This is a genomic window from Ensifer sp. PDNC004 (genome assembly GCF_016919405.1).
Lineage (GTDB): Bacteria > Pseudomonadota > Alphaproteobacteria > Rhizobiales > Rhizobiaceae > Ensifer.
In genome coordinates this window covers 4,018,324-4,073,677 of the sequence record NZ_CP070353.1, presented here as the reverse complement: position 1 = coordinate 4,073,677, position 55,354 = coordinate 4,018,324, and the positions used below count along the sequence as shown (strand labels likewise).

56 protein-coding genes and 1 pseudogene (2 of these 57 running past the window's edge) are annotated in these 55,354 nt (G+C 63.6%); 32 read left to right on the top strand and 25 right to left on the bottom strand.

Translation table 11 applies throughout. The features are described from left to right. Positions 1-367, top strand: partial view of a hypothetical protein gene (locus JVX98_RS27875; protein ID WP_205238162.1) — the end only. It extends 473 nt beyond the left edge of the window; only the last 367 of its 840 coding nucleotides appear in the window; the start codon falls outside the window, past its left edge; it ends in the stop codon at positions 365-367. A gap of 207 nt (positions 368-574) precedes the next feature. Then, positions 575-1,507 (top strand): ribose-phosphate pyrophosphokinase, encoded by a 933-nt coding sequence (locus JVX98_RS27870; protein WP_034788749.1) that lies wholly within the window; start codon positions 575-577, stop codon positions 1,505-1,507. Between the two features lie 71 nt (positions 1,508-1,578). On the opposite strand, the gene JVX98_RS27865 is transcribed toward JVX98_RS27870, so the two are convergent. Continuing rightward, on the bottom strand, positions 1,579-2,607 hold the full coding sequence (locus JVX98_RS27865; RefSeq protein WP_205238161.1) for an aldo/keto reductase: 1,029 nt from the start codon (positions 2,605-2,607) through the stop codon (positions 1,579-1,581). A 117-nt stretch (positions 2,608-2,724) separates the two neighbouring features. On the opposite strand from JVX98_RS27865, the gene JVX98_RS27860 reads away from it, so the two are divergent. Then, a complete protein-coding gene (locus tag JVX98_RS27860) occupies positions 2,725-3,630 on the top strand; it encodes a LysR family transcriptional regulator (RefSeq protein ID WP_205238160.1) in 906 nt (301 codons plus the stop codon). Between the two features lie 9 nt (positions 3,631-3,639). Here JVX98_RS27860 and JVX98_RS27855 read toward each other — a convergent pair whose 3' ends face one another. From JVX98_RS27855 to JVX98_RS27845, 3 genes are all read right to left on the bottom strand, one after another. Further along, complete coding sequence (locus tag JVX98_RS27855) at positions 3,640-4,035, bottom strand: DUF779 domain-containing protein (protein ID WP_192446902.1); 396 nt, start codon at positions 4,033-4,035, stop codon at positions 3,640-3,642. A gap of 155 nt (positions 4,036-4,190) precedes the next feature. Further along, a complete protein-coding gene (adh, locus tag JVX98_RS27850) occupies positions 4,191-5,699 on the bottom strand; it encodes an aldehyde dehydrogenase (protein ID WP_205238159.1) in 1,509 nt (502 codons plus the stop codon). Positions 5,700-5,890: 191 nt separating this feature from the next. Then, complete coding sequence (locus JVX98_RS27845) at positions 5,891-6,847, bottom strand: helix-turn-helix domain-containing protein (RefSeq protein WP_205238158.1); 957 nt, start codon at positions 6,845-6,847, stop codon at positions 5,891-5,893. A 249-nt stretch (positions 6,848-7,096) separates the two neighbouring features. Here JVX98_RS27845 and JVX98_RS27840 point away from each other — a divergent pair, with 249 nt between their 5' ends. The 6 genes and pseudogenes from JVX98_RS27840 (at position 7,097) to JVX98_RS27815 (ending at position 14,375) form a co-directional block, all read left to right on the top strand. Continuing rightward, a complete protein-coding gene (locus JVX98_RS27840; RefSeq protein WP_205238157.1) occupies positions 7,097-8,278 on the top strand; it encodes a benzoate/H(+) symporter BenE family transporter in 1,182 nt (393 codons plus the stop codon). Positions 8,279-8,433: 155 nt separating this feature from the next. After that, on the top strand, positions 8,434-9,042 hold the full coding sequence (locus tag JVX98_RS27835; RefSeq protein ID WP_043618116.1) for a 50S ribosomal protein L25/general stress protein Ctc: 609 nt from the start codon (positions 8,434-8,436) through the stop codon (positions 9,040-9,042). 259 nt (positions 9,043-9,301) lie between these two features. Beyond that, the gene (locus JVX98_RS27830) at positions 9,302-11,686 is read left to right on the top strand and encodes a bifunctional diguanylate cyclase/phosphodiesterase (protein WP_192447203.1); all 2,385 of its coding nucleotides are present in this window, start codon (positions 9,302-9,304) and stop codon (positions 11,684-11,686) included. A 116-nt stretch (positions 11,687-11,802) separates the two neighbouring features. Beyond that, positions 11,803-12,537, top strand: a complete 735-nt coding sequence (locus JVX98_RS27825; RefSeq protein ID WP_205238156.1) for an ABC transporter substrate-binding protein — start codon at positions 11,803-11,805, stop codon at positions 12,535-12,537. 67 nt (positions 12,538-12,604) lie between these two features. Next, entirely contained in the window at positions 12,605-13,324 is a 720-nt protein-coding gene (gene pth / locus JVX98_RS27820; protein WP_205238155.1) for an aminoacyl-tRNA hydrolase, read from the top strand. A gap of 142 nt (positions 13,325-13,466) precedes the next feature. After that, positions 13,467-14,375, top strand: a pseudogene (locus JVX98_RS27815) (squalene cyclase). Between the two features lie 35 nt (positions 14,376-14,410). Here the strand turns inward: JVX98_RS27815 and JVX98_RS27810 are convergent. Continuing rightward, the gene (locus JVX98_RS27810; RefSeq protein ID WP_246764969.1) at positions 14,411-15,040 is read right to left on the bottom strand and encodes a TetR/AcrR family transcriptional regulator; all 630 of its coding nucleotides are present in this window, start codon (positions 15,038-15,040) and stop codon (positions 14,411-14,413) included. Between the two features lie 119 nt (positions 15,041-15,159). Here JVX98_RS27810 and JVX98_RS27805 point away from each other — a divergent pair, with 119 nt between their 5' ends. Next, entirely contained in the window at positions 15,160-15,720 is a 561-nt protein-coding gene (locus JVX98_RS27805; RefSeq protein WP_246764968.1) for a GFA family protein, read from the top strand. Further along, a complete protein-coding gene (locus JVX98_RS27800) occupies positions 15,704-16,006 on the top strand; it encodes a hypothetical protein (protein ID WP_205238154.1) in 303 nt (100 codons plus the stop codon). Before JVX98_RS27805 ends, JVX98_RS27800 begins: the two co-directional genes overlap by 17 nt. Positions 16,007-16,059: 53 nt before the next feature. Here the strand turns inward: JVX98_RS27800 and clpS are convergent, their stop codons facing one another. Both clpS and JVX98_RS27790 read right to left on the bottom strand, forming a co-directional pair. Next, positions 16,060-16,371 (bottom strand): ATP-dependent Clp protease adapter ClpS, encoded by a 312-nt coding sequence (gene clpS, locus JVX98_RS27795; RefSeq protein ID WP_192446910.1) that lies wholly within the window; start codon positions 16,369-16,371, stop codon positions 16,060-16,062. A 150-nt stretch (positions 16,372-16,521) separates the two neighbouring features. Further along, positions 16,522-17,088 carry a hypothetical protein gene (locus JVX98_RS27790; RefSeq protein WP_205238153.1) on the bottom strand — a complete coding sequence of 189 codons (567 nt, stop codon included), beginning with the start codon at positions 17,086-17,088 and terminating at the stop codon, positions 16,522-16,524. A gap of 191 nt (positions 17,089-17,279) precedes the next feature. Here JVX98_RS27790 and ychF point away from each other — a divergent pair, with 191 nt between their 5' ends. After that, entirely contained in the window at positions 17,280-18,383 is a 1,104-nt protein-coding gene (gene ychF / locus JVX98_RS27785) for a redox-regulated ATPase YchF (RefSeq protein WP_192446912.1), read from the top strand. 60 nt (positions 18,384-18,443) lie between these two features. On the opposite strand, the gene JVX98_RS27780 is transcribed toward ychF, so the two are convergent. Next, positions 18,444-19,550: a hypothetical protein gene (locus JVX98_RS27780; protein ID WP_246764967.1), complete on the bottom strand. Its 1,107-nt coding sequence runs from the start codon at positions 19,548-19,550 to the stop codon at positions 18,444-18,446. A 189-nt stretch (positions 19,551-19,739) separates the two neighbouring features. On the opposite strand from JVX98_RS27780, the gene JVX98_RS27775 reads away from it, so the two are divergent. From JVX98_RS27775 to JVX98_RS27765, 3 genes are all read left to right on the top strand, one after another. After that, complete coding sequence (locus JVX98_RS27775) at positions 19,740-20,192, top strand: MaoC family dehydratase (protein WP_192446913.1); 453 nt, start codon at positions 19,740-19,742, stop codon at positions 20,190-20,192. After that, a complete protein-coding gene (locus JVX98_RS27770) occupies positions 20,192-20,662 on the top strand; it encodes a MaoC family dehydratase (RefSeq protein WP_205239537.1) in 471 nt (156 codons plus the stop codon). The genes JVX98_RS27775 and JVX98_RS27770 overlap by 1 nt, the downstream gene beginning before the upstream one ends. Before the next feature lie 139 nt (positions 20,663-20,801). Beyond that, positions 20,802-21,014 (top strand): hypothetical protein, encoded by a 213-nt coding sequence (locus JVX98_RS27765; RefSeq protein WP_043618136.1) that lies wholly within the window; start codon positions 20,802-20,804, stop codon positions 21,012-21,014. A 44-nt stretch (positions 21,015-21,058) separates the two neighbouring features. Here the strand turns inward: JVX98_RS27765 and JVX98_RS27760 are convergent, their stop codons facing one another. Next, positions 21,059-21,604: an adenine phosphoribosyltransferase gene (locus JVX98_RS27760; protein WP_043618138.1), complete on the bottom strand. Its 546-nt coding sequence runs from the start codon at positions 21,602-21,604 to the stop codon at positions 21,059-21,061. Between the two features lie 194 nt (positions 21,605-21,798). Between JVX98_RS27760 and JVX98_RS27755 the strand changes: the two genes are divergently transcribed. Next, the gene (locus JVX98_RS27755; protein WP_034788815.1) at positions 21,799-21,984 is read left to right on the top strand and encodes a DUF1059 domain-containing protein; all 186 of its coding nucleotides are present in this window, start codon (positions 21,799-21,801) and stop codon (positions 21,982-21,984) included. A 45-nt stretch (positions 21,985-22,029) separates the two neighbouring features. Here the strand turns inward: JVX98_RS27755 and JVX98_RS27750 are convergent, their stop codons facing one another. The 3 genes from JVX98_RS27750 to JVX98_RS27740 are packed head-to-tail and all read right to left on the bottom strand — an operon-like array spanning position 22,030 to position 24,538. Beyond that, the gene (locus tag JVX98_RS27750) at positions 22,030-23,289 is read right to left on the bottom strand and encodes a CCA tRNA nucleotidyltransferase (protein WP_205238152.1); all 1,260 of its coding nucleotides are present in this window, start codon (positions 23,287-23,289) and stop codon (positions 22,030-22,032) included. Continuing rightward, complete coding sequence (locus JVX98_RS27745; RefSeq protein WP_043618142.1) at positions 23,286-23,918, bottom strand: CoA pyrophosphatase; 633 nt, start codon at positions 23,916-23,918, stop codon at positions 23,286-23,288. Before JVX98_RS27745 ends, JVX98_RS27750 begins: the two co-directional genes overlap by 4 nt. Next, positions 23,915-24,538: a DUF1285 domain-containing protein gene (locus JVX98_RS27740; protein WP_205238151.1), complete on the bottom strand. Its 624-nt coding sequence runs from the start codon at positions 24,536-24,538 to the stop codon at positions 23,915-23,917. The genes JVX98_RS27745 and JVX98_RS27740 overlap by 4 nt, the downstream gene beginning before the upstream one ends. A gap of 273 nt (positions 24,539-24,811) precedes the next feature. On the opposite strand from JVX98_RS27740, the gene JVX98_RS27735 reads away from it, so the two are divergent. Genes JVX98_RS27735 through JVX98_RS27710 form a run of 6 tightly spaced genes read left to right on the top strand, consistent with a single transcriptional unit; the run spans position 24,812 to position 32,559 of the window. Then, positions 24,812-25,825 carry a MoxR family ATPase gene (locus tag JVX98_RS27735; RefSeq protein WP_192446916.1) on the top strand — a complete coding sequence of 338 codons (1,014 nt, stop codon included), beginning with the start codon at positions 24,812-24,814 and terminating at the stop codon, positions 25,823-25,825. Between the two features lie 3 nt (positions 25,826-25,828). Then, entirely contained in the window at positions 25,829-26,749 is a 921-nt protein-coding gene (locus JVX98_RS27730) for a DUF58 domain-containing protein (RefSeq protein WP_034788827.1), read from the top strand. After that, positions 26,746-29,574, top strand: a complete 2,829-nt coding sequence (locus tag JVX98_RS27725) for a DUF4159 domain-containing protein (RefSeq protein WP_205238150.1) — start codon at positions 26,746-26,748, stop codon at positions 29,572-29,574. The genes JVX98_RS27730 and JVX98_RS27725 overlap by 4 nt, the downstream gene beginning before the upstream one ends. A 10-nt stretch (positions 29,575-29,584) precedes the next feature. Further along, the gene (locus JVX98_RS27720; RefSeq protein ID WP_205238149.1) at positions 29,585-31,654 is read left to right on the top strand and encodes a hypothetical protein; all 2,070 of its coding nucleotides are present in this window, start codon (positions 29,585-29,587) and stop codon (positions 31,652-31,654) included. After that, positions 31,651-32,130, top strand: coding sequence for a GNAT family N-acetyltransferase (locus JVX98_RS27715; protein ID WP_205238148.1), 480 nt, complete (start codon positions 31,651-31,653; stop codon positions 32,128-32,130). Before JVX98_RS27720 ends, JVX98_RS27715 begins: the two co-directional genes overlap by 4 nt. A gap of 6 nt (positions 32,131-32,136) precedes the next feature. Further along, positions 32,137-32,559: an N-acetyltransferase gene (locus JVX98_RS27710; RefSeq protein WP_205238147.1), complete on the top strand. Its 423-nt coding sequence runs from the start codon at positions 32,137-32,139 to the stop codon at positions 32,557-32,559. An 8-nt stretch (positions 32,560-32,567) separates the two neighbouring features. Here the strand turns inward: JVX98_RS27710 and JVX98_RS27705 are convergent, their stop codons facing one another. Next, positions 32,568-33,113: a GNAT family N-acetyltransferase gene (locus tag JVX98_RS27705; RefSeq protein ID WP_205238146.1), complete on the bottom strand. Its 546-nt coding sequence runs from the start codon at positions 33,111-33,113 to the stop codon at positions 32,568-32,570. Positions 33,114-33,373: 260 nt separating this feature from the next. Here JVX98_RS27705 and JVX98_RS27700 point away from each other — a divergent pair, with 260 nt between their 5' ends. Continuing rightward, positions 33,374-34,351, top strand: a complete 978-nt coding sequence (locus JVX98_RS27700) for a glutathione S-transferase family protein (RefSeq protein WP_205238145.1) — start codon at positions 33,374-33,376, stop codon at positions 34,349-34,351. Positions 34,352-34,378: 27 nt separating this feature from the next. Here the strand turns inward: JVX98_RS27700 and JVX98_RS27695 are convergent, their stop codons facing one another. Next, positions 34,379-34,846 (bottom strand): NUDIX domain-containing protein, encoded by a 468-nt coding sequence (locus JVX98_RS27695; protein WP_246764966.1) that lies wholly within the window; start codon positions 34,844-34,846, stop codon positions 34,379-34,381. A 110-nt stretch (positions 34,847-34,956) separates the two neighbouring features. Between JVX98_RS27695 and JVX98_RS27690 the strand changes: the two genes are divergently transcribed. Next, a complete protein-coding gene (locus tag JVX98_RS27690; protein WP_205238143.1) occupies positions 34,957-35,859 on the top strand; it encodes a metallophosphoesterase in 903 nt (300 codons plus the stop codon). Between the two features lie 183 nt (positions 35,860-36,042). Next, a complete protein-coding gene (locus tag JVX98_RS27685; protein ID WP_205238142.1) occupies positions 36,043-36,591 on the top strand; it encodes a tetratricopeptide repeat protein in 549 nt (182 codons plus the stop codon). A gap of 72 nt (positions 36,592-36,663) precedes the next feature. Here JVX98_RS27685 and JVX98_RS27680 read toward each other — a convergent pair whose 3' ends face one another. Continuing rightward, on the bottom strand, positions 36,664-37,590 hold the full coding sequence (locus JVX98_RS27680) for a DUF3313 domain-containing protein (RefSeq protein WP_205238141.1): 927 nt from the start codon (positions 37,588-37,590) through the stop codon (positions 36,664-36,666). A 372-nt stretch (positions 37,591-37,962) separates the two neighbouring features. On the opposite strand from JVX98_RS27680, the gene JVX98_RS27675 reads away from it, so the two are divergent. Both JVX98_RS27675 and JVX98_RS27670 read left to right on the top strand, forming a co-directional pair. Further along, entirely contained in the window at positions 37,963-38,481 is a 519-nt protein-coding gene (locus JVX98_RS27675) for an RNA polymerase sigma factor (RefSeq protein WP_192446924.1), read from the top strand. 3 nt (positions 38,482-38,484) lie between these two features. Then, on the top strand, positions 38,485-39,312 hold the full coding sequence (locus JVX98_RS27670; protein WP_205238140.1) for an anti-sigma factor: 828 nt from the start codon (positions 38,485-38,487) through the stop codon (positions 39,310-39,312). A gap of 102 nt (positions 39,313-39,414) precedes the next feature. On the opposite strand, the gene leuA is transcribed toward JVX98_RS27670, so the two are convergent. Together leuA and JVX98_RS27660 are read right to left on the bottom strand one after the other, a co-directional pair. After that, positions 39,415-41,124, bottom strand: coding sequence for a 2-isopropylmalate synthase (leuA, locus tag JVX98_RS27665; protein WP_043621053.1), 1,710 nt, complete (start codon positions 41,122-41,124; stop codon positions 39,415-39,417). A 409-nt stretch (positions 41,125-41,533) separates the two neighbouring features. Further along, positions 41,534-42,118 carry an ATP-dependent Clp protease proteolytic subunit gene (locus tag JVX98_RS27660; RefSeq protein ID WP_205238139.1) on the bottom strand — a complete coding sequence of 195 codons (585 nt, stop codon included), beginning with the start codon at positions 42,116-42,118 and terminating at the stop codon, positions 41,534-41,536. A gap of 239 nt (positions 42,119-42,357) precedes the next feature. Between JVX98_RS27660 and JVX98_RS27655 the strand changes: the two genes are divergently transcribed. Together JVX98_RS27655 and JVX98_RS27650 are read left to right on the top strand one after the other, a co-directional pair. Further along, positions 42,358-42,936 (top strand): HupE/UreJ family protein, encoded by a 579-nt coding sequence (locus JVX98_RS27655; protein ID WP_205238138.1) that lies wholly within the window; start codon positions 42,358-42,360, stop codon positions 42,934-42,936. 157 nt (positions 42,937-43,093) lie between these two features. Next, entirely contained in the window at positions 43,094-43,354 is a 261-nt protein-coding gene (locus JVX98_RS27650) for a hypothetical protein (RefSeq protein WP_205238137.1), read from the top strand. Between the two features lie 205 nt (positions 43,355-43,559). Here JVX98_RS27650 and queF read toward each other — a convergent pair whose 3' ends face one another. The 3 genes from queF to JVX98_RS27635 all read right to left on the bottom strand — a co-directional run bounded on the left by queF (position 43,560) and on the right by JVX98_RS27635 (position 46,789). Beyond that, positions 43,560-44,024, bottom strand: coding sequence for a preQ(1) synthase (gene queF / locus JVX98_RS27645; protein ID WP_205238136.1), 465 nt, complete (start codon positions 44,022-44,024; stop codon positions 43,560-43,562). Positions 44,025-44,170: 146 nt separating this feature from the next. Next, positions 44,171-45,097, bottom strand: coding sequence for a cation diffusion facilitator family transporter (locus JVX98_RS27640; RefSeq protein ID WP_205238135.1), 927 nt, complete (start codon positions 45,095-45,097; stop codon positions 44,171-44,173). A 117-nt stretch (positions 45,098-45,214) separates the two neighbouring features. Further along, positions 45,215-46,789 (bottom strand): MFS transporter, encoded by a 1,575-nt coding sequence (locus tag JVX98_RS27635; RefSeq protein ID WP_205238134.1) that lies wholly within the window; start codon positions 46,787-46,789, stop codon positions 45,215-45,217. 177 nt (positions 46,790-46,966) lie between these two features. Here JVX98_RS27635 and JVX98_RS27630 point away from each other — a divergent pair, with 177 nt between their 5' ends. Beyond that, the gene (locus JVX98_RS27630) at positions 46,967-47,893 is read left to right on the top strand and encodes a LysR substrate-binding domain-containing protein (protein ID WP_205238133.1); all 927 of its coding nucleotides are present in this window, start codon (positions 46,967-46,969) and stop codon (positions 47,891-47,893) included. An 88-nt stretch (positions 47,894-47,981) separates the two neighbouring features. Here the strand turns inward: JVX98_RS27630 and JVX98_RS27625 are convergent, their stop codons facing one another. From JVX98_RS27625 to JVX98_RS27615, 3 genes are all read right to left on the bottom strand, one after another. Further along, positions 47,982-50,171 carry an anthranilate synthase gene (locus JVX98_RS27625; RefSeq protein ID WP_205238132.1) on the bottom strand — a complete coding sequence of 730 codons (2,190 nt, stop codon included), beginning with the start codon at positions 50,169-50,171 and terminating at the stop codon, positions 47,982-47,984. A gap of 111 nt (positions 50,172-50,282) precedes the next feature. Next, positions 50,283-50,327 carry a trpE operon leader peptide TrpLE gene (gene trpLE, locus JVX98_RS27620; protein ID WP_178385070.1) on the bottom strand — a complete coding sequence of 15 codons (45 nt, stop codon included), beginning with the start codon at positions 50,325-50,327 and terminating at the stop codon, positions 50,283-50,285. 124 nt (positions 50,328-50,451) lie between these two features. Beyond that, on the bottom strand, positions 50,452-52,554 hold the full coding sequence (locus tag JVX98_RS27615; RefSeq protein ID WP_205238131.1) for a TonB-dependent receptor domain-containing protein: 2,103 nt from the start codon (positions 52,552-52,554) through the stop codon (positions 50,452-50,454). 295 nt (positions 52,555-52,849) lie between these two features. Here JVX98_RS27615 and JVX98_RS27610 point away from each other — a divergent pair, with 295 nt between their 5' ends. Next, positions 52,850-53,761: an extensin family protein gene (locus tag JVX98_RS27610; protein ID WP_205238130.1), complete on the top strand. Its 912-nt coding sequence runs from the start codon at positions 52,850-52,852 to the stop codon at positions 53,759-53,761. Positions 53,762-53,780: 19 nt separating this feature from the next. On the opposite strand, the gene JVX98_RS27605 is transcribed toward JVX98_RS27610, so the two are convergent. After that, entirely contained in the window at positions 53,781-54,233 is a 453-nt protein-coding gene (locus JVX98_RS27605) for a thioesterase domain-containing protein (protein WP_205238129.1), read from the bottom strand. Positions 54,234-54,442: 209 nt separating this feature from the next. Here JVX98_RS27605 and JVX98_RS27600 point away from each other — a divergent pair, with 209 nt between their 5' ends. Beyond that, entirely contained in the window at positions 54,443-54,952 is a 510-nt protein-coding gene (locus JVX98_RS27600; protein ID WP_205238128.1) for a DUF1993 family protein, read from the top strand. A gap of 84 nt (positions 54,953-55,036) precedes the next feature. Here JVX98_RS27600 and JVX98_RS27595 read toward each other — a convergent pair whose 3' ends face one another. Then, a protein-coding gene (locus JVX98_RS27595) for a formate--tetrahydrofolate ligase (RefSeq protein WP_192446935.1) crosses the window boundary here: on the bottom strand, positions 55,037-55,354 show its 3' portion. 1,362 nt of this gene lie beyond the right edge of the window; 318 of the gene's 1,680 nt are visible here — the last part of the coding sequence; its start codon lies off the right edge, out of view; it ends in the stop codon at positions 55,037-55,039.

The window sequence follows — 55,354 nt, the reverse complement described above, 5'->3', positions numbered from 1 at the left end:
AAGCGGCACGATCCGCTTCCTGCCGATCATCGGCGCGCCTGTCCAGGCCGTGACACCGCTTTCCAAACAGCTCGGCGCCGACGCCCGCGCCCGCGGCCTGACGATCAAGGGCTCGGCCGACGCCAGCAGCGAGCATATCCTCAAAGGCTATTTCTCGGCGCTGAAGGATGGCGACAAGACGACCGTCGTTTACGTCTGGGACGTGCTCGATGGCAGCGGCAACCGGCTGCATCGCATCCAGGGACAGGACTCTGTTCCGGGCGGCGGCACGGATTTGTGGAGTGGCGTTCCGGCTACAACCATGCAGGGAATTGCGACGAAAACCATCGACGCGTATCTCGAATGGCGGCAATCTCAAGCCGGTTGACACAAAGTTTTTAGGATATTGGCCTTCGCGGCGCAGCATTCCCCTTGCATTCAAGTTCAGTCTCGCTAAAAAGCGGCCGATCAGCTCTGAACGGCGGCCATCCGCAAAGAATGACCGCGATTGGAATGGCTCTCGGAATCTGCGCGGAAAACACCGCTACCGGAAAGGTACCGGACGGTGACCGCGCCAGCTCAAGGCGGTCCGTCAATGAAGGTTTTCGCAGGTAATTCGAACCGGCTCCTGGCCGAAGCGATCTGCAACTATCTCAACCTGCCTCTCGGCAAAGCGACGGTACGCCGTTTCGCCGATCAGGAAATCTTCGTCGAGATCGGCGAAAACGTACGCGGCGAGGATGTCTTCATCATCCAGTCGACCTCGTTTCCCACCAACGATCACCTGATGGAACTGCTCATCATGATCGACGCGGTGCGCCGCTCGTCCGCTCGCCGCATCACCGCCGTGCTTCCCTATTTCGGCTACGCCCGCCAGGACCGCAAACCCGGTCCGCGCACGCCGATCTCCGCCAAGCTGGTCTCCAACCTGATCACCGAGGCTGGCGCCGACCGCGTGCTGACCCTCGATCTTCATGCCGGCCAGATCCAGGGCTTCTTCGACATTCCGACCGACAACCTCTATGCGATCCCGATCCTGGCGCGCGACGTCAAGGAAAACTACGATCTCAAGAACGTCATGGTCGTTTCGCCTGACGTCGGCGGCGTGGTTCGCGCCCGTGCGCTTGCCAAGCGTCTCGACTGTCTGCTGGCGATCGTCGACAAGCGTCGCGACCGTCCGGGTGAATCCGAAGTCATGAACGTCATCGGTGACGTGAAGGGCAAGGACTGCCTGCTGATCGACGATATCGTCGATTCCGGCGGCACGCTCTGCAACGCGGCCGAAGCGCTCCTGAAGAACGGCGCGACCAGCGTTACCGCCTACATCACCCACGGCGTTCTCTCCGGCGGCGCGGTTGCCCGTGTTACCTCGTCGATGCTCAAGGAACTGGTCATCACAGACTCGATCCAGCCGACGACCGCTGTCCAGTCCGCCCACAACATCCGCGTCATCTCGACCGCGGGCCTGCTCGGCGAAGCCATCAGCCGCACGAGCCAGGAAGAGTCGGTATCGAGCCTTTTCGACTGAGCTCGTCCGGAGCACACGAATTTCTTAGACGCCGGCGCCAAAGCGCCGGCGTTTTTCTTTGCGTAAAGCCGCTACTTCCCGAGTGCCTGCACCAACGGCTGGTCGACGAGGTTGTCGATGAACCAGTTGGGATAGACGGGCACCGGTACCGTCTCGGCATCGAGCGCCGAGATCTCCGCTTCCGTGAGCACCAGATCCGCCGCGCCGAGATTGTCCTTTAGCTGGTGCGGCTTGGAAGCCCCGAGCAGCACACTGGTCACCGCCTTCTTCGAAAGCAGCCAGGCGATCGCCACCTGGGCGACGCTCGCTCCGTGTTCGCCGGCGATGCCGCGCATGCGCTCCACCAGCTTGAAGCCCTGTTCCTTGTCGAAGGGCAGAATGTCGAAGCCGGAATAGCGGTTGTCCGGATCGCCGAGATTGTCGCGAGTGTACTTGCCCGAAAGGAAGCCAGAGGCGAGCGGGCTCCAGACGGTCAGCCCCAGCCCGTAGCGCTGCATCATCGGAATGACGTCACGCTCGACGTCGCGGCCGAGCAGCGAATAGTGCATCTGGCCGTGGGTGAAAGGCGCCAGCCCGTTGGCCTTCTGGATCTCGGCTGCTGCCGCCACCTTCCAGGCCGACCAGTTGGAAAAGCCGATGTAGCGCACCTTGCCCGAACGCACGACCGCATCGAGCGCTGAAAGCGTTTCCTCGAGCGGCGTGTGCGGGTCCTCCTTGTGGACGATGTAGGTGTCGATCCAGTCGGTTCCGAGCCGCTTCAGGCTTTCGTCGACCGACCAGAGAATGTGACGGCGCGACAGACCCGCCTGGCTGAGCGGCGTGGCGGTGCGGAACCCGACCTTGGTGGCGATCACCACCTCGTCGCGGCGGGATTTGAGCGCCGCACCCAGGATCCGTTCCGACTGGCCGGAGGCGTAGGCGTCGGCCGTGTCGAAGAAGTTGATGCCCGCATCGAGCGCCTGCCCGACAAGGGCGCCGGCAGCTTCGGCATCGGTCTTGTAGATCGCGTCGAGGCTGCGGTCGCCGGCGGTAAAGGTCATCGCCCCGAAGGCGAGGCGCGAGACCACCAGGCCGGTATTTCCAAGCGTCGTATATTGCATGTCGATCTCCATCCTCTGCGAGACAGGTTGCGGTTAAACAAACCATGCCAAAGTGGATTGCTGCGAAAAACCGTCACTCTCTTGATAGGCTTGGAAGAATTACTTCATAATCCCCAAATGGCGAACGACCCTTTCAACGGACTGAGAGAATTTCTGGCGGTGGCGGAGGCAAGCAGCTTTACTGCCGCAGCGGCGACGCTCGGCGTTACGCCCAATGCCGTGAGCCAGGCGATCAGGGCGCTCGAAGCCCGCCTCGGCCTCCAGCTCTTCGTGCGCACCACCCGGCGCGTTGCACTCACCGAGGCAGGCCTCGCCTTCCTGAAGCGCGTGCGTCCCGCGGCCGCCGAGATCGCGGATGCCTACGAGTTGCTCGGCGATTTTCGCGACCGGCCGATGGGCAATCTTAGGCTGACCGTGCCGCGCATGGCGATCGCTCTGGTGCTGACGCCGCTCCTGTCGCGCTTTCGCCAGGCCTATCCTGATGTTTCCGTCGAAGTCTCCATCGACGATGCGGCCGTCGATATCACCGAACACGGCTTCGATGCCGGCATGCGCATCGGCGAAGCGGTGGAGCGCGACATGATTGCCGTCCGGTTGACGCCGGATATCACCTGGGCCGTGGTCGGCTCACCCTCCTACTTCGTCAAGCACGGGCGGCCGTCAACGCCCGAGGAACTGACGCGCCACGAAGCCATTCGCTATCGTTATCCGGGATCCGGCACGATCTATCGCTGGGAATTCGAGCGCGATGGGCGCGACGTCTCGGTCGATGCTCCAGGCGCCCTCACGGTCAATGATTTTCAGATGCTCATGGACATGGGCGAGGCCGGCACCGGGCTTGCCTATCTCCCGGATCTTTCGGTGCGGGATGCCGTCACAAGCGGCCGCCTCGAACGGGTGCTTGAAGCCTATCTGCCGACATCGCAGGGTCTCTTCATCTATTTCCCGGCCAAGGCGCAGACGCAGCCGAAGCTGCGGGCCTTCCTCGACCTGGCGGCAAAAGTCATGCGGGAGCGGAAATAGTTCAGCGGCCTATCGTCCGCGGAAAACGACGGCGCAGGCCTCGCCACCGCCAAGGAGGCGCGAGCGTGTCAGGAAACGCCTCTCCCGTCCGTTGTCCAGCGAGAACATGCCGCCCCTACCCGGCACCACGTCGATGATCAGTTGCGTGTGCTTCCAAACCTCGAATTGGCTGGCGCTGATATAGACCGGTACGCCGCCGATCTCGCCGAGCTTCACGTCGTTGTCGCCGACGATGTAGTCATCGGCCGGATAGCACATCGGCGACGAGCCGTCGCAGCAGCCACCGGACTGGTGAAACAGGATATCGGGGTGATCCCGCTGGATTTCGACGATGAAGGCGAGCGCTGCATCGGTCGCCAGCACGCGCGGCTCGTCTCCGTCGGCTCCGGTCAGTTCCGTGGACATTTGCGCGCCTCGCTGTCGATCGCGGTCTATATGGGCCGGCTGAGGCGCGGGTGGAGAGCACGCCTCAGCCGTCGATCAAGCCGGAGGGAAAGGTGGAGAATACCGTCCCTCCGGCTCCTGTTGCCTTCCCCAGGCGGCGGGGAAGGCGGATCCGATCAGAAGAAGCCGAGCGCCTTGGGGCTGTAGCTCACCAGCATGTTCTTGGTCTGCTGGTAGTGGTCGAGCATCATCTTGTGCGTCTCGCGGCCGATGCCTGACTGCTTGTAGCCGCCGAAGGCCGCATGGGCCGGATAGGCATGGTAGCAATTCGTCCAGACGCGACCGGCCTGGATCTCGCGGCCGAAGCGGTAGCATCGGTTGGCGTCGCGGCTCCAGACACCGGCGCCGAGGCCGTAGAGCGTGTCGTTGGCGATCTCCAGCGCTTCTGCCTCGGTCTTGAAGGTGGTGACGGAGACGACGGGCCCGAAGATTTCCTCCTGGAACACGCGCATCTTGTTGTGTCCGCGAAACACCGTCGGCTTGACGTAGAAGCCTTCCGACAGCTCGCCCTCAAGCACGTTGCGGCCGCCGCCGGTCAGCACTTCGGCGCCCTCCTGCTTGCCGATGTCGATATAGGAGAGGATCTTTTCGAGCTGTTCGCTCGACGCCTGCGCGCCGATCATCGTGGCGCTGTCGAGCGGATTGCCCTGGCGGATCGCCTCGACGCGTTTCACCGCCCGCTCCATGAAGCGGTCATAGATGCTCTCCTGAACGAGCGCCCGGCTTGGGCAGGTGCAGACCTCGCCCTGGTTCAGCGCGAACATGGCAAAACCTTCGAGCGCCTTGTCGAAATAGTCGTCGTCTTCGGCGAGCACGTCGGCAAAGAAGATGTTCGGCGACTTGCCGCCGAGTTCCAGCGTCACCGGAATGAGGTTCTGGCTCGCATATTGCATGATCAGACGACCGGTCGTCGTCTCGCCGGTAAAGGCAATCTTGGCGATGCGCGGGCTGGTGGCGAGCGGCTTGCCGGCTTCAAGGCCGAAACCGTTGACAATGTTGAGTACGCCCGCCGGCAAGAGATCGCCGATCAGGTCAGCCCAGACGAGGATCGAGGCCGGCGTCTGCTCCGCCGGCTTCAGCACGACGCAGTTGCCGGCAGCAAGCGCCGGCGCCAGCTTCCAGGCCGCCATCAGGATCGGGAAGTTCCACGGAATGATCTGGCCGACGACACCGAGCGGCTCGTGGAAGTGATAGGCGACGGTGTCGTGGTCGATCTCACCGATCGAACCTTCCTGGGCGCGAATGCAGGACGCGAAGTAGCGGAAATGGTCGATGGCGAGCGGAATGTCGGCGGCCATCGTCTCGCGGATCGGCTTGCCGTTGTCGAAGGTTTCCGCCCGTGCAAGCAGTTCGAGATTGTCCTCCATGCGCCCGGCAATCTTCATCAGGATATTGGAACGCTCGGCGGCCGACGTGCGCCCCCATTTCTCGCGCACCGCATGGGCGGCATCGAGCGCCAGCTCGATATCGGCGGCATCCGAGCGCGCCACCTGGCAAAGCACACCGCCGGTCACCGGCGTCGTATTGTCGAAGTAGCGCCCGGCCACCGGCTCGCGCCACTGGCCACCGATGAAGTTGCCGTATTTCTGCTTGAACGGGCTTTCGACGATCTTCTGATGCAACATGGTCATTCCTCCCTGAGACCCAGCAATGGAGCTGTGAGAGGAAGGTGAAGTTGAATGCCGATCTTCGATAGAGCCGCGCGAGCGGCGGCACGGAGAACTGTTTCAGAATTGAGACAGCTTGGCGCGGGGGACCATGCTGCAACGCAACAAGCAAGAAGCAGAGCCAAGCGTTCGCCCCTCGCAGCGACTGATCAGTTGACCTGGAGCCGCTTCATCTTTCGATAAAGCGTGGCGCGGCTGATGCCGAGCAGATCGGCTGCCATGGAGACATTGCCGTTGGCGCGCGAGAGCACGCGACGGAGCGCCGCGCGCTCTGCATCCGGAAGCTCGCCGGCATCACCCGACGTATCTTCCCGCAGCAGATCGGAGGCCGGAACGCCGGCAGCGATGCGTTTGTCGTCGAGGTCGAGCCATTGCCGGGCCGCGCGGGTTGCGCCGAGCACCAGGTCGTCGCGGTCGACGGCGAGCAGCGCGGGGCCGGCGCGATCGACCGGCACCAGCACGATGCGGGCGCTCGCAAAGGCGCGGCGGAAAAGCCCGGCCTCGATGCGAGCGGCCGCATCGCGCACCGCCTGCGACAACAGCGACATGGTCATTTCGGAGGCGTCCGCGCGGCAGGTGGAGATATCGATGGCCGCAGCCAACCGGCCGAGATGGTCGCGGATCGGCGCCGTGGTGCAGCTGAGGGCAATATTGCTGCTGAGAAAATGCTGGTCGCGCTGGATGACGACGGCACGCTCGTCGGCGATCGCCGTGCCGATACCGTTGGTGCCGACGCTCGCCTCGCTCCAGACCGTTCCCGACCAGAGCCCGAGATCGCGGAAATCGGCATCGTCGCCGACGGCCCCGCGGCGTTCCAGCGCCACCCCCTTGTCGTCGGTCAGAAGCAGGCAGCAGCCGGCCCGGCCGACGGTCGCAAACAGCCGGTCGAGTTCACCGCCCGCCTCCAGGATCAACTCGGCCGACCTCTGCCGTGCAAGCTCGAACTCCGCGCCGGACAGTCGGAGCGGCTGGCGCCCCTCCTCGGGTGCCAGCCCATGCAGCGTCATGCACCGGCGCCATGAAGCCGCGATCGGCGAGCTTGCTGCGGCTGACGGCTGGTGCGCAACCTTGTAGACATAGTCCGAATGTTCCCTGACGGCAGCCATCGGCTTCCTCCCTGAAAGCGTCGTCCGGCGGAATGTCGAGACGGCCGATCTCCCAAGCGGGCCGCATCCACGGGGGCCACTATAGCCGTCGTTTTCCGCGAAGGTCCAGCCAGACGAAGGTTCGAGGCCCGGCACCCGTCAACGAGTTTGATCGGTCGATCACACCGCCGATATCGACAGAGCGCCCGAATGTGCTACGCGAAAGGATCAAATTGCCGCGACTCAACCTCACAACAGCCGGTTGCCGCCATGCTTCGTGACTTTTCGCTCCAGAGCCTGTTCATGGGCCTGCTGATCGCCTTCGTCGGCTTCGCCAGTTCCTTCGCCGTCGTGCTGCACGGGCTGACCGGCGTCGGCGCCAGCGAAGCGCAGGCCGCCTCCGGGCTGATGGCGCTGTCGATTTCCATGGGCCTCTGCGCCATTGTCATCAGTGCCGTGACGCGGCTGCCGGTCAGCATCGCCTGGTCGACACCCGGTGCTGCGCTGCTTGCAAGCGCCGGCGTCGTCAACGGCGGCTTCAACGCGGCGGTTGGCGCCTTTCTCGTCTGCGGCCTGCTCGTCGTGATCGCCGGCCTTTGGAAGCCGCTCGGCCGGTTGGTCTCCTCCATCCCGGCGCCGCTTGCCAATGCGATGCTGGCCGGTGTGCTGCTCAGCCTCTGCTTTGCGCCGGTCAAAGCGATCGCCTTCAATCCGCTTTTCGGCCTGCCGATCCTGCTCGCCTGGGCCCTCGTCGGCAGCATCAACAAGCTCTATGCGGTGCCGGCGGCGCTGATAGCCTTCGTGCTCGTCATCACCTTCGGCGTCGAAATCCCGGCCGGCGCCTTCTCTGCCCTGTCTTCGGCGCTGGTACCGACCGTGGAATTCGTGGTGCCGCAGTTCAATGTCGCGGCCATGATCAGCATCGCCCTGCCGCTCTTCATCGTCACCATGGCCTCGCAGAACATTCCCGGCATCGCCGTTTTGAAGGTCAACGATTATCATCCGGAACCCGGGCCGCTGTTTGCGACGACTGGCGTCTTTTCGATGTTAAGCGCCCCCTTCGGCGGCCATGCGGTCAATCTGGCTGCAATCACCGCCGCCATGTGCGCCGGCGGCGATTCCCATCCTGATCGCAACCGGCGCTACTGGTCGGCGATCAATGCCGGCGCCTTCTACATTCTCTTCGGCCTGCTGGCCGGGGTCGTCACCACTTTCGTCAGCCTTGCACCGTCGGTCCTGATCGAGGCGGTGGCGGGCCTTGCCCTCGTCGGTGCCTTCGCCGGCTCCGCCATGGCCGCCTTTACGGACGCGAAAACCCGCGAGGCCGCGGCGATCACCTTCCTGGTGACGGCCTCCGGCGTCAGCTTCGGCGGTGTTTCCGGCGCCTTCTGGGGTCTGATTGCCGGCGGGCTGATGCTGGCACTCGCACGTTTCACTGGTAAAAAGAGCTGAAGCCGCGGCAAAGCTTGCATTTGCAGGGGATCTCGTCTAAGGAGCGCCCGTCCGCGTAGACACCCTTGGAGGCAACGCGGATGAAGTCCTTGGGGCTTCAGTTCTTCCGCATGGCGGTCGAACTCTCCAGCATTAGACATTAGAAAGGTCTATCCATGAGCCACGCATCCTACGAGCTCAAGGCCGAGACGCGCGAACGGGTTGGTAAGGGGTCCTCCCGTGAACTTCGTCGCAACGGTCTTATCCCGGCTGTCATCTACGGTGACAAGCAGGCCCCCCTTTCCATCGCGCTCTCCACCAAGGAAGTGACGATGAAGATCCACGCCGGCGGTTTCATGACCACCGTTGCAACGATCGACGTCAACGGCGAAAAGATCCGCGTCCTGCCGAAGGACTACCAGCTGGATCCGGTTCGTGACTTCACGATGCATGTCGACTTCCTGCGCGTCTCCAAGGACAGCCAGGTTACCGTTGCAGTTCCGGTTCACTTCGAAAACGAAGAGAAGTCCCCGGGCCTCAAGGCTGGCGGCGTTCTCAACATCGTTCGTCACGACGTCGAACTCAACGTTTCGGCCAATGACATTCCGGAATTCCTGACCGTTGACCTCTCCGGTCTCAAGGTCGGCGACGCCATCCACATCTCCAACATCAAGCTGCCGAAGGGCGCGACCCCGGTTATCACCGACCGCGACTTCACCGTTGCAACGATCGTTGCTCCGGCCGGTGGCGTGAAGGAAGAAGCTGAAGGCGAAGCAGAAGCCTGATTGGCCTCTGGGTGACCGGCGAAAGCCGGTCCCGCCGCACTTCATTGAGAGCCCGTCCCATTCGTTTGGGGCGGGCTTTTTGCATTGGCGATAGCCCTCCGGTGCCCGGATGCATCTATGCCGTGCCCCACGAATTATCATGAAGCGATTTCAGCAACATTTAAGGTTTTGATGATGTTCTTCTGACGGGGAAAATGGGCTTGTCTGAAGAGAATTCTGATATGAGATGGGTGGCAGCTGCTTCTGGGGCGTGCATGCGATGATGCACTCCGTGGAGAACCGGTTTATTGCGATTGTCTGCGGCGCGATGCTCGTCTTCATTGCCCCGCTGCTTGCACTCTTTCTCAGCATCTCGAGCGATCGTATCGCACGCGAGCGCCTGCACAACATCGAACTGTTGATGGCCGCGAGCGCCGAGGCGCTCGGCAAGCCGATCTGGGACTTTGACAGCGACGGCATCAAACACATCGCCCGCTCGCTGATAAACGGCACCGACATCCTCTCCGTCACCATTCGCGACCAGTCCGGCTCCATCCTCGCGCAGCTGCCGATGGGCGGCGTGCAGCCGAGCACCAAGGACCGGGTCCTCATCCTGCCCATTTCCTACCAGTCGGTGGATGGCATGAAGGAGGTCGGACGCATTGAGGTCAGGGTCCCGACGCCGGGTCTGCTGTCGCAGTTCAGCAAGGACGAGCTGGCGATCCTCGCCATCCTGCTCTTTGCGGTCGCGATCGTTTTCGCCGCAGCGCTCGTCGGCAATCGCTTCACGGTGATGCGCCCGTTGATGCGCCTGACCGCCGCGATTGAAGCCACCCGCAGGCTCGGGTCGCGCCACCGCGTCGACTGGACCTCCGACGACGAAATGGGCGCGCTTGCCGCCAACTTCAACGAGATGCAGGACCGCCTCGAGCGTGAAGAGACCGAGCTGAAGAACGCCCACGAGCGCGTCACCGACATCTACAACCTGACGCCGGCGATGCTGTTTTCGCTGGATGTTGACGGGCGCCTGCTCGCCGTCAGCGACTACTGGCTGCTGGCGACCGGGTACAGCCGCGACGACGTCGTCGGGCGCGACTTCGTCGATTTCGTCGATCCGCACTGGCACGAGACCTATCGCAGCCATGCCAAGACGATCGCCGTTGCCGATCACGCGATCCGCGAAGTCACCGTCCCCTTCCGCAAGGCGGACGGCGAGGCGATGACCGTGCTGATCCAGGAGACGAAGGCCACCGGCGAAAGCAGCCTGTCGCTGTCAGTCATGACCGACGTGACCGCGCTGAAGCAGGCGGAAAGCCGCAACCACACCCAGGCGATCACCGATCACCTGACCGGCCTGTTGAACCGCCAGGGCTTCGAGGCCGCGCTCGACGAGGCGATCATCCAGGCCGACCAATGCGCCATGCAGCTCGGCTGCCTGTTCATCGACCTCGACCGCTTCAAGTGGATCAACGACAATTTCGGCCACGCCGCCGGCGACGAAGTGCTGCGCCAGACGGTCGAGCTCATTCAGGCCGCCCTGCCGAATGGCGACATCATGGCCCGGCTCGGCGGCGACGAATTCGCCATCCTGCTTTCCGATCCGAACGCCGCTACTCTGGCGGCCGAAATCGCCGAGCGCATCGTAACCGCCTTGCACGAACCCATGGCGATCGCCGGCAACGAGCTTTTCGTCAGCGCCAGCGTCGGCATCGCCGTCTACCCGACCCATGCGGAAAGCGCCTCCGACCTGCTGCTGAAGGCGGACATGGCGATGTATGCGCGCAAGCACGACGGCAAGAACGGCCTGCAGGTGTTCGACGCCGGCATGCTCGACGCCTCGCGCGAGCGCCATGAGATCGAGCAGTGCATCGAAGCCGGCCTGAAGGACGACCACTTCGAAGCGTGGCTGCAGCCGATCGTCAGCCTCGCCGACGGCCAGATCGCCGGCTTCGAGGCGCTGATGCGCCTCAACCACCCGGAAAAGGGCCTGATGCCGCCCGGCAAGATCATCGGCATCGCCGAAGAAACCGGCATGATTGCCCGCATCGGCGATCAGATCCTCGAAAAGGCGATCCGCCATCTGGCGGCGATCTCCGAGCTCGACGGCACCCAGAACACCTATCTCGCCGTCAACTTCTCGCCGCTGCAGTTCGAGCTGACGCTGCCGCACAAGCTCGCGGCCCTGCTCCTGAAGCACCATATCTCGCCGAGCCGGATCGTCGTCGAGATCACCGAAGCGGTGCTGATGCTCGACAATCCCGAGGTCCACTCGGTGCTGAAGCAGCTCAACGAATTCGGCTGCCGCATCGCTCTCGACGATTTCGGCACCGGCTACTCGTCGCTGAGCTACCTGAACCGTTTCCCGGTCGATATCGTCAAGGTCGACCAGTCCTTCACCCGGTCGCTGAGCTCCGGCACCGCCGACCTCCGTCGCAAGAGCCGCATGCTGATCAAGGGCATCCGCACGATCTCGCACCAGATGGGCTGCACCGTCGTTGCCGAAGGCATCGAGACCAAGGAGCAGTGGCAACTCTTGCGCAAGCTCGGCGTCGATTGCGGCCAGGGCTACCTCTTCAGCCGGCCGATGCCGGTCGACCGGATGCTGACCATGCTCGAAAGCGATTCCGAGGCAAAGGCGGCTTCCGCACCCAGCATGCGGGCATGAGTTCACCCACCTGGTTCCCTGGGGCGCGGGAGGCTTCGGGGACCCAAGGTCGAGCACGAGCCGGGGATAGAAAGAAGGATCCGTCGCAAGGCGGACGCAGAAGAGGAGGAAAAGATGTGAAGGCGCTGATCGCAGCATTTTTCCTGGGCCTTGTAACGACGGCCGAGGCCCAGACGATCAAGTTTGTCACGGAGGAATATCCGCCTTACAACTTTTCGACCGAGGCCGGCCCGAGCGGTGCAGCCGTCGACCAGATCAAGCTCATCATGGAGCGCCTGAAGCAGCCCTATACGATCGAGGTTCTACCCTGGGCGCGGGCTTTCATGCTGGCCGAGACCGATCCCGCCTATTGTGTTTTCACCACCGGCCACGACGCCGAGCGCGACGGAAACTTCCAGTGGGTCGAGCCGCTGCTGATCGACCACATGGTCATGGTCCGGCAGGCCGGATCCGCCATTGCGCCCAAATCGCTGGAGGACGCGCAGCAATATACCGTCGGCACACAGCGCGAGGATTTTTCGGCGTCCTATCTCAAGGAGCACCGCTTCCACAAGATCGATTATGCCGCCAATCTCGATTCCAGCCTGAAAAAGCTGCTCGCCGGCCGGGTCGATCTGTTGATGACGTCCGAGAAGACCTTCGAAAGCATGCGCACCGAAGGCAAACCGGTGGAGGCGGCGCTGGTGCTGGAAGGCAAGCTCTACGGCATCGCCTGCCACCGCGACTTTCCCCGCGATATCGTCGCCACCATGCAATACGAACTCGACCGGCTGATCGGCAACGGCACCCAGGATGTGATCTTCAAGCAATACGGGCTCAAGCCCAATGCCAGCCTGCAGGCGGAGAAATAGGCGTTGACTTCCGGGGGGTGCGGTGTTTTTGGATGGCATCACCCCGAAATCATGAATGCGCAGCACCATGTTGATCATCGTAGGGCTTGGCAATCCAGGTTCGAAATACGCCGCCAACCGGCACAATATCGGCTTCATGGCGGTTGACGTCATTCACCGCCGGCACAGCTTTTCTTCCTGGTCGAAGAAGTTCAAGGCCGAGATCGCCGAAGGCGATATCGGCGGCGAGCGCGTTCTGTTGATGAAACCGCAGACCTACATGAACCTGTCCGGCGAAGCGGTCGGCGAGGCCATGCGCTTCTACAAGCTGCAGCCGAAGGACATCACCGTCATCTATGACGAGCTCGACCTGCCGTCCGCCAAGGCGCGCATCAAGGTCGGCGGCGGCCATGGCGGGCATAACGGCATCAAGTCGATCGATGCCCATTGCGGCAAGGACTACCGGCGCATGCGCCTCGGCATCGGCCATCCCGGCGTCAAGGATCTGGTGCACGCTCATGTGCTTGGCGATTTCGCCAAGGCAGACCAGGCCTGGTTGGTGCCCTTGCTCGACGCCATCGCCGACAATGCCGATATGCTGGTGCGCGGCGAAGACAGCCAGCTCCTGAACAAGATCGCGCTTGCCACCGGCGGCAAGCCGGAGGCGGAAAAGCCTCAAGGCCCGAAGAAGCAGGGCGCGCAATCGCATATCCACCAGGCGCGCAATTCCGCCCAGCCGAAGAAGCTGCCGGCGACCGGCCCGATGGCCGACATGCTGAAGAAGATGTTTGGCTCGAAGAACGACTAGCTGCCCCTAATCGGAAAGCGCCCTAGCTTGTGCAGTCGGAACGGGTCAGATCGACCCGATGGCATAAGTCTGGAGCACGCCCGTGGCCGACGCGGTGATTGACTGGCTTCTCGCATCGGATCCCGCAATCCGCTGGCAGGTAATGCGCGACCTGCTGGACGCTCCAGAGTCTCTGTGGAAAGCCGAAAGGGCCAAGGTGGAGACCGAAGGCTGGGGCGCCAGGCTTCTCTCGCAGCAGGACGATGATGGACAATGGGCGGGAGGCGCCTTCATTCCCGCCGGTTTCGACGAGCACGAGTGGACCGCGCAGGGCCAACCCTGGACGGCAACCTGCTTTTCGCTGTCGCAGCTCCGGGAATTCGGTCTTGACCCTTAGTCTGAACGGGCCCAACGAACCGTCGACCTGATCGGCGCGAATTCCCGCTGGGACGAAGGCGGCCAGCCCTATTGGCAAGGCGAAGTCGAGGAGTGCATCAACGGCCGCACCGTTGCCGACGGCGCCTATTTCGGCGTCGATGTTTCGCCGATCGTCGAGAGGCTCGTCGGCGAGGTCCAGGCCGATGGCGGCTGGAACTGCGAACGGGCAAACGGTTCGCTCCGGTCCTCCTTTGCCACCACCGTCAACGTGCTCGAAGGTCTGCTTGGGTTCGAATGGGCGACCGGTGGCACGCCACAGTCCAAGGCCGCGCGCCGGGCCGGCGAGGACTATCTGCTCAAGCGCCATCTGTTTCGCCGCCTGAGCACGGGCGAAGCCGCCGACAAACGCTTCCTGTGCCTTTGCCACCCGAGCCGCTGGCGCTACGACATCCTGCGGGCGCTCGATTACTTTCGTGCCGCGGCGCTCTTTTGCGATGCGGCACCCGATCCACGACTCAGCGAAGCGATCGACCATCTGCGTTCAAGGCAGCTCGAAAGCGGCGCATGGCCACTCGACTGGCGCCCCGCCGGACGGGTGTGGTTCGACATCGACGACGGGATCGACGCCCCTTCGCGGTGGGTGACGCTGAAGGCTATGCGCGTGCTCAAGTGGTGGGACGCCCACGTGCGGTGAAGGCTGCGCGCCTGAGCGCAACCCGCAGCCATCCATCACCCCGGCCTATGGGCCGCCAGAAAGATCCGCACTGCCTCGGCCGCATGGGCCCGCAGCACTTCCGGCGTCGGAATGGCGCCGTCGCCGAGCAGCATGGCGTCATTGACCGGCCCGCCCATGACCAGCCAGTTGAAGAAGCCGCCGGCGACCTCTGCGTCCCTCACCCGGATGTCGCCCTTCTCGCCATAGCGCCTGAACGCGACCGCCAGCCGCCGGATCGAGCGCATGGGCCCGCGCTCGTGCAGCGCCTCGCCAAGCTGCGGAAAGCGCTCCACTTCGGCGATCACAAGGCGGCGAACCTGCATCAGTCGCGGCGTCATCACGATCGTCAGCAACTGCGTGGCATAGTCGAGCAGGAAGTCCTCGATCGGTTCATCGCCATCGGGGTCGGCCACCTGCTCCTGGAACTCGTCGCCGGCTCCCCCCGTCATGCTGCGCACGACTTCGAGAAACAGCGCCTCCTTGTTGCGGAAGTGGGAATAGACCGTCTGCTTTGACACCTCCGCCGTCGCGGCGATCTCGTCCATGTTGGTGCCGAGAAAGCCGTGCTTGAGGAAGAGATCGCTGGCTGCGGCCACGATCAGTTTGCGGGTGCGCTTCATGCGCGTCTTGGCGCCGTTGCTCAAGCCTGCCCTCCCCCTGCCGTGTCTCGCCAAATCACTCGGCTTGTAGAATAGGCCGGTCGGATTGACAAATCAAACTGGACGGTACAGTCTAGTTAGTGAAGCCGGATCAGGAGATGGCCATGGCCAGACCACAGCGAAGACATCGCATTGCCGCCTGCCGCTGCGGGCTGGTTGCCTTTGAAGCCGTCGGCGAGCCGATCGTCGGCGCCGCCTGCTACTGCACCAGTTGCCGCACCGCCGGCGAGCGCTTCGAGGCCTTGCCGGAGGCGTCGCCGGTCATGGAGGCCGACGGCTCGACGCGCTTTGCGCTCTACCGCAAGGACCGGATCCGCTGCGTGAGAGGCAGCGATCTCCTGCGCGAACACCGGCTGACGCCGGAAGCGCCGACGCGCCGGGTCATCGCCAGCTGCTGCAACGCCGCCATGTTCCTGGAATTCAAGGGCGGCCACTGGCTGAGCGTCTACAATCAGCGTTTTGCCCCGGACGAACAGCCGCCGCTGGAAATGCGCACGATGACGAGGGATCGCAGGGCCGGCGTCGAGTTTGCCGACACGCTGCCGAGCTACAAGACCCATTCGGGCCGCTTCATGTGGCGGCTTTTGACCGCCTGGGCGGCGATGGGATTCAAGGCGCCGAAGATCGACTATGTGAAGGGCGAGGCCAATGGCATCCCAGGCTGAGAAGATCGAGATCGAAAACATCGTCTCGCCCGGCCACAAACATCGCGTCGATCGGGTGAAATACGAGGCGATGCGTGAAGCCCTGCTCGCGGTGCTGCCGCCGTCGTCGCCGGGCCTGAGCGTGGCGGAAGCGAAGGAGCGGCTGCTACCGTTGCTGCCACAGGACCTTTTTCCCGAGGGCGCGAAGGCGGGCTGGTGGCTGAAGGCGGTTCAGCTCGATCTCGAAGCCAAGGGCACGATCGAGCGCGAAGCGAGCAAGCCGCTTCGCCTGCACCGGAAGGCGTGAAACGGGCCGGCCGCCGGGCATCTCTCCGGCCGCCACGCTATTCATGAGGCTTGTTATTCCTCTGGCTCGGTGGTGAAAAGCAGCGGGAAGCCCGCTTCCTTGGCGAGATCGGTTGCTTCCTTGGCCTTGGTTTCGGCGATGTCGCGGGCGCAGACGACCACCACACAGCTCCCCATCTTGTGGGCGGTCATCATCACCCGGTAGCCCGCCTCCTCGCTCATATGGAACACGGCCTTGAGCACGCCGACGACGAACTCGCGCGGCGTGTAATCGTCATTGAGCAGCATGACCTTGTAAAGCTTCGGCCGCTCGAGCTTCGACTTCACCTTCACTTTGACTTTTCTGGCAACCTCGTTGTCACTCATCGGAACCACCCCGTTGATGACAGATTGACCGGCGCTGCCGCGGCCCGCCTTGCGGACAAGGCCGTCTCGGCGCACCGGCCCCGTCGGCGCACTATCCTACCGCCGCAGGTGCCGATCAAGCAAAAGCAGGCGCACGGACGCAGGCGGAAATCAACGCTTTCCCCAATAGCCGACGAACATCGATGCCGCTCCGTCATAGGAGCGGGCTTTTTCCAGCGCCGCCCTTGCCTCTTGCTTGCGCGCCAGCAGCGCGTGAAAGAAGCAATGCACGAAAAGAGGCGCGTCCGCTCCTTCGGGCGAGCCGTCAGGCGCAACGTAGAGGGAAGCCCCTCCCTTTTCGACGAAGGCATCGCCGTAGCTCTTGCGGCCGGTCTCGCAGCAGGTGCTGAGCACGATCTTGCCGTCAAGCCTGGCGTGTTCGGCGATAACGGCTGGCGGCAGGCTGCCCTCGATCAGCATCGATGTGTCGATCTCCTCGATATAGTCGCCAAAGACGAAGCCGTTCTCGTCGCCGTGTCCGGAAATGATCAGGTGCTGGTGAACGAGCTCGCCGCCGGCGAGCAAGGTCAGGAAATCGCCTGGTGTCCCCGGCAGATGCAGGGTGACAACGGCGCCCATGCTTTCGAGCGTCGCGCGGATCAACAGCGCCTCAAGCGTATCGCCGATATCGACGACGGCAACCGGCACGCGCGGAAACATGAACTTCTGGTCGATCAATGCGGAAATCCTCAAAAATGTCCTGGCCGCCGAGCAGATCGACGGAAATCTGAGTGCATATGCGGGCCGAAGAGCACCCGTTCAACGGGCGTGGCCCCTTATTTACCGTGAACAGGGCCTGCGCCCTTGACCGGGGAGCGCCCTTCCCGCATAGCCACGCCAACGGAATTTTAAGATACGGACGAGACCCCATGGGCTTCAAATGCGGTATTGTCGGACTGCCGAACGTCGGCAAGTCCACGCTCTTCAACGCACTCACCAAGACGGCAGCGGCGCAAGCGGCCAACTATCCCTTCTGCACCATCGAGCCGAACACCGGCGAAGTGGCGGTGCCGGACCCGCGCATGCGCAAGCTTGCCGACATCGCCAAGTCGAAGGAAATCATCCCGACGCGCATCTCCTTCGTCGACATCGCCGGCCTGGTGCGCGGCGCGTCGAAGGGTGAAGGCCTCGGCAACCAGTTCCTCGCCAACATCCGCGAAGTGGACGCCGTCGTTCACGTGCTGCGCTGCTTCGAGGATGACGACATCACGCACGTCGAAGGCCGCATCAACCCGGTGGCCGATGCCGAGACGATCGAGACCGAGCTGATGCTCGCCGACCTCGACAGCCTCGAGCGCCGCACCGAGCAGACCCGCAAGCGCGCCGGCGGCAAGGACAAGGACTCCGTCGCCCAGCTGCCGATCATGGAAGCCTCGCTGAAGCTTCTGCAGGATGGCAAGCCGGTTCGCACGATGCTCGCCAAGCTCGACGCCGAAGAACTGCGCATCCTGCAGGGCCTGAACCTTTTGACCGCACACCCGGTTCTCTATGTCTGCAACGTCGCGGAAAGCGATGCGGTCGACGGCAACGAACACACCCGTGCGGTTGCCGAAATGGCAAAGGCGCAAGGCGCCGAGAGCGTTGTCATCTCGGCGGCGATCGAATCCGAAGTGGCCCAGCTGCCGGAAGAAGAATCCAAGGAGTTCCTGAGCGCACTCGGTCTCGAAGAAGCCGGTCTCGACCGCCTGATCCGCGCCGGCTACAAGCTGCTCGACCTCATCACCTATTTCACTGTCGGCCCGAAGGAAACCCGCGCCTGGACGATCCAGCGCGGCACCAAGGCGCCGCAGGCCGCCGGCGTCATCCACACCGACTTCGAGCGTGGCTTCATTCGCGCCAACACGATCGCCTATGAAGACTACATCGCGCTCGGTGGCGAAGTGGGCGCCAAGGAAGCCGGCAAGGCCCGTGACGAAGGCAAGGAATACGTCGTCCAGGACGGCGACGTCATCCACTTCCGCTTCAACACGTAAGACCTGCCGCTCCGATCCCGCACTCAAAGGCGCGGGATCGGAGCGCATCAGAACTTGATACTACGGCGCGGCATGCAACCGCGCCGTTATCGTTTCCGGCAAGAGGTCGATGACCATGCGGCGCAGCCGCTGCCAGAAAATGCCGATGAACAAGACGGTCACCCCGACGACCGCAAGGGCGATGAAGACGTAGCTGTCGAGCGACGCATTGGTCTTGCTCAACACAGTCCAGATCGCACCGCCAAGCGACAACAGTCCCGATGTGACGAAAGCGCGCCGGTCGATGACGAGCCCGACCAGCATGAACACGGCGACGATCACGATTGCGGAAGCGGCCTGATTGAAGCTTGCCTGTCCGTCCCACCATGTTGCGCCGCCATTCGCCAGAAACACCAGGCCCATCAGCGAATAGAGCAGAGCCGGCGCGGCTGCCAGGTGCAGCCAGAAGGCGATGTCCGAACGGGTGGTGAGCCGCTGAGGGTCCGAAACGTCGTAGCGCATGGCGATCGCGAACACGGCCATCGCCCCCACGAACAGGGTCAGCGGAAAGAGCAGGACGTGGTCGGGGTTGGCAACGTCGATACCGAAGACCTTCTGGAAGGCGATGAGCACCGCCACCACGCAGAGCATCGCGATCGACAGCACAAGGCCGGCCAGCGCCAGGGGAACGCGGTAGCGCCAGTAGAACAGCGCCAGCGGGATCGGGAAGGCAGCAACATAGGCCAGGCCGAAGGTCAGGGGGTGCCAGGCATCCCCGTGATCGTCCACGAACCACATCGAGGTCATTGCGACCCAGTGGACGAGCGCGAGCGTCAGCACCACCGAGGGCAGCGCCAGACGCTGGCGCCTCACGAGAATTTCCGCAAGCACGAGAATGACGGGCAGCGTTGCGAGCGGGCCGGTCAGACCCCACAAGCCGATCAGGACCACCACGACGCCGATCGTGATCAGGATATCGTGGAAGCCTCTGATGAAGCGGGGTTGTTCGCTCTCTTCCGCCGCCCGAGCATCGAGCGCGGCGTCGGCCCTATCGGCCGCGGCATCCGATGCCGCCGGACCGAAACGGAAGCCGCGATCGGCGAGATACACTTCGAGATCGCGCACCTGATGCGCGGAGATGATGCCTTTTTCGGCTGCGCCCGCGAGCGCTCTGTTCAGTTCGGTCACGCGCTTTCCTCAGTCAAGACACGAGCGGATGGGACGGATTGTCAGCTGGTTGCATGGACAAGAGTCAAGAGCAACCGGGAAACGTCGCAGGAGGACCCGCGATGTTGCCTATGTCCGCGCAAATCGATTCCGCTTGCGGAAATTATGCAGTAGGTAATGCGGCAACAAATCAGACGGGACAAGGCAAGCATGCTCTACTTCGAGGATTTTTCCGAAGGCCGGCGGTTCGACTACAAGCCGGTCGAGATGAAGCCGCCGGAGATGATCGCGTTTGCCAGCGAATTCGACCAGCAGCCGATGCACCTTGATGAAGAGGCGGGAAAACGCAGCATCCTGGGCGGTCTCGCCGCCTCCGGCTGGCACACCAGCGCCATCGGCATGCGCATGATGCTCGACGCCTTCATGAGCAATTCCACGTCCCAGGGCTCGCCCGGCATCGATTTCATGGACTGGAGGAAGCCGGTCATTGCCGGCGACGTGCTCTCTGGCTTCAGCTTGGTGATCGAAGCGCGCCGTTCGAAGTCTAAACCGGATCTCGGCATCGTCAAGTTCCGCAACGAAATCAACAACCAGGCCGGCGAGCCCGTGGCGGTTTCCGAATGCTCGGTTCTCTTTCGCTGCCGCGACAAGGGCAAAGCCTGATGATGACGATGGAAGAATTCTACGCGGCCAAGAGCCGGACCGTGATCGGCAGTCTGACGTTTACGGCCGACGACATCATCCGTTTTGCCACCGACTTCGACCCCCAACCCTTCCATCTCGACGCGGAAAAGGCGCGGCATTCGCTGTTCGGCGGCCTTTGCGCCTCGGGCTGGCATACCTGCGCGGGGTGGATGCAATGCTTCGTCAAGTTCTGGCGAAACGAGCAGCGGCGGCTTGCGGCCGAAGGCCTGAAGGCGCCGAACCTCGGCCCCTCGCCCGGATTTCGTGACCTGAAATGGCTGAAGCCGGTCTATGCCGACGATACGGTCACCTACTTCGTCACCTTCCTCGAAAGCCGTTCGCTTGCCTCCAAACCCGGCTGGCGGATCAATACGATCCTGTGCGAAGGCGAAAACCAGCACGGCGAGGCGGTGATCCGTTTCGAGAGCAAGGTCATCGAGTTCGTCTGACCGGACCAAACCGGCCAGGCACCATCATTTCTTAAAAGCGCCTTCCGCCGGGTGTAAACTCCCGAGCTACAGGTTGCGCGCCCTCAGCCGCGCCGAAGCGGCTTCAGCGCAAGCGACCATTGCTAGCGGAGGAGCAGCTATGGAAAGAACCCACGCCCGCGAACTGGCGGACGAATATCTGCGTCTTGGCGGTCACCGACGCGTCGTCATCGATGATAACGAGACATCGGTCCGAAGCTGGGAAGACGAGCCGCCGGAAGCCGAAAAATTCTGGCTCACCGAAGTGGAGACGTTGTCGCCGGCAGCCCAGCGCGAAGTGCAATTGATGCTGCGAACGATCAACCGCATGTAGGCCAAAGGAAGGGCGCGGTTCTCCGCACCCATCCCGCGGACCGATCAGTGGCCCTCGAACTCGATAAGCGTGCGGACATTGACGCCGAGCGCTTCAAGCTTCTTGCGCCCGCCGAGTTCAGGCAGGTCGATGACGAAACAGGCGGCGACGATCTCGGCGCCCATCTGCTTCAGAAGCTTGGTGGCCGCTTCCGCCGTGCCGCCGGTCGCGATCAGGTCGTCGACCAGGATCACCTTTTCGCCCGGCCGGATCGCATCCTTGTGCATTTCCATCTCGTCGACGCCGTATTCCAGGCTGTAGGCGATGCGCACGGTGTCGTGCGGCAGCTTGCCCTTCTTGCGGATCGGCACGAAGCCAGAGGAAAGCTGATGCGCGATCGCTCCACCGAGGATGAAACCACGCGCCTCGATACCGGCGATCTTGTCGATCTTGGTGCCGGCATAGGGATGCACCAGTTCGTCGATCGCGCGACGGAAGGCGCGCGGATTGCCGAGCAAGGTGGTGATATCGCGAAACATCACGCCCGGCTTCGGATAGTCAGGAATGTTCCGGATGGCGGCAATCAGTTCCGATTGAACGGTGGAGGTCATGGGCAAAAGGGCCTTTGCGTCTCTTGTTACCGCAAACCCATAACACCAACGGCCTGCTTGTCTATAACGGTTTCTTGTCGCGCGTTCGGCGGGAACAATTGGCCGTGCCGGGGGTTGATGCTACTCTGACCGTGCGGTCGCCCGACCGGCGCGCCGCGCTCTCGCATCAAACTTACACAGGGAAGGAAGCAACCATGCGCCTGTTTGAATGCGGTTCCCTCGTCCCGGGTTGCGAATGGCACACCCGCGCCGACAACGATGCCGAAATCGTGCGCCGCGTCGTCGATCACATGCGCGAAACGCACGGCGAAACCGTGATCCGCGAAAACATGATCGACAACATCAAGGCCCGGATCACCGACGAGTCCAAGGCGGCCTAGCCGTCCGGCCAAGGCGGCTTAAGCCGTCCGGCCAAGGCGGCCTGATCAGGACGGCTGCACCATGGCTTCGAGCCGGGCGACGAGGTTTGCCCGGTCGAGATTGAAGTTACGCTCGATCCAGAGAGTTTCGAGCTCGCCGAGGATCTCGCCCACCCGTGGGCCGGCCGGCACACCGGCCTTCAGCACATCACCGCCGTTCAACGGAAAGCTTGGCCGCTTGAAGGCCTCGGCCCGCGCCAGAAGACGGCGCAGCGAAGCAGTCTCGGACAAGAACGCCGGGTCGCCTTCCGACTTGCGCCGCGCTGTTGAGAGCGCCAGCCGCAGCCGCACGACAATGCCTTCCACCCCATGACGATAGAGCAGCCGATCGAAGGCCGTGTCGACGGTCGTCGCCGGGACCGCAGGCGCCTTCGCCCAGCGGCTGAAAAAAGCGGCTTCCGCCTTCGACACACGCAAACGCTCCGCCAGCGCCTTGAGGCGTTCCTCGTCCGGCGGCACGATCGCGGAAAGGCGCAGAAGCGGATCCGGCTTCCAACCGAAGGCCCGCTCGGCGGCAACGAGTTCGGGGATCGCGTCGATGCCCCATTTCTCGGTTTCCGGCAGGATTTCGGTGAGCACGCCGGCCTGGCGCATCCAGAGCAGCGCGCGGCCGGGATCATCGGCCGAAAGTAGCTTCTTCGTTTCCGCCCAGACCCGCTCGGCCGAAAGCGTTGCAAGCTTCGCGCGCGCGCGGGCACAGGCGCGCAAGCCATCGGCATCCGGCCGGCCGCGGCCGTAATGGGCGAAGAAGCGGAAGAAGCGCAGGATGCGCAGATAGTCTTCGGCGACCCGTTCGCTGGCATCGCCGATAAAGCGCAGCGTGCGCGTTTCGATATCGGCGAGACCGCCGACGTCGTCGAAGACCTCGCCGCGGTCGTTGGCGTAGAGCGCATTGATGGTGAAGTCCCGCCGCTCGGCATCCGCCTTCCAGTCGGTGCCGAAGGCGACTTCGGCGCGACGGCCGTCGGTCGCAACGTCACGGCGCAGCGTCGTCACCTCATAGGGCATGCCGTCGATGACGAGCGTCACCGTACCATGGTCGATGCCGGTCGGCACCACCTTGATGCCGGCCGCCTTCGCCCGCTCGGCAACTTCGTCGGGGTGCCAGGTGGTTGCCATGTCGATATCGCCTGCCGGCAAGCCCATCAGGCTGTTGCGCACCGCGCCGCCGACGACCCGGACTTCGCCGCCATCGACATTGAGCACATCGAAAACGCGACGCAGGGAGGGCGTCGAGAACCAGCCTTCGCCAGCAACCGAGGTCATGCATAAAGCCTTTCATAGAGCATGCGCAGAATTCCGGCGGTGATACCCCAGATGTTGCGGCCGCCATAGGGCATCCGGTAGAAATGCCGTTCCTCGCCCTGCCAGTGGCCGCTGCCGCGGTCGTGGTTGCCGGGGTCCATCAGGAACGACAGCGGCACCTCGAAAACGCTTTCGACCTCTTCCGGGTTGGGCACGAGTTCGAAGCCGGGCTTGACCACCGCCAGCACCGGGGTGATGCGGAAACCGGACATGGCCATGTAGTGCGGCAGCCGGCCGATGGTTTCGACGAAGCGCGGATCAAGGCCGATCTCTTCCTGCGCCTCGCGCAGCGCTGCGACTTCGATCGACCGGTCTTCGGGGTCCACGGCGCCGCCCGGAAAGGCGACCTGGCCGGAATGCTTGCGCAGGCTGGTGGTGCGTTGGGTGAGGATAACCGTAGCATCGTCGCCGTCGTCGACAACCGGCACCAGGACTGCGGCGTCCTTGAGCTTCAGCGTCTCCAGATAGGGCACCATGCCCGGATTGAGCAGGAAGTCGCCGTGCTCGCGCCAGGAGGTCTCGATCGGCCCGCCCATCTGGGTCAGCGCCCGACGACGAAACTCGTCGGCTGAGAAGGGATGCGCATTCATCGGGAGAGCGCTTCCAGCTCGGCCGCCGGCATGATCGGGAAGACCGCGCCGCCCGAGCGCACGCAGAACATCTCGGTGCCGCCGATCGCGACAGTTTCACCGAGCTCGACGATGTCGTACATGACCGGCCGCGACACCAGGGCCTCCAGCCGCCCGCGCACATGGAGGTAAGGCTTCAGCTCGCGGTTCTCGCCATGGATGACGAAGCGCAGCGGATGCTCCGCCCCGGCTTCGACCACGTCACCGACATTTGTGCGGAAGGTCAGGACCTGGCCCTTTTCTCCCTCGGTCACGCTCATCTCCACAGCAACGAAAGGCGCATCGACGATGCGGATGCCGACCTTTTCCACAGGCGTGACGAGATAGGTGCACCCGTCCTCGTCCTTGCGCAAAACGGTGGAAAACAGCCTGACCAAGGGCTGCCGGCCGATCGGCGTGCCCAGATAGAACCAGGTGCCGTCGGCGCGGATCTCCATGTCGATGTCGCCGCAAAACGGCGGATTCCAGCGGTCAACCGGTGGCAGGCCGCGCGCTTTTTCGCCGGTCTGTCCGGCAGCACGCGCAATCAGGGCCGCCAGTCCGGCCGCATCGCCGGTTTGCTGAATTTCGGCTTCTGCCATTGTTCCGTCCCGTTTGACCTCGATTTTGCATCGAGACCTTTGATATCTCACGAGATAGTGCGTCGGCGCCGACTTGTCAGCCGTCCGACAGGGTCTAAATTGGATTTTGGCGACTGAAATCCCGGCTACCGCATGATTCCTTAAATCGGGATCGATCTAAGGACAGGCGTCTTGCGGCGGCTCAATATTACAGCGAGCCTGGCGCGCTCTATGAGGACGCGCGGCGCTGTAGGGGCGATTCGGTTTAACAACGGGCGACCGGGGAGTATGACCATGAGTGTGATGAAGGGCGCGGCTGACGCGATCGACGAGAAGGCGATTGTCGCTGCGGCCGAGAGTGCGCTGGGCGAAATCGCCCGGGTGCGCGCGGAAGTCGGCAAAGTCATCTTCGGCCAGGAAAGCGTCGTCGAACAGACCCTGCTCGCGGTCCTTTCCGGCGGCCATGCCCTGCTCGTCGGCGTTCCGGGCCTTGCCAAGACGAAGCTCGTCGCCACGCTCGGCACCGTGCTCGGACTCGATTCCAGCCGCGTGCAGTTCACGCCCGACCTGATGCCCTCGGATATCCTCGGCTCCGAAGTGATGGACCAGGATGCGGCCGGCCATCGCTCGTTCCGCTTCATTCCCGGCCCGATCTTCACGCAATTGCTGATGGCCGACGAAATCAACCGCGCCTCGCCACGGACCCAGTCGGCGCTGCTGCAGGCCATGCAGGAGTATCACATCACGGTTGCCGGCGCCCGCAAGGACCTGCCGCAACCCTTCCATGTGCTTGCAACGCAGAACCCGCTTGAGCAGGAAGGCACCTATCCCCTGCCCGAGGCGCAGCTCGACCGCTTCCTGATGCAGGTCGACGTCGGCTATCCGGACCTTGCCGCCGAGCGGCAGATCCTGCTCGAAACGACAGGTGTCGGCGAAGCGACGGCCCACCCGGTCATCGATGCCGCCCGGCTGCTGCAGATCCAGAGCCTCATCCGCCAGATGCCGGTCGGCGAGAAGGTGGTCGACGCGATCCTGTCGCTGGTGCGCTCCGCCCGTCCGGGCAACGGCAACGCCGCGACCGACAAGAACGTCGCCTGGGGTCCAGGCCCGCGCGCCGGTCAGGCGCTGATGCTCTGCGCCCGCGCCCGCGCGCTCTATGACGGCCGCCTGGCACCGTCGATCGACGATATCCTGGCGCTTGCCGAGCCCGTATTGCAGCACCGCATGGCGCTGACCTTCGCCGCCCGCGCCGAAGGCATGACCGTGCGCGACGTCGTCGCCGATCTGGTGAAGCAGGCCAGAGGCTGACGCATGGCCACCGTCGGGCACATAGTCTCGCGTACTCCCGCCAGTGAAGTGCTTTCACGCGCGCAGCAGCGCGCCATGCTCGTTCCCGATTGCCTGGTCGAGGCGCGACGGATCGCCAACACCGTGATCTCCGGCTGGCACGGTCGGCGCAAGCGCGGCATCGGCGAGAATTTCTGGCAGTTCCGGCCCTATTCCGACGGCGAAAGCATGTCGCGCATCGACTGGCGGCGTTCTGCCCGTGACGACCATACCTATGTGCGCGACCGCGAATGGGAAGCCGCCCACACCATCTGGCTGTGGGCCGATCTCTCGCCGTCGATGATGTACAAGTCGAAGCTCGGCACCGTGTCCAAGGAGAGCCGCGCGCTGGTGTTGATGCTGGCACTCGCCGAAATCCTTGCGCGCTCGGGCGAGCGCATCGGCTGCCCAGGCATCATGGAGCCTGTTTCCGCGCGCAACGCCGCCGAACGGCTGGCGACTGCCATCATGCTCAGCCCGCTTGCCGAAGGCCTGCCCGAAACCGGAATGATCCGCAGCGCCAGCGACCTCGTGCTGATCGGCGACTTCCTCGATCCTGCCGAAAAGATCATGGACCGCCTCGGCCCGCTGGCCAGGCGCGGCCTGCGCGGCCATGTGGTCGAGATTGCCGATCCGGCCGAAGAAGTGTTCCCCTATTCCGGCCGGACCGAATTCACCGATCCTGAGACCGGCGAGAAGCTGACCGCCGGCCGCGCCGAAGTGCTGCGTGAAGACTATCAGCGCGCCTATATCGGCCGCCGCGACACGCTCGGCGTGACGCTCCGCCATCTCGGCTGGACCTTCACCCCGCACAAGACCGACCGGCCCGCCTCCGAGGCGCTTGTCGCCGTGCACACCTATCTCTCCGGCATGCCGGGACGCGCGACCCACGGAGGCCAGCTATGAGCGGCCTCGCCTTCCTCTTCACCAATCCGGCCATCCTTGCCGCCCTGGTTGCCCTGCCGGTCATCTGGTGGCTGCTGCGCATGACGCCGCCAAGGCCGTCGGCCGAAGTCTTCCCGCCGCTGCGCATCCTCGCCTCGGTGATGAAGCGCGAGGAGACCCCGGCGCAAAGCCCGTGGTGGCTGACGCTGTTGCGCATGCTGATGGCCGCAGCCCTGATCCTTGCGATTGCCGATCCGGTGATCAACCCGCGGCAGAATACGCTTTCGGCGGCCGGTCCGCTCGCGCTCGTCGTCGACAACAGCTGGGTGACAGTCTCCGACTGGAACCAGCGGGTCGAGGCGGCCAGTGCGCTGATCGACGATGCCGAAGCCAAAGAGCTTCCGGTTTCGATCGTCTTTACCACCGACCGCCAGCACGACGCGACGCCGGCCTCCGCCGCCACGGCGCGCGACCGCCTGGCCGCCGCACAGCCGCAGCCGCTGCCGGCCGACCGCGGCCGGGCGCTTGCCGCCATGAAGACCGCATTTGCCGGTACTCCGCCCGGAACCCTCGCCTTCCTCAGCGACGGCATCGAAGCGTCGAATGGCGGAACGATGGAGCAGATCGCGGAACTCGGCGCTGCGAATGTCCGCCGGGTCGAAGGCAATGCGGAAAGCGCCATCGCGCTGACCGCCGCAACCAACGAAAACGACGGAATGCGGGTTACCGCCTCGCGCCTGCCGCTCGGCGAACCACGCGCCTATTACGTGCTCGCCCGTGACATTCGCGGAACCGCCATCGCCGAGGGCGAGCTTCGTTTCGCGACCGGCGCCACCACGGCGGATGCCCTGTTGAAGGCGCCCTTCGAGCTGCGCAACGACTTTACGCGCCTGACGATCGAAGGCCAGGCGACGGCCGGCGCCATCCACCTCTTGGATGACGGCAACCGCCGCCGCCGGGTCGCTCTTCTCAGCGGCGAGGTCCATCAGTCGCAGCCGCTGCTTTCGCCGCTCTATTACATCAAGCGCGCGCTCGAGCCGCATGCCGACCTGATCGAGCCCCGCGAGGAGGCGGTCGGCAAGGCCATCGCCGAGCTCCTGGCGCAAAATCCGTCGATCCTCGTCATGGCCGACGTCGGCCGCCTGCCGGATGAAAGCTACCCCCTGGTCACGCGCTGGCTGGAAAATGGCGGCATGCTGGTGCGCTTCGCCGGTCCGAGGCTCGCCGGCGCTCCCGCCGACGATCCGCTCGTTCCCGTCGTGCTTCGCCAAGGCGAGCGCACGCTCGATGGCGCGCTTTCCTGGTCGGAGCCACAGCCGCTTGCCGACTACCCGCCCACAAGCCCCTTTGCCGGACTGGAGCGCCCGCGTGACGTGCTGGTGAAGCGTCAGGTGCTGGCGCAACCCACGCCCGATCTGACGGAGCGGACCTGGGCCAACCTCGCCGACGGCACGCCGCTGGTTACGACCGCAGAGCGTGGCCGCGGCCGCATCGTGCTCTTCCATGTGAGCGCCGATCCGAACTGGTCGAACCTGCCGATCTCAGGCTCGTTCGTCGACATGCTGCGCCGGTCGATCCAGCTGTCGCGCGCTGGCGGCGTTGCCGGCGATCAGCCAAGCAAGGCCCAGACATTGCCGCCCTACCGCCTGGTAAGCGCCCGCGGCGAACTGACCGGCGATACCGGCAGCGCCCGCCCGCTCGAAATCGCACCCGGCGTCGCGCCCACCGTTTCCGCCGACACACCCCCCGGGCTCTACGGTTCGGAGGAAGGTTTCGTCGCCAACAATCTGCTGCCTGACGGCGGCAAGCTCACCCCGATTACCGGCAATCTCGTCGGGGCACGGGCCGAAGGACTGGAGGGCGCCCGGCCTTTCTCGATCCGACCCTATCTCTTCGGACTGGCGCTAGCGCTTTTCGTCCTCGACACTTTGATCGTGCTCTACATGGCCGGCGGTCTCGCCGGGATGCGCCGGCGCGCAGGCCGCGGCGCCGCGGCCGCGGCACTGGTCGCAACGCTTGGCCTTGCAACGCTCGGCCTTGCCGTCGCTCTCGCCCCGGCGACCGCCCATGCGCAGGACAGCCAGCCGAGCGACGAGCAGACGCTGCAGCGGCTGGACACGACCCATCTCGCCTATGTCATCACCGGCGAGCAGGAGGTCGACCGCCTCTCCGAACAGGGCCTCATCGGCCTCAGCAACTATCTGACCTACCGAACCGCGCTGGAACCGGGCGCACCCGTCGGCGTCGATCTCGAACAGGACGAACTGGCCTTCTATCCGATCATCTACTGGCCGGTTTCGGCCACCGCCCCGATGCCGAGCAGCCGGGTGATGAGCCGGATCGACGCCTATATGCGCAACGGCGGCACCGTGCTCTTCGACACGCGCGACCAGTTCTCGTCGCTGACACCGTCGGATGCCGGCGACAGCCCCAACGTGCAGCGCCTGCAGGCGATGCTGAGCGGGCTCGACATTCCGCCGCTGGAGCCGGTGCCCTCCGATCACGTGCTGACGAAGGCCTTCTACCTGCTTTCGAACTTCCCCGGGCGCTATGCGGAAAGCCAGCTCTGGGTCGAGGCCGCTCCCAATGGTGACGAAGACCGCAGCAATCGCCCCGTGCGCGGCGGCGACGGCGTGACGCCGATCATGATCACCGGCAACGATTTTGCCGGGGCCTGGGCCGTTGATGTCAACGGTGCACCGCTCCTGCCGACGGTGCCGCCGGACGAAATGCAGCGCGAATATGCCTACCGCGCCGGCGTCAACATCATGATGTACATGCTGACGGGCAACTACAAGGCCGATCAGGTTCACGTGCCGGACCTTCTGCAAAGGCTTGGACAGTGAGGGCCGATCGATGACCTATGGCTTTGCTCCGCTGATCCCGTGGATCTACTTCGTCCCGCTGCTTGCAGTCGCGGCGCTGTTCATCGCCTATGGCCTCTGGCAGAAGGTGCGCGGCGCCTGGCTGCGCCTGGCGGCACTCGCAGCTCTGGGGCTTGCGATCGCCAATCCTTCGATTTTCGTGGAACTGCGCGATCCGCTCTCGACCATCGTCGCCGTCGTCGTCGACCGCAGCCAGAGCCAGCAGAACGGCGATCGCACCGCGCAGACCGATCGCGCCGTCGAGGGCCTGAAGGAGCGGCTGTCGGCCATACCGCTGATCGAACCTCGCATCATCGAGGCAAACACCGATCCGGCAGATGTGTCGCCATCGACCAATCTCTTCTCCGCGCTCGCCTCCTCGCTGTCTGACGTTCCGCCGGCGCGCATCGGCGGCGCGATTTTCGTCACCGACGGCCAGATCCATGACGTCCCCGATGTCGGTCGCACGCTCGGCTTCGACGCCCCCGTGCACGGGCTGATCACCGGCAAGCCCGATGAATTCGACCGGCGTGTGGAACTGATCAATCCGCCGCGCTTCGGCATCGTAGGCGAGGAGCAGAAGCTCTCGTTCCGGGTGGTCGACGATGGCGCTGCCCCCGGCGGCAGCGCCGAAGTCACGATCCGCCTCAACGGCAACGAGATCGCCCGCGAGCGGGCCGAACCCGGCACCGACGTGCCCTTCGCCTTCAACGTTCCGCGCGGCGGCAACAACGTGCTCGAATTTGCCGTCGATGCTGTTCCGGGCGAAGTGACGACGGCCAACAACCGCGCGGTCCACGTGCTCGACGGCATCCGCGAGAACCTGCGCGTGCTCTTGGTCTCCGGCGAGCCGCATGCCGGCGAGCGCGCCTGGCGCAACCTTCTAAAGTCCGACGCAGCCGTCGATCTCGTGCATTTCACCATTCTGCGCCCGCAGGAAAAGCAGGACGGCACGCCGATCAACGAGTTGTCGCTGATCGCCTTCCCGACGCGCGAACTCTTCGTCGACAAGATCAACGAGTTCGACCTGATCATTCTCGACCGCTACCAGCACCGCGGCCTGCTGCCGATCCTCTACTACGACAACATCGCGCAATATGTGGAGAACGGCGGCGCGCTGCTGATCGCGGCCGGCCCCGAACATGCCGGCGACGATTCGATTGCAGCGACACCGCTTGAGGCCGTGCTGCCGGCAGCACCCACGGGCGTGATGAACGAAAAGGCCTTTTTCCCCCGCCTGTCGGAGGAAGGAAAGAAGCATCCGGTGACCCGCGGTCTCGAAGGCTCCGACAGCGAGCCGCCGCACTGGGGCCGCTGGTTCCGCACGGTCGACGTCAACCGGCCGCAGGGCCATACGGTCATGGAAGCGGCCGACGGCAAACCGCTGCTGGTGCTTAACCGCGTCGGCAAGGGCCGCGTCGCGATGCTGCTCTCCGACCAGGGCTGGCTCTGGGCGCGCGGCTTCGAAGGCGGCGGCCCGCACGTGTCGCTCTATCGCCGCACCGCCCATTGGCTGATGCAGGAGCCCTCGCTCGAAGAAGAGGCGCTGACGGCACGCGCCCGCGGCCGCACGCTGGAAATCACCCGCCAGACGATCGACGGCGATCCGGGTCCGGTGACCTTGACCTCGCCCTCCGGCGAGAAGCAGGACGTCAAGCTGACCGAACGCCAGCCGGGCCTCTACTCGGCTGAAGTCGCCACCACCGCAACCGGGCTGTTCGAAATGTCGAACGGCGAGCTCACGGCTCTTGCCCATGTCGGCGACCCCAACGCCCCGGAATTCAAGGCGGCGATCTCGACCGAGGACAAGCTGCGTCCCTGGGCGGACAAGACCAAGGGCCTCGTGCGGCGCCTTGCCAGTGCAGATGGAGCACTCGACCTGCCCACGGTTCTGCCGGTCAGGGGCTCGGTGCGTGCAGCAGACGACCAGCGGCTCTCGATCCGCATGACCGACGAGACCGTGTTGAAGGGCGTCAATTCCGTGCCGCTGTTTACCGGCTTCCTTGGTCTTGCGGCACTGCTGCTGCTGATTTCCGCCACCTGGTATCGCGAGGGACGATGAGCGAGCGAACCATGATCGTCAGCGACCTTCGCGAAGCGCCGCATTTCTTCGATGCCGCGGCAGACCGCATCTGGCGCGCCTGGTGGGAGCCGCATGGCTTTCCGCTGGAACACATCACCGGCCTGCTTCAGGAGAGCCTTGCCGCCGATACCGAGCAGCTGTGTCTGGTGGCTCATGCCGGCGACGATTTCGTCGGCACTGCCTCGGTCATCGCCTCCGACCTTGAAGAGCGGCCGGATCTCACCCCCTGGGTCGCTGCCGTCTGGGTCGATCCACAGTTCCGCGGCGCCGGCGTCGGCGGAGACATCGTGCTGCAGGCAGCGCAGGCGGCGCTCGATACGGGCGCCGAAGCCGTGCATCTTTGCGCCCTCTCGGGCAAGCGCGCCTTCTACGAGCGCCTCGGCTGGCAACTCGACGAGACGGATGTCGGCGAGGACCGCCTGGATGTTTTCAGCATGCGCCGTGTCGAGAGGTAAGGACCGATGTTCGTCGTCACCGACGCCGCACCGCCCGAGGCGATCGAAGCCATCGGCAACGGCCTGACCGCCTTCAACGCCGCCGACATCGGCCCGTCGGAGCGCCGCCCCCTCGCCGTCCTGGTCGGTGGCCCGGAGGCCAAGGGAGCGCGCGGCGGCTTGAACGGTTACACCGGCTGGGGCTGGCTGTTCGTGCAGTGGCTGTGGCTGCCGGAAGATCTTCGCGGCCAGGGGCTTGCTGGCAAGCTGTTGCAGGCGGCCGAGGACGAAGCGCGCAAGCGCGGCTGCCACAGCGCCTGGATCGACACCTTCAACCCGCAGGCCCTGCGCGCCTACGAACGCCAGGGCTATGCGGCCTTCGGTGAACTGCCGGATTTCCCGATTGGCCGAACCCGGGTGTTTCTGAAGAAGTCGCTCGTGACGCGATAAGATCCGCGTCAGCCGGCTAGCGGCAAAGCGATCGGCTGCGCCTGCACCAGCTTGTCATCCCGCCAGGCGATGACGCCGGAAAGTCCGGCATGCACGCCCTCGGCCATCGGCACGACAAGCACCCGCGCCGGATCGACCGGCCCCGGAAACTCGAGTGCCGCGTAGCGCACCTTCTCGAAACCGAGCGGCTGATAGTAAGGCGGATCGCCGACGAGGATCACCGCATGCGAGCCCTTCCGCCGTGCCGCCTCGACCGCGATGCGCACCAGTTCCCGGCCGATGCCCTGGTTCTTGTGCGACGGCCGGACGGCGAGCGGCCCGAGCAGATGGCCCTTGATCGAGCCCGCCATGACAGGCGTCATCCGGACCGATGCGATCGTCTCGCCGTTGTCGGCGCAGATGAAGGACATCGACCGGTCATGCGGCCCCTGCTCGCGGATGCGCGCGGCAGCGCGTGCGAACCGGCCGGGGCCGAAAGCTTCTTCGTTGATGATTTCGATGGCTGCGTCGTGGGACGCGTCTTCGGTCAGATAGACGAGATCGTGCTTTTTCATGAGATCGAGAAACCAGGCATGCGAACAGACATAGGGATGGCTTCGCCCGACGAGGGCGTTGGCAGCATCAGCGTCGTCGCAGGTTTCCCGAGAACATCATCTGTGTGGATTCTTCCAGACACGAAAAAAGTTGTGAAATCGCCGATAGCAGAAATTTGCCCTCTGTCAAAGCCTAAAACGCACTGTTCCGATTTCGCTACCTATCGAATGGCGCTGGAAGCGTTATCTATTGAGGCAACGATCACGAAGGAGTTTGTCCGATGGGCAGGTTGGTGGACGGCGTCTGGCAGGACGTCTGGTACGACACGGTGGCAACGAACGGTCACTTCAAGCGCAGCGCTTCGCAGTTCCGCAACTGGGTGACGGCGGACGGATCGGCCGGCCCGAGCGGCGACGCCGGCTTCAAGGCCGAGGCCGGTCGCTACCATCTCTATGTTTCGCTCGCCTGTCCCTGGGCGCACCGCACGCTGATCTTCCGCAAGCTGAAGAAGCTCGAGGACCTGATCTCGGTTTCGGTGGTCGATCCGCTGATGCTCGCCCAGGGCTGGGAGTTCAAGGACGGCGGCATCGGCACCGGCGACCATCTCTTCGGTTCGAAGGCGCTGTGGCAGGTCTATACCCGCGCCGACGCCAACTATTCCGGCCGCGTGACCGTTCCCATCCTCTGGGACAAGAAGCAGAACACGATCGTCTCGAATGAATCCTCCGAGATCATCCGGATGTTCAATTCCGCCTTCGATGGTCTGACCGGCTCGACGCTCGATTTCTACCCGGAAGAGTTGCGCGGCGAGATCGATGCAATGAACACCGACGTCTACAACGACGTCAACAACGGCGTCTACAAGGCCGGCTTTGCCACCACACAATCCGCCTACGAGGAAAGTGTGAGCGCACTCTTTGCCCGCCTGGACAAGCTCGAAGAGCGCCTCGGCTCGCACCGTTACCTCACCGGCAGCCGTCTCACCGAGGCTGACTGGCGGCTGTTCACGACGCTGGTGCGCTTCGACCCAGTCTATGTCGGCCACTTCAAGTGCAACGTCCGCCGCATCGCCGACTATCCGAACCTGCAAGGGTATCTGCGGGAACTCTATCAGGTGCCGGGCGTGGCCGAGACCGTCGACATGCGCCACATCAAGGAGCACTACTACCGCAGCCACACGACCATCAACCCGACGGGCGTCGTGCCGGTGGGTCCAGTACTCGACCTCACCGCCCCGCACGGCCGTGAAGCGCTGTAGGCCCGCACTGAAACGGACAATCGATCGCTACCAGTAGCGATCGATTGCGATGCCGCCGGCAAGTTCCGCGAGCCGGCGGCGTGTCGCCGGCGTGGTGTCGTCAGGCAGCGCGTCCAGTGGGAAGAAGCCACTTTCGGAAATCTCGAGATCGGGCGTTTTCGGCGCGCTCTGGCTGACACTGTCACAGCGGTAGAAGACGACGTGGTCGCGGCGGCTCGTGCGCCTGTTGTAGTAGACCTGGATGAGCACCGGCGGCGCCGAAACTTCGAGGTTCCCCTCCTCGCGCAACTCCCGCAGCAAGCCGTCGATCGAGGCCTCGTCGCGGTCGAGCCCCCCGCCCGGCAGGTGCCAGCCCGGCAGGTAGGAGTGGCGGACGAGGAAAACGCGGCCCTCGCCATCGAAACAGGCCGCCCGCACACCCATCGTCATGCCGCGCGCAACAGCGTAGTAGCCATGCGCAAGCCACATCAGCAGCCGGAGATACCAGCGCCGCATCTCCGGTGGCCGATCCTGTTCCAGGCGTTTCTTCCTTCCTCGTCCCGGCCACGCGCGATTCATCGGGCGACCTGATTCCCCTCGGCCGGAATATGCGCTAGACGGGGGCGATGTTCAAACTTGCCCATATCTCCGATGTTCATCTCGGGCCACTGCCCGAGCTATCCCTCAGGGAACTCGCCTCCAAGCGCATCACCGGTTTCGTCAACTGGCACCGCAACCGCAGCCGCCATCTCTTTACCGGTACGCTCGACACCCTGCTGGCCGACATCGAGAAGAAGGATCCGGACCATCTGGCGATGACGGGCGATCTCGTCAATCTCGCCTCCTCGCTCGAGATCAAGGCGGTCACCGAATGGCTGGAGGATGCGGGCAAGCCGGAAAACATCTCCGTCGTTCCGGGCAACCACGACGCCTATGTGCCGGGCGCCTACGAGAAGACCACCCGTGCCTGGTATCGCTATATGCGCGGCGACGATGCGCCGGCGCATTGGCATGACCGGCACCGCTGCTTTCCCTATATGCGCGTGCGCGGCCCGGTGGCGCTGATCGGCTGCTCGACCGCCGTTGCGACCCCGCCCTTTGCCGCCAGCGGCTATTTCGGCCAGCGCCAGGCCCGCGCCACCGTCAACCTGCTCAGACAAGCCGGCGAAGCCGGGCTCTTCCGCATCGTCATGATCCACCATCCGCCGATCCGCGGCGCAACCTCGATGCACAAGCGCATGATCGGCATTCGCCGCTTTGCCGCGACGATCTCGTCGGGCGGCGCGGAACTCGTGATCCACGGCCACACCCACCTCAACACCGTCTATTGGCTGAAGGGCCAGCATGCCCCTGTCCCGGTTGTCGGCATCGCCTCGGCCTCGCAAGGTCCTGGCGGCCACAAGCCGCCGGCAGCCTACAACCTGTTCACCGTCGCCGGTGAAGCCGGGAACTGGCACCTGACGCGCGAGCGCTACGCCCTGAACGACGATGCCACCACGGTGTCGCTCGCCGAAACCACACGCTTCTAGCCGAACGCCGGCTCCCTCTGCAGAAAATTCATCGCCCGGCGAATAAACCCCGGCCCTGCTGCGTCATACTCCGGTCCGCCGCCGCATGGCAGCGCGCCCGCCTCTGCGCGAATGCAGAACACGCAGTCGTTTGAAACAGCGCGAGGCTTTCGCGGTCATGCGCCAGCAATGGGAGATGGCATGATGAACCACAAGAACCTCGTTTTCGCCCTGTTTGCCGCCGGGGCAACCAGCTTCATGGCGCATGCGGTGATGGCCGCCGGCGAGGATACGAGCGAACCGCCGAAGAAAACCAAGACCACCAGCGAATGCACCGACGGCAAGGTGTGGGACGCCAAGAAAAAGGCCTGCGTTGACGCCAAGAAGAGCGAGCTTGGCGACGACATCCTGTTCCAGGCGGCCCGTGAACTCGCCTATGCCGGCCAGTATGAGAATTCGATCAAGGTGCTCGGCGCCGTCAAGGACCAGCAAAGTGCCCGGGTTCTCAACTATCTCGGCTATGCCAACCGCAAGGCCGGGCGCATGGAACTCGGCATGCAGTACTACAAGCGCGCGCTCCAGGCCGACGAGAACTACATCCTCGCCCGCTCCTACATGGGCCAGGCGCTCATCGAACAGGGCCGTGTCGAGGAAGCGCGGGTGCAACTGGTCGAGATCCGCGACCGCGGCGGCGAAAACACCTGGGCCTACCGCGCCCTGCTTCAGTCGCTGGGTGGCGTCCGTCAGTACTGACCGGGCGATAAAATGGACGGGCGGCGCCAGGCGCCGCCTCGATCCGACGTGCCGCGGAGACGCACCGGGACGTCAGGTTTTCTTCGACCCGCTTGCCGTCGTCTTCTTGGGCTCGGTTCCCTTGGCCGCATTTCCCTTCGCCGCGTCTGCCGGAGCATCGCTTCCCATCGTGCCATCGGCAATCGACTTTGCCTCGTTCTTCTTTTCCGACCATTCCGGCGGCAGGCCGAGCGCGCCGCCGGCGATGCCGCCAAGACCGGATCCCTTGCCGAACACGGCGCAATCCGGATCGGTGGGTTTGCCGGTGACCGCATAGGCGACGCTGTTCTTGACGTTCTTCATCGACGGCAGCTCGAAATCGGACTTCATCGGGTCGCCCGATTTTTCGAGCAGCGCGCTGAAGTCGCCCGAGAAATCGCCTGCAAGCTCGAAGGCGTCGGCGGCCGTCGAGGCGCGGGAGCCGTTGGTGAGGATGTTGGCGCCACGCGCCCAGGCAAGGCCGGCGATCTGCTTGCCCTGCGGGTCGAAGGCCTCCGCCTCGACCGCGAGGCTTCCAAGACCAATGGGAATGCGCGGAACCGGGATCGGAGAAACGGCCGAGGTGACGGTCGACACGCCGGCGACGACGGCATTTGTCGATTTGACCTTGCTGATCACGGAGCGTACCGCCATGTCGGCGGGCTTGGAGATCGGCACGACGTCGAACTGTGCGCTCAAAGCTTCGCAAAGCGACCGGTCGATTGCGGTTGCCACCAGCTTCTTCTGCGGATCCCCGAGCTTGTCGAGATCCGCAGTGGCGGCAAAGGTCGTCGGGATTACATGCACGGTCTTGACGTTCTTGGTGGCGGCGGCATCCACCCGGTACTTCGTCTTGGTCACCATCCCGTCGCTGGCGACGAAATCCTTGTAGGAGGAAAGCGACCCCGTTTCCAAGACCTGGGCGCTCTGGCAGGCGGCAAGCCCCACAAACAGCGGCACCAGCGCAGCCGTGCGTATCACGGCCGTACCTCGCCGAATGCGGCCTCCGCCACAATGTCTCCCGACAAACCTGACAATACTCATGCCATTGCGATGCTGTGCGTTCATTGGCGTGTCCCCGACATCGACCTGCAGTTGTGCATGACGTCCAGTCAGATTCGGGCCGAACTTTGACGCGATCTCCGGCCCCCGTTGCAGTTAACGGTAACGAAGCGCGTGATTAACGGGCGCGGGCAAGGGAAAGCTTTTTGGGAAAAGGCGCCATGAAGCAGCAGAATTTGCTTTCCGTTCCGGGACTTCCCTTGCAGACTAAGGAGCAAATGTTTCATATCATCCGCTCGTGCCCAGCACGGCGAATAAATGCATGATCCGGCACGTTTCATTGGAAGAGAAATGCGTCCAGCGGCAGAAACGAAGGACTTCAGACGCGACTTGGTCAGCCTGCTGCCCAAATTGCGCCGTTTCGCGATGACGCTGACGCGCAATGCCAATGACGCCGACGACCTCGTCCAGGAAGCCTGCGAGCGCGCGATCACCCGCAGCCACCTCTGGAACGGAGAGGGCCGGCTGGAAAGCTGGGTCTACGCGATGACGCGCAATCTCTGGGTCGACGAAATCCGCAAGCGCAAGGTCCGCACCGGCAGCGGCACGGTCGACGCACTCGGACATGACGAGCTCAGCATCGAGCCCGCGGCCGAAAAAGCCGTCTACGCCAATCAGTTGCAGAAGATGATCCTGTCGATGCCCGAGGGGCTGGCGAGCGTGTTCCTGCTGGTCAATGTCGAAGGCCACAGCTATCGCGAGACCGCCGATATCCTGGGCATTCCGATCGGCACCGTCATGAGCAGACTGTCGACCGCGCGCCTCAGGCTCGCGGCGATGATTTCAGAGAATACCGAAAGGAGGGCCTGACCGTTGCAACAGACAAGGGGTCAAGCGCTCGAAGTGCGCCTTTCCGCCTATATCGACGGCGAGATCGGCGAAGCTGAACGAACCGAACTCGACGCGATTCTTGCCCGCGACGAGGACGCCAAGGCATTGTTCGAGAGGCTGAAGGCTGGCAGCAGCTTTGGCGATACCGCCTTCGAGGATTTCCTGCACGATCCCGTGCCGCTCGCTCTCGTCCGGCAAATCAAGCAGGGTCCCGGGAGCAACCCGAAGACCGAGCGGATTGCCGCAACCACGACCACTGTCCGGCACGCACGGGTCTGGCCACGCATGCTTGCGGCATCCGCGGCCCTGTTGCTGCTCGGCGGAGGCGCCGGCTTCATCGTCGGGACGGCGAACACCGGAAGCGAGCCGGCCAAGCTCGCCGCCGCCCGTGGCTGGCTCGACGACATCGCCGACTATCACCGCATCTATTCGCGGCAGAAGGAGCATCTGGTCGAGGTCCCAGCGACGGAAGCGCCGAAGATCGAGACCTGGCTTGCCTCTAGCGTCGGCGTTCCCTTCAAGATCCCGCAGCTTTCCGGCAAGGGCCTGACCTTCGAGGGTGCCCGGCTGCTCGTCGCCAACGGCAAGCCCGTAGCACAGCTCGTCTACCGCAGCGCCGAAGGCGAGATCTTCGCGATCTGTTTCCTCAAGAGCACCGCCGGCCCGCAGGCGGACCAGTTCGACGAAAGCATCCGCGACGATCTCGGCATGGTCTCCTGGCAGCGAGGCGGCGCCTCGTTCGTGCTCGTCGGCCCCTCTTCCCATGTCGGCATGCAGGACATCGCCGAAGCCGCCGCCGCGACGATCTGACATCAGCGGCAGTCCCCTACCCCTAAAACGACCCCACCCCTGAAACGAAAAGGCCGCGCCGGGTTTCCCCGACGCGGCCGCATTTCGTCACGGTGAAGCGTATCAGCCGCGCTGCATCTCGAGCACACGGTTGGCCGCCGAAACAATGGCTTCAAGGGAAGCGGCAACGATGTTGGTGTTGATACCGGCGCCGAACAGCTTGCCGCCGGGATGCTCCATCTCGACATAGGCGATCGCGGCCGCGTTCGAGCCGTGCTGGAGCGAGTGCTCGGAATAGTCCGCGACCGAGAGGTCGATCCCGAGATAAATCGACAGCGCGTTGATGAAGCCGTCGATCGGGCCGGTGCCCTTGCCTTCGATGCGCTTGACCTCGCCATTGTCGGTGATCTCGGCGGCCACCACGCGCACGCCCTTGTGCTCGCCCACCGGATAGGTGTGGTGATCGACGAACTTGATGCGCGCGCCCGGCTGCTCGACATAGCGCTCGATGAAGCGCTCGTAGATCTTCTTCGACGGAAGCTCCTTGCCCTCTTCGTCGGTGATGCGCTGGATGTCCTCGCGGAACTCGACCTGCAGGTTGCGCGGCAGGTTGATGCCGTAGTCTTCCTGCAGGATATAGGCGATGCCGCCCTTGCCCGACTGCGAGTTGATGCGGATGATCGCCTCATAGGAGCGGCCGACGTCACGCGGGTCGATCGGCAGATACGGCACTTCCCAGAGCGGCTTGTTGGCGGTCTTGATCGCCTTCATGCCCTTGTTGATCGCGTCCTGATGCGAGCCGGAGAAGGCCGTGTAGACCAGTTCGCCGACGTAAGGATGGCGCTCGGGAATGACCATCTGGTTGGAGTATTCGTAGACTTCCTTGATCCGCTCGATGTCGGAGCAGTCGAGCTGCGGGTCGACGCCCTGCGTGAACATGTTCAGTGCCAGCGTCACGACATCGACGTTGCCGGTGCGCTCGCCATTGCCGAACAGTGTGCCTTCGACACGGTCCGCACCTGCCATCAGGCCCAATTCGGTGGCGGCAATGCCGGTGCCGCGGTCGTTGTGCGGGTGCAGCGAGATGATCAGGCTCTCGCGGTTGTCGAGGTTGCGGCACATCCATTCGATCTGGTCGGCATAGATGTTCGGCGTCGCCATCTCGACGGTCGAGGGCAGGTTCAGGATCAGCTTGTTGTCCGGCGTCGGCTTGACGATCTCGGTGACCGCGTTGCAGATCTCCAGCGCGACTTCGAGCTCGGTACCGGTAAAGCTTTCCGGCGAATATTCGAAGCGGTAGCCGCCGCCGGCCTTGGCCGCCATGTCGGTGATCATCTTGGCGGCATCGGTCGCGATCTGCTTGATGCCGCGCACATCCTTGGCAAACACCACGCGGCGCTGCAATTCACTGGTGGAATTGTAGAAATGCACGATCGGCTGATGCGCGCCTTCCAAGGCCTCGAAGGTGCGGGTGATCAGCTCGGGCCGGCACTGAACCAGCACCTGCAGCGACACATCCTTGGCGACATTGCCTTCCTCGATGCACCAGCGGGCAAAATCGAAGTCGGTCTGCGAAGCCGAGGGGAAGCCGATCTCGATTTCCTTGAAGCCCATGTCGAGCAGCAGCTGGAACATGCGGGCCTTGCGGTCGTGGCCCATCGGGTCGACCAGCGACTGGTTGCCGTCGCGCAGGTCGACCGAGCACCAGATCGGCGCCTTGGTGATCGTCTTCGACGGCCAGGTGCGGTCGGTGAGCGCAATCTGCGGATAGGCCTGGTACTTCACCGCCGCTTCCGGCATGCCAATCTTAACGGGATGGGATTTCTGGATCATTGCAGCTTCTCTTCATCACTGGACGTCCTGGCCGCCTTGCCATAGCCGATCAGGGATCGGATTGCGATGGCTAATGCCGCGCCGAACGCGCCTTTATTCTAAAACACTTGATGGGGTCGAGGAGCATCCGCCGGCGTGGCTTTTCGGCCACCGGGCGCTCCTCAGCGAACCCGGCAACCGCGAGTAAGGCCGAGAAGAAGAAGCGAGGCGAAGGCGCGCGACGGCGCACGATTGGTATCGTGTCCGGCGTGGATCGAGGCGATCCGATATGCGTCAGCCTTAGTCATGATCAAAGCCTATACACGGCTTGCCGGAGCGGAGCAAGCCGCGCGATGACGAGGATCACCGCAAAAGAAAAGGGCACCGGCGAACTGCCGATGCCCTCCAAAACCTTGGCTTGCGTGCGAACTCAGATGTCCGCAGCAGACGCGATGATCCGCGAAACGAGACCGTAGGACTTCGCTTCCTCGGCAGAAAGCCAGTAGTCGCGGTCCGTGTCCTTGGCGATCTTCTCGACCGGCTGGCCGGTCGCGTCAGCGAAGATCTTGTTCAGGCGGTCGTTCATCTTGATGATTTCGCGTGCCTGGATCTCGATGTCCGAAGCCATGCCGCGGGTGCCGCCCGACGGTTGGTGAAGCAGGAAGCGGGTGTTCGGCAGGCAAATGCGGCGCTCCTTCGGGGCGCCGACAAAGATCAGCGCGCCGGCGGAAGCGACCCAGCCGGTACCGATGGTCCAGACCTTCGGCTTCACGAACTTGATCATGTCGTGGATGCTGTCACCCGACTCGACATGGCCGCCCGGCGAATTGACGAAGATGCGGATGTCTTCGTCGCTGGCGGCGGCAAGCGCCACGAGCTGCGAGCAGACCTTCTGCGCCAGTTCCTGATTGATAGAGCCGTAGATGAAAATCGAACGCGACTTGAAAAGGTTCGCCTCCGTTTCCTTGCCGAGCGGCAATTCGGTCTTCTTGTCGTCCTCGTCGTCGTTCATCATCCGTTTTTCTCCGGCGTCTCATGAAGTCTTCAGTCAAAGTCAGATAATGCGACTCGACCCCGAAGACAATGCAACAAACCGAAGCGGCGACAAAGCGGCAAGGTCGACTACGCTTATGGTAAAAACACCTACCGCCAAATGCCGTATAGACAGGCCCGCAACGCCCAATAAGATCGTCAGCGTCAAACACTCAAGAGTGGGGCCGACCTCCCAGGTCCCGCCGATCCATGGGGACACGCATGAACAGACGCATCCTGATCGCCGCTGCGGCGCTGATCGCCTCCGCCGCACCCGCTTTCGCCCATCTCAATCCGGCAGAGCACGGCTCGTTTGCCGCCGGCTTCTCGCATCCGCTGTTCGGACTTGACCATATCCTGGTCATGATCGCCGTCGGCCTCTGGGCCGCCCAGATCGGTGGGCGGGCGCTGTGGGTCGTCCCGACGGCCTTTGTCTCGATGATGGCGGTCGGCTTCGCGCTGGCGGTTGCCGGTGTCGGCCTCCCCTTCGTCGAGCCGGCGATCCTCGCCTCCGTCGTCGCACTCGGCCTCCTCGTCGCCATGGCTGTACGCCTGGATATCGCTGCATCGGCAGCGATCGTCGGCGTCTTCGCCCTCTTCCACGGCCATGCCCATGGCGGCGAACTCGGCAGCGCCGGTGCACTTGCCTTCTCGGTCGGCTTCATCCTTGCCACCGCAGCACTTCACGTGGCCGGCATCGGCCTCGGCATCGCCCTTCAGCGCCTCTCCGGCAGCGGCCTGCTTGCACGCGTCCTCGGTGGTCTCACGGCACTGGCCGGCGCTGCCTTGATCTTCGGCTGATCAAGACCAATAGTTTTCTCGCTTCAAAATACTATCGCTCGCAACCTGGACGTTGTGAGCGATCGCCCGTTCAGATGCGCCGCTATTGGCCCTGCATTCCCTGTCGAAGCTTGCGAGCGGCTTCTGTAACTCGCCCGAGTTCTGCCTCTGAACTCATATGGCTTCGCGCGTGCAACAAGGCGGGGCGCACGGCATCGATCGATTTTCCGAACTGCGCCATCCACTCATATCTTGGCACCATCCAGAGATGAAAATGGTGCGACGTATCTTCGTTATAGAAATAGTAGACGTGCTCGATGCCGAGTTGCTTTTGCTGCTGTGCCCTCAGCTTCTGGACGAGGGGCACGAACTCAGCGGTTTCGCCCGGCACCATATCTGTCAGAAGCCTGAAATGCCGCTTCGCAGCGACAATAACTAGACCGGGAACGGGGTAAGCGACGTCTTGGTGGGCGTGAAAATACTCTGTCTCGAAGATGGCGCCACCGAGAATTGGTCTGCGCCCTGAAACCAGTTCACAGCTTAGACAAGTACTACCCACGCGCAGCCCTCGCTCTCCTGCTCAGCGGCAAAAGCGTGCGACAGACGCGCGTGGCCGAGTCCCAGGTTGGCGCTATCTGAGCATATCAACCGCGACCGCGATAGGTCGGCACGCCCTGGTCGGGCAGCCACAGGCCCTCCGGCGGCTTGCCGGTCTGCCAGAAGACGTCGATCGGGATGCCGCCGCGGGGATACCAATAGGCGCCGATCCGCAGCCAGCGCGGGGAAAGCAGCGAGACCAGTCGGCTGGCGATCTCGATGGTGCAATCCTCGTGGAAGGCGCCGTGGTTGCGGAAGGAATGCAGGAACAGCTTCAGCGACTTCGATTCCACCAGCCATTCGTCCGGCACATAGTCGATGACGATATGCGCGAAATCCGGCTGGCCGGTCATCGGGCAGAGCGAGGTGAATTCCGGCGCGGTGAAACGCACCAGATAATCCTTGCCCTTGTTGCCGCTCGGCACCCGCTCCAGAACAGCGTCTTCCGGGCTCTGCGGCAGGTCGACCTTTGCGCCCAGTTGCGAAAGGCCGGATACGTCAGTCTTGCTCATTTGCCTGTTGCTCCATGAGAACATCCGCGCGTGGATGCGGTCGACGCTGGCCTCAGCCCTCGCCGGCCCGCTCCGTTTGCGGCCGTTAAATCAGAACTGCCTCAAGAAGGAAACCTCGTCACGGTTGAAGCGCCGTCGACCGTGAATCAGTGGCGCCCGACTGTCGTCTTCACCCGCACACCATGCGCCTTCTCGCCTTCGGGCTCCACATGGATCGCGATCTTGGCGCCGGGATGCACGGCACGGATCGCGTCTTCGATGCGGTCGCAGATATCATGCGCCTCGCCGACCGGCATCAGCTCCGGCACGACCATGTGAAAGTCCACGAAGATAGCCGGCCCGGCCTGGCGGGTCTTGAGATCATGCACGCCCAGCGAGCCGGCGGCATTGGCGGCGATCGCCTGCTTGATCGCCTCCTCCTCTTCAACCGGTACGGCCCGGTCCATCAGACCGTCGATCGAGCGCGAGATCACCATCCAGCCCTGATAGAGGATGTTGCAGGCGACGATGACGGCAAGCAAGGGATCGAGGATCGCATAGCCGGTGGCAATCGCGAGAACGAGACCGATGAGAACGCCGATCGAGGTGACGACGTCCGACAGGATATGATGGCCGTCGGCGCTCAGCGCCGGCGAGCGGTGCTTGCGACCGGCGGTGATCAGCACATAGGCCCAGATGGCGTTGATGACGCCGGCCACGAAGTTGATCGCAAGTCCAAGTGCCGGGGCCTCCATCAACACCGGCGCCATCATTGCCGGTACCGCCTCCCAGACAATGAGCAATGCCGCAACGACGATCAGCACGCCTTCGATGACGGCCGAGAAATACTCCGCCTTGTGGTGACCGAAGGGATGGCCGGCGTCGGCCGGCTTGGAGGCATAGCCGATCATCAGATAGGCGATGACCGCCGCGATCACGTTGACGGTCGATTCCAGCCCGTCGGAGAGAAGCGCGATCGAGCCTGTCAGCCACCAGGCAAGCAGCTTCAGGCCGAGCACAGCGAGCGAGAGCGGTATGCCCCAGAAAGCAAGGCGGAGCACGGTGCGGTTTTCGGTTCCAGATGTCATTGTCATTCCTCGTGCAGATGCAAACGAGTTGCAAACGCAAGCCCATTCAAACGCAAAACCGCCCGCGCGAATTTTCGCGCAGGCGGTCGATGGACAAGCATATGCTGGATTAAGCGGCGCTTGTCAAAGATTGGATCGGCCGGTTCCGGTCTCTCCGCAGGCAATCGCGTCGAAAGGCAGCGCGCCGGCCTCGATCTCCGCGTCACCGAAAGCCTTGTCGCCCCGGCCGATGAAGAAGAATACGACGGCCGCAGTCGCGACGGTGATGCCGGTCAAAACCAGAAGCAGGACGCTGAAAGCATCGCCATAGGCCTGCAGCAGCGCGGCGTGCGATGTCTCCGGTGCAAGCCGCGTCGCCGCCGCAAGGTTGCCGGTGACGATGCGCTGCGCCATCGGCGCGGCATTGGCGCCAGCTTCCGGCCCCAGATTCCAGGCCGTGAGCGCGGAAAGGATGGCGGTCACGATCGCAAGCGCAATGCCCTCCCCGGCGACGCGCGTGGTGCTGAAGATGCCCGTCGCCATACCGGCGCGCTCCTTCGGCACGACGCTGACGGCAAGCCCGTCCATCAGCCCCCAGGGCAGGCTGATGCCAAGGCCGATCAGCAGCAGCGGTGCAAGCAGCGCGGCCGGCTCGGACCCCGCCGGAAACAGGCTGAGCCAAAAGAGCCCGGCCGCCGAGAGCAGCAAGCCCACGCCGCAAATGACCGCCGGCGCGAACCAGCGTGTCAAAAGCCCGGCTACGATCGGCAGGATCAGAAGCGGCGCGGACATGGCGATCATCATCCGTCCGCCCTCAACGGCGCTCATGCCTTCGATACCGATGAAGCGGACCGGAAGCAGGATGAGCAGCACCACGAAGCCATAGGCAGGGGCTGCCGCCAACAACTGCACGCCGACGAAACGCGGGTAGCGGAACAGCGTCAGGTCCAGCATCGGCCGCGCCACCGAACGCTCGATCCGCCAGAAGGCCAGAAAGAAGAGCGCCGCTGCCGCAAGCATTGCGATCACCAGCGGATGGCTCCAGCCGCTATCCGGGCCTTGCAGGATGCCTGACGTGAGCGAGGCGAGCGCCGCGGTGAAGCTTGCCGCTCCTTTCCAGTCGAGCCCGGCGGCATCCGGATCGCGTGTCTCCCGCAGGAAGACCGCGCCGAGCGCCAGGGACAGGCCAGCGAGCACGACCACAAGACCGAAGATCGCCGGCCAGCCGAAGGCCTCGACCATCAGGCCCGATGCGATCGGCCCGAAAGCAAGGCCGACACCGAAGCTGGCGCCGACCAGGCTGAAGGCCCGTAGCCGCTCGCTCTCGTCGAACTCCTGCGCAAGGGAAGCCATGCCGCCGGAAAAGGCAGCGGCTGCCCCGATGCCCTGAAGGGCACGCAGAATATCGAACCAAAGGATATTGCGAGCAAAGGCGAGCCCGACCGAAAACAGCAGGAAAGCCGCAAGACCGCCGAGGAAGACACGCTTGCGGCCGAAGCTGTCGGCAAGTGCGCCTGCCGCCATCAGCGAGCTGCCGAAGGTCAGCATGAAGGCGTTGGTGACCCAGTTGAGGGCAATCGGATCGGCGCCAAGGCTGCGACTGATCGAGGGCAGCGCCACCGCCGGTCCGGTGAAGGTGAGAGGCATTGCCGCGGCGGCGCAACAGACCGCAATGAGCACGAGACGGCGCCCGCGTGATTCTCGAATTTCGGTTCTCATTCCCCGTTCCATCCGTTCGAGCAAAAGGGATACCCGCGCAGGCCCGCCGGACCTCCGTCTTGATGTCGGCAGTTGCCGGGTATCGATTGACGGATGCAGGATAGTTTCGACATAATCGGATGAAAATCACACCGCGATGCCATTTATACCGGAATAAAGCGCTCGAATGGAGAAGCAATGGATCGCCTGAGCGGCTTGACCGCCTTCGTCCGCACGGCCGATCTCGGCAGCTTCGTTGCCGCCGGGCGCGTGCTCGGTCTGTCCGCTTCAGCGGTCGGCAAGGCCGTCACCAATCTCGAACGAGAGCTCGGCGTCCGCCTGCTGCAGCGCTCGACCAGAAGCATAAGGTTGACCGAGGAAGGCCGGCTCTTTCATGAGCGCTGCCGCCGCATCCTCGACGATCTCGACGACGCCGAGGCATCGTTGGCCGAGGCGGTGGCCGTGCCGCGCGGACGGCTGCGCGTCAGCGTGCCGATCGTCAGCTACCATCTATTGCTGCCCGTGCTGCCGGAATTCGTGCGGCGCTACCCCGAAGTCGAACTCGATCTCGACTTCAACGACCGCATCGTCGATCTGATCGACGAGGAAGTGGATGTCGCCATTCGCAGCGGCGTGCTGCCGGATTCGCGGCTGATGACCCGGGCGCTCAGGCCTTTCCAGCTTCTGCTTTGCGCGGCACCCGCCTATCTCGACCGACACGGCACGCCCGAATGCCCGCGCGATCTCGATGGCCACCACGCGATCCGCTTTCGCTTTCCCAACAGCCGCAAACTGCAGGAATGGCCGATCACGCTGCCGCCTGAGGGAAAGGAGCCACGCCTCAAGACCGTGCTCAACTGCAACAACATGGAAGCGCTCGGCGGCGCCGTGCTTAGCGGCCTCGGCATCGGCTGCCTGCCGGACTTTCTCGCCCGCCACCATCTTCGCCACGGCAGACTGCACACCTTGCTCGACGCCCATCTCGACGCGCCCGGACAGTTCCACCTGCTGTGGCCGTCGAACCGTCACCTCTCCCCCAAGGTCCGCGTCTTCGTCGATTTTCTGAGCGAGCGACTGTTTGCCGATCGCTGCGAGAATGTGCCGGCCATTCAGGCGGCACAGTAGAAACAGAAAGTGCCGCCTCCACGGTGGAAGCGGCACCTTGTCTTCGTCAACATCTGCTCCATCCCGGAATAGGGGATTGCCGGGCTAATCAGGCGGCCTTGACCTTGGCGCGCTTGGCGAGATGCGCCACGACGTTCTCAATCATCCGCATGCCGGCGTCGCCGCCGAGCGTCATGATAGATTCCGGGTGGAACTGCACCGCAGCCACCGGCTCCTTGGTGTGCTCGATGCCCATGATCGTGCCGTCTTCGCTTTCGGCGGTGATCATGAAGTCGGCAGGCAGGCTTGCCGGATCGGCAAAGATCGAATGGTAACGACCGACGGTCACTTCCTTGCCGAGACCGGAAAAGACGATGCCGGGCTCCAGCACCCTGATGCGCGACGGCTTACCGTGCATCGGGATCGCCAGTTGGCGCAGATCGCCGCCATAGGCTTCGGCAAGCGCCTGCAGACCGAGGCAGACGCCGAAGATCGGCAGGTCACGCGCCCGCGCCTTCTTGATCGTCGCCTTGCAGTCGAAATCCCTGGGGTTGCCCGGTCCGGGCGATAGCACCACGAGATCCGGCTTCACCCGATCGAAGATCTCTTCGGCCACCGGCGTGCGCACCGTCGTGACGGTCGCCCCCGTCTGGCGGAAGTAGTTTGCAAGCGTATGGACGAAGCTGTCCTCGTGATCGACGAGCAGGATGTTGACGCCGGCGCCGACGGCAGCGACATCGCGCCCGGCCTTGCCGGCGTTGGCGGATTTCGCGTCGCGAATGGCAGCGATCATGGCGGAGGCCTTCAGTTCGGTTTCGGCTTCTTCTTCTTCCGGGTTTGAATCGTAAAGCAGCGTCGCCCCTGCCCTGACTTCGGCGATACCATCCTTGATGCGGATCGTGCGCAGCGTCAGGCCCGTATTCATGTCGCCGTTGAAGCCGACCATGCCGATGGCGCCACCATACCATGCGCGCGGGCTCTTCTCATGGCTTTCGATGAAGCGCATGGCCCAGAGCTTCGGTGCGCCGGTGACGGTGACCGCCCAGGCGTGGCTGAGGAACCCGTCGAAGGCGTCCATGTCGTCGCGCAGGCGCCCTTCGATATGATCAACGGTATGGATGAGGCGCGAATACATCTCGATCTGCCGGCGGCCGATGACCTTGACGGAACCCGGCACGCAGACGCGGCTCTTGTCGTTGCGGTCGACGTCCGAGCACATGGTGAGTTCGGATTCGTCCTTCTTGGAGTTGAGCAGCTTCAGGATCTGCTCGCTGTCGGCGATCGGGTCGTCGCCGCGCTTGATCGTGCCCGAGATCGGGCAGGTCTCGATGCGGCGGCCCGAAACGCGCACAAACATTTCCGGCGACGCGCCGACGAGATATTCCTGGTTCCCGAGATTGATGAAGAAGGAATAGGGCGACGGATTGATCGCCTTCAGCCGGTTGGAAATTTCCGACGGCTTGCTCTCGCAGCGCTCGTAGAATTTCTGCCCGGGCACCACCTCGAAGAGGTCGCCGCGGCGGAAGCTCTCCTTCGCCTTGACGACGAGCTCGGCGTATTCGCCCGGGTGATGGTCGCCATGCGGCGGGATGGTGTCGACGGTCTTGAAGGGCTCGCTGGCGATCTCTTCCGCCTTGCCCTCGGTGGTCTTGCCGTCCTTGGCGAAATCGTAGCGGTCGATCCAGGCCTTCGCCGCATAATGGTCGACGACGAGGATCTCGTCCGGCAGGAACAGCACCATGTCGCGCTGGTCGTCGGGGCGCTTGAGCTTCAAGTCGATTGCATCGAACTGGAAGGCAAGGTCGTAGCCGAAAGCGCCGTAGAGCCCGAGGCTCGCATCCTCGGCCGAATGGAAGAGGTTGGTGACGGCGCGAAGCACGCTGAAGACCGTCGGCATCTTCGAGCGCTCTTCCTCGGTGAAGACGCGATCCGGTGCGTTGATGGTCAGATCCAGGCGACGGCTGGTAGAAGCACCGAGCGTGATGTCGGCGACGGTCTTCAGGTGCTCGGCGATGATCGCAAGCAGCACTTCGCCGCGGCCGTTGTAGGCCTCAATCCAGAGCGCGCGGCCGAAGGAGGAGATACCGAGCGGCGGATCGACGACGGCCGTGTCCCAGCGGGTGTAGCGGCCGGGATATTCGTAGTTGGAGGAGAACACTGCGCCGCGGCGCTCGTCGAGCTTGTCGACATAGCTCGCGATCGCCTGGCCATACGAGGCCTCGCGTCGCCTGCGCGTCACCACAATGCCGCCTTTGGTGGTGTAGCTCTCCGCTCCGCCCTCGAGAATTACCGTTGCCATTCGCATCGCTCCGTAAAAGCCCGGTCCTTGAGCGGCCTGGATACAAAAAAGCCGCCTCGAAATCTCCGGGCGGCTTCATCTCTCAATCACGCATGACTGGTCAAGGCCGCTTCAGCGAGCCCACCACCAGATCGAAATGTTGCGTGCGTTTTCCATGGGCGAAAGTGTTAGCTTGGGTTGGTGCCATGCGCAAGCGGGAAAGCGGCGCGCATCGTCACGGTTGCGTCAAAAAAAGGAGGCGGCCCCGAAGAGCCGCCCGACTGGAATTGATCTGACTCTATCAGAACTTCGCCTTAGCCGTGACCAGGAAGGTGCGGCCGCGGCCGGTATCGATCGTGCTGCCGGCGATCGTGCTCGACGACGGTGTGTAGGTCTTGTCGAACAGGTTCGTGACCTGGGCCGTGACCTCGAAGCCGTTTTCGAACTTGTAGTTGGCGAAAAGGTCCACCAGACCGTAGCCAGGCACGTTCGGCGGCGTGCGATTGATCTCGCCGACATAGGCGTTCGAAACGGCATAGAGACGCGTACCGACCGAAAGGCGCTGGTCCTCGAGGAAACGTGCGCCGAGCGTTGCGCTGATGATGTTTTCAGGCAGGTAGCTCTGGACGCCGAAACCGTTGACCTGGCTCGGCAGCTTGCTGTCGGTGTAGGTATAGGCAAGGTCGCCGAATACGTAGCCAGCATCGTAGGCCGCCTGCAGTTCGAAGCCCTGGACGGTCGACGTGCCCGGGGTGTTGGCGAAGAAGATCTGTCGACCGCCGTTGAGCAGGACGGCGGTGATGTAGTTGTCGATGCGGTTATGGAAATAATTGGCCTTCACCCGCAGGCTGTCGCTCGAGTCGAGCAGGCCGTCGAAGGCGAAGTTCGCACCGATTTCCCAACCCTTGGACGTTTCCGGCTCGAGGAATGGATTGGGGAAGAACGACTGGCCCGAAGGACCCGGATGGGTGCCGCCGGCAAAGGTCTCGTTGACCGTCGGCGAACGCGAGGTTTCCGCGTAGGTCACGTAGGGCTGGAACCAGTCCGTCGGATTGAGCGCGACCGTGACGCTCGGGTTGAGGCGGCCGTCGGACTTGTCGACCGTATAGGGCCCGGCGGGAAGGCCGATCGGGTTGCCGGCAACGACGGCGCCGGAGCCATCGAGGCTGAAGTGATCCCACCTGAGGCCAGCCGTCAGATCCAGCATGCCATAGGTGAAAGTCGTGTTGCTGAAGACGCCGGTGGTGGCATTGGTGCCGCTACCGTTGACACCGGCGCCCGGCCGGGCCGTGCTGTTGATGACATCGTAGTCGTCGCGGAAATACTCGACGCCGTAGTTCGCCTTCACGGCAACGTCGCCAAGGTCGAACAGCGAGGTGTTCGAGATGTCAAAGCCCTTGCCGGTGTCGGTGATTCGACGACCGGCGGCCGTGCCGCCGCCGCGAATGTCGGTGTCGTACTTCATCTTCAGCCGGTTCCAGTAGGCATTGGCACGGAAGTCGATGAGTTCGTTGTCCGGCGTGTAGGCGTAGCTGGCCGAAACCGTCTGGTTCTTCACGTTTTGGAAATAGGAGTTCGCGAAGAAGTCGTTGTCATAGGTGACCCCGGTAAGCTTGAACGTGTGATCCTTGTCCGGCGTCACTTCAAACTTCAAGAGGCCCGAGAGAAGATCCTCCTCGGTGAAGGGGACCTGGACGCCGTTGCCGTTGTCGTAGTTGCCGGGATCGGCCTTGCTGATACCGCCAAGCACCGAGAAGACATCGTTGAAACGATAGGCACCGATCAGCGACTCCGACCATCCGGCGCCGTTCGTGCCATAGGTTGCGGATGCGATGCCGCCATAGTTCTTGCCGTCCTGGATCAGGTCCTCGACGTCATAGGTCTTGAAATTGACGGAACCGGCGAGCGCGCCGCCGCCGACACCGGTGACGGCGCCGCGCGTCACGTCGATCTCGGACAGGAACGCCGGGTCGAAATAGGCAAAGCCCTGGGCTTCGTGACCGGTAAACCGGAAGTTCTGGCGAACGCCGTCGATCATCATGTTGACGCGGCCGGACCCCTCAAAACCACGAATGTTGACAGCAACACCCGGGTTCTGCGGATTGTTCGCCGTCGACGTTCCCGGAACGCCGCGCAGAAGGTCGTCGGTTTCCTGGCCCGACTGCAGATCGATCTGGTCCGTCGTGACGACGCTGACGGGGCCGGGCTTGGCATAGGGGTCAGCGGTGCGCCCGCCCTTGGCAACGATCGGCGAGAGGTAAGTTTCGCCCTTTATTGTCTCCTCGGCCTTCTCTTCCGACTTAGCCTGGGTTGTTGCGCTTTGCGCGAATGCGACGGTAGCGAATGAAATTGCAAGAGTTGTCGTGCAAGCCAAAAGAGCCAGGCGACGATGCCGGGTGAGCATGGACCAATCCTTTGATTTTCGGAGGCCGGGCTTGCTGTTGAGCGGCAAACTCAAGGGGCTGGCTGGGCGGTAGATTCTAAAGCGGCGCGACATGTCGTCGCCTCATTTAAGCCGCATAAAAAACATGAGTGTTCTTGTCAACATACAAAGGCAGTCCCCACAATTTATGGGGTCGTGCCAATTCGAGGCGTTGCCAAACTGCAACGCTTTTGCCGAAGGCCGGATGAAACCAGATCCGGTTCCGTGCGTTCCCTTCCTTCCGGACCCACTGCGGGGGCAACGAGAAAGGAACCGGATGCGTCGCTCTTTTCCCTTGATCCTGCTGTCACTCCTGATCCTCACCGGCGCCAGCCTGCCGAAATCCGGACCGGTCCCGCTCAAGAAGCCGCCGAGCGAGGCGGAAACGAAAGAGGCTGTTCCAACACCCGACGAAAAACCGGCAACGCCGACGGACGATGGCAGGGCCGATCCGTCAAAGGTGCCGCCGGCCATCGACAAACAGGCTGTGCCTGAGCCGAAGCCGAAGGACGGCAGTGAAGGCGCGGCTGGGGATCAGAAGCCCGCTACGGACGGAAAGGGCCAGCCCGCCGACGAGAAGAAAGAAGAAAAACCGGCGCCAATCGTCTATCCGCCGGTGGAGGCGGAGAATGCCGCCGACTATGCAAAATGCGTCGCCGATCTGAATGCGATCGGCGCGACCTTCGACGAAGCCAAGCGCATCGACGACGGCAAGGGCTGCGGCATCGACAAGCCGCTGGAGGTCACCGGCATTCTGCCCGGCGTCACGCTCGCGCCCAAGGGGCTGATGCGCTGCGAAACCGCGCTGGCGCTGGCGCGCTGGACCAAGGAGACCGCCCAGCCGGCCGCGGAAGTCGCCTTCGACAAGACAATCAAGATCAAGGCGCTGAACCAGGCATCGACCTATATCTGCCGCCTGCGCAACAATGCGACGACGGGCAAGATATCCGAGCATGCGCACGGCAACGCCGTCGACATCGCCTCCTTCACGTTAAGCAACGGCACGACGATCGCCATCCAGCCGCGCGACGAGGACGGCACCATGGACGGTGCCTTCCAGCGCGCGGTCACTGCGTCCGCCTGCCTCTACTTCAAGACCGTGCTCGACCCCGGCAGCGACGCCGCCCACGAGACGCACCTGCATCTCGACGTGATCGAACGCCGCAACGACTACCGCTACTGCCGCTAGGAGAACGGCTCGCCGGCCCTCAATCGTTTCCGTGGCCAAGGGCGACGAACTCGCCCTCGAAGCGACCGGCCACGCTGTCGCCGTCGAGGAGGTCTGCAACGACCACGGCCCGCGCCTTGCCCCGCCGTTCGAGCAATCGCAGAAAGCCCGGCCATTGCCCGGCATCCGCCAGCGACGAGCGTGCGGAGAAGGCACCGGCCACCGGCTTCAGATAATCCATCCGGTTGCTCTGGATCACCAGCCGCGCCGCCACCCCGCTTTGGCGCAAGCGCACATGCAGCAGCGACCAGGCCGACAGGATCGCAAGCGCCGAGGCGCTGCCGCCGAACACCGTTTCGCGGTGGTTGATGTTGGGCGCAAGCGGTGCCGAGAGCTGCACGTGATCGTCCGCTACCGCATCCACCCGCACCTGCATCGCCGCCGACAGCGGGATGTGGTTATGAAGATAGGCCTGAAGTTCCTCTGGCGTCATTGTGGCGTCCCTGATGCGTTCCTGCGCCGATCAATGCACGAGACCATGTGTCCTGGCGAGAGACAGGCGCCCGCGTCCTAACGTCTCCCGCAAGCCTCCCATAGCCCAAAAGATACCGGGCCGCGCGCCTTGCAGGAGCCCGCCCCTGCTCCCAAATACGGCGCGAGGAAAATCCACCCGTTTTGCGCCCCTTCTCAAGGAAATCTGTCATGGCATTGACGATGTACCAACTCTCCATTCCCGCACTCGTTCGCGGCCTTGGTGTCCTCACCAGGCTGCTCGACAAGGCAGAGGCTTTCGCCCGGGAAAAAGGCATCTCCACGGATGATCTCGTGAACGCCCGGCTGGCGCCCGATATGCTGACGCTTGCCGGTCAGGTGCAGCGTGCCAGCGACACGAGCAAGGGTCTCGTCGGCCGACTGACGTCGATCGAAGTGCCCCGGTTCCCGGACGAGGAAAAGACGTTTGACGAACTGCGCCAGCGCATCGCCAAGTCCGTCGCCTTCCTTGAAACGGTGCGCCCTGTCGATCTCGAAGACAGCGACAGCCGCGAGGTCGTGCTCAATTTCCCGACGCTGAAGGTGACGCTCACGGGTGAGGAATATCTGCAGAAATTCGTGCTGCCGAACTTCTATTTCCACCTGACGACCGCCTACGACATTCTTCGCTACAAGGGCGTGCCGCTCGGCAAGGCAGACTTCCTCAGCCTTACCGCCTGATTTCCGCCGCGGGAGACCCCGGACACAGCAATGCCGCGCATCCACCCGGATCCGCGGCATTGTATTTCAGGCAGGCAAGAGCGCCTAGAACAGCCCTTCGATATAGCCCTGCTCGTTGAGGAAGATCTTTTCCGACGAAGGCACCTTCGGCAGGCCCGGCATTGTCATGATCTCGCCGGTGATGACCACGATGAAGCCGGCGCCGGCGGCCAGCCGCACCTCGCGGATCGGCACCGCATGGCCTGTCGGCGCGCCGCGCAGGTTCGGATCGGTCGAGAAGGAATATTGCGTCTTCGCCATGCAGATCGGCAAATGGCCGTAGCCCTGATCCTCCCAGCTGCGCAGCTGGTCGCGCACCGACTTGTCGGCGATCACTTCGCTTGCATGGTAGATGTCCTTGGC

Coding starts and splice junctions, on each gene's coding strand:
- JVX98_RS27870 (WP_034788749.1), top strand. CDS start 575: ATGAAGGTTTTCGCAGGTAATTCGAACCGGCTCCTGGCCGAAGCGATC.
- JVX98_RS27865 (WP_205238161.1), bottom strand. CDS start 2,607: ATGCAATATACGACGCTTGGAAATACCGGCCTGGTGGTCTCGCGCCTC.
- JVX98_RS27860 (WP_205238160.1), top strand. CDS start 2,725: ATGGCGAACGACCCTTTCAACGGACTGAGAGAATTTCTGGCGGTGGCG.
- JVX98_RS27855 (WP_192446902.1), bottom strand. CDS start 4,035: ATGTCCACGGAACTGACCGGAGCCGACGGAGACGAGCCGCGCGTGCTG.
- adh (WP_205238159.1), bottom strand. CDS start 5,699: ATGTTGCATCAGAAGATCGTCGAAAGCCCGTTCAAGCAGAAATACGGC.
- JVX98_RS27845 (WP_205238158.1), bottom strand. CDS start 6,847: ATGGCTGCCGTCAGGGAACATTCGGACTATGTCTACAAGGTTGCGCAC.
- JVX98_RS27840 (WP_205238157.1), top strand. CDS start 7,097: ATGCTTCGTGACTTTTCGCTCCAGAGCCTGTTCATGGGCCTGCTGATC.
- JVX98_RS27835 (WP_043618116.1), top strand. CDS start 8,434: ATGAGCCACGCATCCTACGAGCTCAAGGCCGAGACGCGCGAACGGGTT.
- JVX98_RS27830 (WP_192447203.1), top strand. CDS start 9,302: ATGATGCACTCCGTGGAGAACCGGTTTATTGCGATTGTCTGCGGCGCG.
- pth (WP_205238155.1), top strand. CDS start 12,605: ATGTTGATCATCGTAGGGCTTGGCAATCCAGGTTCGAAATACGCCGCC.
- JVX98_RS27805 (WP_246764968.1), top strand. CDS start 15,160: ATGGCCAGACCACAGCGAAGACATCGCATTGCCGCCTGCCGCTGCGGG.
- JVX98_RS27800 (WP_205238154.1), top strand. CDS start 15,704: ATGGCATCCCAGGCTGAGAAGATCGAGATCGAAAACATCGTCTCGCCC.
- clpS (WP_192446910.1), bottom strand. CDS start 16,371: ATGAGTGACAACGAGGTTGCCAGAAAAGTCAAAGTGAAGGTGAAGTCG.
- ychF (WP_192446912.1), top strand. CDS start 17,280: ATGGGCTTCAAATGCGGTATTGTCGGACTGCCGAACGTCGGCAAGTCC.
- JVX98_RS27775 (WP_192446913.1), top strand. CDS start 19,740: ATGCTCTACTTCGAGGATTTTTCCGAAGGCCGGCGGTTCGACTACAAG.
- JVX98_RS27770 (WP_205239537.1), top strand. CDS start 20,192: ATGATGACGATGGAAGAATTCTACGCGGCCAAGAGCCGGACCGTGATC.
- JVX98_RS27765 (WP_043618136.1), top strand. CDS start 20,802: ATGGAAAGAACCCACGCCCGCGAACTGGCGGACGAATATCTGCGTCTT.
- JVX98_RS27760 (WP_043618138.1), bottom strand. CDS start 21,604: ATGACCTCCACCGTTCAATCGGAACTGATTGCCGCCATCCGGAACATT.
- JVX98_RS27755 (WP_034788815.1), top strand. CDS start 21,799: ATGCGCCTGTTTGAATGCGGTTCCCTCGTCCCGGGTTGCGAATGGCAC.
- JVX98_RS27750 (WP_205238152.1), bottom strand. CDS start 23,289: ATGACCTCGGTTGCTGGCGAAGGCTGGTTCTCGACGCCCTCCCTGCGT.
- JVX98_RS27745 (WP_043618142.1), bottom strand. CDS start 23,918: ATGAATGCGCATCCCTTCTCAGCCGACGAGTTTCGTCGTCGGGCGCTG.
- JVX98_RS27740 (WP_205238151.1), bottom strand. CDS start 24,538: ATGGCAGAAGCCGAAATTCAGCAAACCGGCGATGCGGCCGGACTGGCG.
- JVX98_RS27735 (WP_192446916.1), top strand. CDS start 24,812: ATGAGTGTGATGAAGGGCGCGGCTGACGCGATCGACGAGAAGGCGATT.
- JVX98_RS27730 (WP_034788827.1), top strand. CDS start 25,829: ATGGCCACCGTCGGGCACATAGTCTCGCGTACTCCCGCCAGTGAAGTG.
- JVX98_RS27725 (WP_205238150.1), top strand. CDS start 26,746: ATGAGCGGCCTCGCCTTCCTCTTCACCAATCCGGCCATCCTTGCCGCC.
- JVX98_RS27720 (WP_205238149.1), top strand. CDS start 29,585: ATGACCTATGGCTTTGCTCCGCTGATCCCGTGGATCTACTTCGTCCCG.
- JVX98_RS27715 (WP_205238148.1), top strand. CDS start 31,651: ATGAGCGAGCGAACCATGATCGTCAGCGACCTTCGCGAAGCGCCGCAT.
- JVX98_RS27710 (WP_205238147.1), top strand. CDS start 32,137: ATGTTCGTCGTCACCGACGCCGCACCGCCCGAGGCGATCGAAGCCATC.
- JVX98_RS27705 (WP_205238146.1), bottom strand. CDS start 33,113: ATGAAAAAGCACGATCTCGTCTATCTGACCGAAGACGCGTCCCACGAC.
- JVX98_RS27700 (WP_205238145.1), top strand. CDS start 33,374: ATGGGCAGGTTGGTGGACGGCGTCTGGCAGGACGTCTGGTACGACACG.
- JVX98_RS27695 (WP_246764966.1), bottom strand. CDS start 34,846: ATGCGGCGCTGGTATCTCCGGCTGCTGATGTGGCTTGCGCATGGCTAC.
- JVX98_RS27690 (WP_205238143.1), top strand. CDS start 34,957: ATGTTCAAACTTGCCCATATCTCCGATGTTCATCTCGGGCCACTGCCC.
- JVX98_RS27685 (WP_205238142.1), top strand. CDS start 36,043: ATGAACCACAAGAACCTCGTTTTCGCCCTGTTTGCCGCCGGGGCAACC.
- JVX98_RS27675 (WP_192446924.1), top strand. CDS start 37,963: ATGCGTCCAGCGGCAGAAACGAAGGACTTCAGACGCGACTTGGTCAGC.
- leuA (WP_043621053.1), bottom strand. CDS start 41,124: ATGATCCAGAAATCCCATCCCGTTAAGATTGGCATGCCGGAAGCGGCG.
- JVX98_RS27660 (WP_205238139.1), bottom strand. CDS start 42,118: ATGATGAACGACGACGAGGACGACAAGAAGACCGAATTGCCGCTCGGC.
- JVX98_RS27655 (WP_205238138.1), top strand. CDS start 42,358: ATGAACAGACGCATCCTGATCGCCGCTGCGGCGCTGATCGCCTCCGCC.
- JVX98_RS27650 (WP_205238137.1), top strand. CDS start 43,094: ATGGCTTCGCGCGTGCAACAAGGCGGGGCGCACGGCATCGATCGATTT.
- queF (WP_205238136.1), bottom strand. CDS start 44,024: ATGAGCAAGACTGACGTATCCGGCCTTTCGCAACTGGGCGCAAAGGTC.
- JVX98_RS27640 (WP_205238135.1), bottom strand. CDS start 45,097: ATGACAATGACATCTGGAACCGAAAACCGCACCGTGCTCCGCCTTGCT.
- JVX98_RS27635 (WP_205238134.1), bottom strand. CDS start 46,789: ATGAGAACCGAAATTCGAGAATCACGCGGGCGCCGTCTCGTGCTCATT.
- JVX98_RS27630 (WP_205238133.1), top strand. CDS start 46,967: ATGGATCGCCTGAGCGGCTTGACCGCCTTCGTCCGCACGGCCGATCTC.
- JVX98_RS27625 (WP_205238132.1), bottom strand. CDS start 50,171: ATGGCAACGGTAATTCTCGAGGGCGGAGCGGAGAGCTACACCACCAAA.
- JVX98_RS27615 (WP_205238131.1), bottom strand. CDS start 52,554: ATGCTCACCCGGCATCGTCGCCTGGCTCTTTTGGCTTGCACGACAACT.
- JVX98_RS27610 (WP_205238130.1), top strand. CDS start 52,850: ATGCGTCGCTCTTTTCCCTTGATCCTGCTGTCACTCCTGATCCTCACC.
- JVX98_RS27605 (WP_205238129.1), bottom strand. CDS start 54,233: ATGACGCCAGAGGAACTTCAGGCCTATCTTCATAACCACATCCCGCTG.
- JVX98_RS27600 (WP_205238128.1), top strand. CDS start 54,443: ATGGCATTGACGATGTACCAACTCTCCATTCCCGCACTCGTTCGCGGC.